This is a genomic window from Acinetobacter seifertii (genome assembly GCF_000368065.1).
Classification (GTDB): domain Bacteria; phylum Pseudomonadota; class Gammaproteobacteria; order Pseudomonadales; family Moraxellaceae; genus Acinetobacter; species Acinetobacter seifertii.
In genome coordinates this window covers 403,700-461,370 of the sequence record NZ_KB851203.1, presented here as the reverse complement: position 1 = coordinate 461,370, position 57,671 = coordinate 403,700, and the positions used below count along the sequence as shown (strand labels likewise).

Here is a 57,671-nt window from a genome sequence, read left to right as displayed (position 1 = left end):
TTCGGATCTGCACTACCTACCCATTGACCCAAACTAGCTGGGAACAACAATAAAGAGCTTGCAAAAATCGCAGGAATCACACCAGCCATATTAATTTTTAATGGTAGATGTGTTTGCTGAGCTGTAAATATACGACGACCTTGTTGCTTTTGCGCATAGTTTACTGGAATACGACGCTGTGCTTTTTCAATAAACACAATCGCAGCCAATACGCCAAGAGACAAAAGACCAAAGATGACAAGACCAATCAAACTTGTTTGACCATTATCTACAGATGACACTGATTGCATAATTAATTTAGGCAAACCAGCAACAATACCTGCAAAAATAATCATTGAGATACCATTACCGATACCTCTTTCAGTGATTTGTTCACCTAACCACATTAAGAACATAGTTCCAGCGATAAGTGATGTAACAGCAGGAATATAAAATGCAAGACCCGTAGACAGAGTAATACCCTGACCAATTAAACCTGCACACATACCTACTGCCTGAACCACTGCAAGTAATAATGTGCCCTGACGCGTATATTGGTTAATTTTACGCTTACCTTGCTCCCCTTCCTTTTTCAAGGCTTCAAGAGAAGGAATCACTGTTGACATTAACTGCACAATAATTGATGCAGAAATATAAGGCATGATCCCTAAAGCAAGAATAGACATTCGCTCTAAAGCACCGCCAGAAAACATATTGAATAGCCCAAGAATAGTTCCTTGGTTTGCATGAAATAAATTTTCTAACGCAGCATTATTAATGCCTGGTACTGGAATATGCGCTCCTAGTCGAAAGACCAGCAATGCACCGATTAGAAAACTCATCCGGCGAATAATTTCACGATATTTCACATGAAATGGCTGACCTTTCATCATGTTGACATGACCTGAAGAACTAGGAGACATAGACACTCGAGATTACTCCTCGACTTTACCGCCAGCTGCTTCAATTGCAGCTTTAGCGCCTTTAGTCAATGCAACACCTTGAACAGTGAATGCACGAGTGATTTCACCAGAAAGCACGATACGAGCACGAATTTGATCGCGACGAACAACATTCGCAGCTTTTAAAGTTTCAAGGCTAACAATGTCGCCTTCCACTTTAGTTAACTCAGACAAACGTACTTCAGCAGTTTTTAAAGCGATTTGGCTAGTGAAACCGAATTTAGGTAAACGACGATAAATCGCTGTTTGACCGCCTTCGAAACCTGGACGAACGCCACCACTTTTACGTGATTTTTGACCTTTGACACCACGGCCACCAGTCTTACCAACGCCAGAACCGATACCACGGCCTAAACGACGGTGTTCACGTTTTGCACCTTCTGCAGGTGCAAGCTCATTTAAACGCAGAGTCATGGCTTATTCCTCTACACTAACCATATAGTAGACTTTGTTGATCATACCACGGTTAGAAGGCGTATCTTGCACTTCTACAGTATGACCAATACGACGCAGACCTAAACCTTGTAAGCAAAGCTTGTGATTTTTCAAGCGATGTGAAGAAGATTTAGTCTGGGTAACTTTAATCGTTTTCATGATTGATTACCCTTGAATTTCTTCTACTGATTTACCACGTTTCGCAGCGACTTTCTCAGGAGAAGTCATATCACGCAAACCTTTAAAAGTTGCGTTTACTACGTTAGCAGCATTAGTAGAACCATAACATTTAGCAAGTACGTTATGTACACCTGCAGCTTCAAGAACGGCACGCATTGCACCACCAGCGATTACGCCAGTACCTTCTGAAGCAGGTTGCATGTATACACGGCTTGCACCATGACGAGCATTCACAGGGTGTTGTAAAGTAGTACCAGCAAGGTCTACTGTGATCATGTTGCGACGAGCAGCTTCAAGTGCTTTAGAAATAGCAGCTGGAACTTCACGTGCTTTACCACGACCAAAACCAACACGACCATTACCATCACCCACAACTGTTAATGCTGTGAAAGAGAAGATACGACCGCCCTTAACAACTTTGGCTACACGATCAACGGCAACCAGCTTTTCAACAAGACCTTCGTTTTGTTCAACTTTAGCCATGATTAGAACTCCAAGCCGTTTTCACGAGCAGCATCAGCCAAGGCTTTGATACGACCATGATATTTAAAACCAGAACGGTCAAATGCAACTTTAGTTACACCAGCTGCTTTCGCACGCTCTGCGATTAAAGCACCTACTTTAGTAGCTGCATCTACATTACCTGTAGTACCGCTACGTAAAGATGCATCCAAAGTTGAAGCTTGCGCTAAAACTTTGCCACCATCTGCTGAAATAACTTGAGCATAGATGTGACGCGGAGTGCGGTTTACACACAAACGAGTCGCACCCAATGCACGAATGTGCAAGCGTGTGCTTTTCGCACGACGCAAACGGGATTGTTTCTTTTCGTTCATAAGAACCTCGCGCCTTATTTCTTCTTAGCTTCTTTACGAAGAATGACTTCATCCGAATAACGAACACCTTTACCTTTATATGGTTCAGGAGCACGGTATGCACGGATTTCTGCCGCTACTTGACCTAACAACTGCTTGTTTGCTGATTTCAAAATGATTTCAGTAGCAGTTGGAGTTTCCGCTGTTACACCTTCTGGTAAAGCGTAGTCAATTGGGTGTGAGTAACCAAGGTTAAGGTTTACAACAGTACCTTTAACCGCAGCTTTATAACCAACACCAACTAGCTGCAACTTACGTTCGAAGCCTTCGCTAACACCTTTTACAAGGTTGTTCAATACAGCGCGAGCAGTACCAGCTTGCATCCAAGCATCTTTCGATTCTTTAACTGGAGCAAGTTGAAGTTTACCTTCTTCCTGTTTTAGCTCGACCAGCGCATGCAGGTTGAAAGACAATGTACCTTTAGTGCCTTTCACTTCGACCTGCCGGCCGTTCTGAGTAACTGCTACACCATTAGGTACAGTTACTGGGGCTTTAGCCACACGAGACATGAGGAATCACCTATTAAGAAACAAAAGCAATAACTTCACCACCAACGCCCGCAGCACGTGCAGCGCGATCAGTCATGATGCCTTTGCTTGTAGAAACAATTGCAATACCTAAACCTTGCTTAACGCTTGGAAGTTTATCTTTACCACGGTATTGGCGAAGACCTGGACGGCTTACGCGCTTAACCATTTCGATAACTGGTTTGCCTTCGAAATATTTTAAAGTAATAGTCAAAGTAGATTTTGTCTCTTCTTGAGCAACTTCTACATTTGAAATATAACCTTCTTGTTGAAGTACGTTTGCAATAGCAACTTTCAACTTAGAAGAAGGCATAGAAACAGTTTGTTTCTTAGCCATTTGTGCGTTACGAACACGTGTTAGCATGTCGGCAACGGTATCTTGCATACTCATTTAGTCGCTCCTTACCAGCTTGCCTTAACAACGCCTGGTACATCACCTTGCATTACTGTGTCACGTAGTTTGTTACGGCTTAAACCGAACTTACGGAAGTAACCATGAGGACGACCAGTTAAACCACAACGGTTACGAAGACGTACCGGAGATGCATTACGCGGCAATGCTTGTAACTTTAACATCGCTTCGAAACGCTCTTCGTCGCTAGCATTTACGTTTGCAATTGTAGCTTTTAATTCAGCACGTTTTGCAGCGTATTTAGCAACAGTTTTTTCGCGTTTCAATTCGCGATTAATCATACCTTTCTTAGCCATATCGACCTCTTATTTGAACGGGAAGCCGAATGCACGCATAAGCGCACGGCCTTCGTCATCGGTGCGAGCAGTCGTAGTAATGGTAATATCCATACCACGAATACGATCAATCTTATCGAAATCGATTTCAGGGAAAACGATTTGCTCTTTCAAACCCATTGAGTAGTTACCACGACCATCAAATGATTTCGCAGAGAAACCACGGAAGTCACGGATACGAGGGATTGCGATAGAGATCAAACGGTCCAAGAATTCGTACATTTGGTCGCCACGTAAAGTAACTTTACAGCCAATCGGCCAACCATCACGGATTTTGAAACCTGCGATAGATTTACGAGCAAGTGTAATTACTGGTTTTTGACCAGCAATTAATTGCATGTCGACTACAGCGCCATCTAATAATTTCTTATCAGTTGCAGCTGCGCCTACACCCATGTTTAGGGTAATTTTTGTGATGCGTGGAATTTCCATCACGTTCTTAATGCTAAGTTCTTCTTTTAACTTTGCTTTAAGTTCATCATTGTAACGTGCTTTAAGTCTGGCCATTGCCTTTTCAACCTATTACTTCGCTACCGCCACTGATTCACCATTTGATTTATAAACGCGAGTTTTCACGCCATCAATCACTTGGTAACCAACACGGTCAGCCTTCTGGGTTGTAGCATTTAAAATTGCCACGTTTGAAATATGAAGCGAAGCTTCTTGAGTAACTACACCGCCTTCAGCGCCAGTTACACGATTCGGCTTTTGATGCTTCTTCACTAAGTTAAGGCCTTCAACCTTAACGCGGTCTTCAGAAACAGACAATACAGTACCCTGTTTGCCTTTTTCTTTACCTGCGATCACGATAACTTGATCGCCTTTTTTAATCTTAGCCATGATTGCCTCTTATAGAACTTCAGGAGCCAATGAAATGATTTTCATGAACTGTTCAGTACGAAGTTCACGAGTCACTGGTCCGAAGATACGAGTAGCAATCGGAGCTTTGTTGTTGTTCAAGATAACTGCAGCATTATCATCAAAACGGATCACAGAACCATCTGGACGACGAATGCCGAATTTAGTACGAACTACAACCGCATTCATCACGTCACCTTTTTTAACACGTGCGCGTGGGATTGCTTCTTTTACAGTAACTTTAATAATGTCGCCAACAGAAGCATAACGACGATGTGAACCACCAAGTACTTTAATACATTGTACGCGGCGAGCACCACTGTTGTCTGCTACGTCGAGCATAGTTTCGGTTTGAATCATTGCCCTACTCCAAAACCGAGCATCACCGGTCACAATTTCGAAAGGCTCAAAGAGTACTCGAAATTGACCGATGATGCAACAAGAACGTCGAATTACTCAGCAGCTGCTTCAACTACTTCCACTAAAGTCCAAGCTTTAGTTTTAGAAATTGGGCGGCTTTCTTTAATGGTTACAACATCGCCAATTTTAGCAACGTTGTTCTCATCATGAGCGTGTAACTTAGTTGAACGGCGAATTGACTTGCCATACAACGGGTGTTGAACGCGGCGTTCAATAAGAACAACAATAGATTTATCCATTTTGTCACTTACGACTTTGCCGGTTAACGTGCGGACTGTTTTTTCACTCATTGTCCGTTCCCCTGTTTTTCGGTAAGGAGTGTCTTAATACGAGCAATTGTCTTACGAGCAATTTGCACTTCGTGCGATTTACCCAACTGACCAGTTGCTTTCGCCATACGAAGACGGAATTGGTTAAGCTGTTGCTCATCAAGCAAAGCTTTCAACTCTTCTACCGATTTTTCACGTAGATCTTTAGTTTTCATTACATTACCGTCCGAGTCACGATAGTGGTTTTAAACGGAAGCTTAGCAGCAGCTAAAGCAAATGCTTCACGCGCTAATTCTTCGTTCACACCTTCAATTTCGTACAGGATCTTACCTGGTTGGATCTGGCAAACCCAGTATTCCACGCTACCCTTACCTTTACCCATACGCACTTCAAGAGGCTTTTGAGTAATTGGTTTATCCGGGAATACGCGAATAAAGATTTTACCACCACGCTTAATACGGCGGCTAATAGTACGACGTGCAGCTTCAATCTGACGCGCAGTCATACGACCACGTTCAGTTGCTTTAATTGCAATCGAACCAAATGATACTGTACTACCACGATGCGCTAGACCAGTGTTACGGCCTTTGTGCACTTTACGGAATTTGGTACGTTTAGGTTGCAACATGGATTATTCTCCCTTGTCAGCAGCACGGTCACCGCGACGACCACGACGCTCTTGACCTTCACCACGACCACGACCACGTTTAGCTGGACGATCTTCAGCAGGAGCAGGGTTCATGACTTGTTTCATGCCACCTAAGATCTCGCCACGGAAAATCCAAACTTTAACACCAATCGTACCGTAAGTTGTTTCTGCACGCATAGTTGCATAGTCAATGTCTGCACGTAATGTATGCAAAGGTACACGACCTTCACGATACCATTCTGTACGAGCAATCTCTGCACCACCTAAACGGCCAGACACTTCAACTTTGATACCTTTAGCACCAGCACGCATAGTGTTTTGAACCGCACGCTTCATAGCACGACGGAACATAACACGCTTTTCTAATTGAGAAGCAATTGCTTCAGCAACTAAACGCGCATCTAAGTCTGGGCGATCAATTTCGTTGATACTTACTTGCGCTGGAACACCCATAATGCTGGTAAGTTCGCGCTGTAATTTCTCAATATCTTCGCCTTTTTTACCGATTACGATACCAGGACGAGCTGTGCTAATAGTTACTTTAGCAGCGCCTGATGGACGTTCGATAAGAATATTGCTTACCATCGCATTCTTAAGTTTTTTAGTTAAAAACTCACGAACTTGAAGATCTTTAAGCAAGTATTCAGCGTATTGTTTCGGATTCGCATACCAGTTAGCGTTATGACGTTTCACAACACCTAGGCGGATACCGATTGGATGAACCTTCTGACCCATATCAAACCCCTACCTTAACGGTGATGTGACAAGTACGCTTAGTAATACGATCTGCACGGCCTTTAGCACGTGGCATAATACGTTTAAGGCTCATGCCTTCATCAACGTAAATCGTAGAAACTTTAAGATCGTCAACATCTAAACTGTTATTGTGTTCAGCGTTTGCAATCGCAGATTCCAATGCTTTTTTCACTAAAACAGCAGCTTTTTTATTGCTGAAGTTTAAAATGTTTAAAGCATGCGCAACAGATTTGCCGCGAATAAGATCTGCAACCAAACGTGCCTTTTGTGCCGAGATAGCGGCACCGCGTAATTTAGCAGTTACTTCCATCATGACACCTATTAACGTTTAGATTTCTTGTCAACACCGTGACCACGATAGGTACGAGTTGGCGCGAATTCACCGAGTTTATGACCAACCATATGCTCAGTAACAATTACTGGAACGTGATTACGACCATTATGAACAGAGATTGTTAAACCAACAAAATCTGGAAGGATCATCGAACGACGAGACCAAGTTTTAATCGGCTTGCGAGAGTTACTAGCAACAGCCGCTTCAACCTTAGCGAACAAGTGCGCATCGACGAATGGGCCTTTTTTCAGAGAACGAGGCATTAGTCAGATTCCTTTACTTGACGCGACGGTCGCGAATAATCATCTTAGTCGTACGCTTATTGGTACGTGTCTTGTACCCTTTAGCTTTTTGACCCCATGGGCTTACAGGTTGAATACCTTTGTTACGCCCTTCACCACCACCGTGCGGGTGATCAACTGGGTTCATCGCCATACCACGTACGGTAGGACGAACACCACGCCAGCGCGAAGCACCAGCTTTACCCAATGAACGAAGGTTGTTTTCTTGGTTAGAAACTTCACCAATTACAGCGCGGCATTCAACATGAATTTTACGCATTTCACCTGAACGAAGGCGAACAATTGCGTAAGAACCATCACGACCCAACAACTGAACAGAAGCACCAGCAGAACGCGCTAATTGCGCACCCTTACCAATTTTAAGTTCGATGTTATGAAGCGTAGAACCGATCGGCATGTTACGAAGTGGCAAGCAGTTACCTGGACGAATTGGAGCATCGTTACCAGATTGTACTTTATCGCCAGCACGTAAACCTTTAGGAGCAATGATATAACGACGCTCACCATCAGCATATTTCAACAAAGCAATATGTGCTGTACGGTTTGGATCGTATTCAATGCGCTCTACAACAGCTGGAATGCCGTCTTTGTTACGCTTAAAGTCAACGATACGATAGTGTTGTTTATGACCACCACCAACGTGACGAGTAGTAATGTGACCGTTGTTATTACGACCACCAGTACGTTTTTTAGCTTCAACCAACGGTGCGTAAGGAGCGCCTTTGTGAAGGTGGTCATGAACCACTTTCTCTACAAAGCGACGTCCTGGAGACGTTGGCTTACATTTTTGAATCGGCATAATTTTCGTCCTTATTCCGCTGCGCTTTCAGCGGTATCGCCCAAGTCAGCCATTTCAACATCTTGGCCGGCTTTCAGGGTGACGTATGCTTTTTTAACATCAGAACGACGTCCTAATGTTTTACCAAAGCGCTTAGTTTTACCTTTAGTAATAGTAGTGTTAACTTTAACAACTTCTACACCAAAAAGTTTTTCAACTGCTTTTTTAACTTCAAGTTTAGTAGCATTGATGTCTACTTTAAATACTTGAACGCCAACAGTATCACCTAAAACTTGTGCCTTTTCTGAGAAGACTGGTCCTTTAAGGACTTGATAGATACGTTCGTTGTTCATCCGAGTTCTACCTCAATTTTCTTAGCAGCAGCTACAGACATCACAACTTTATCAAACGCGATCAAGCTTACAGGATCGATTGCAGTTGCATCTACCACATCTACATGCGGAAGGTTGCGTGCTGCAAGATATAAGTTCTCATCTACAGCGTCAGTAACGATTAATGCACGAGCAGCATTTAAGTCGTTAAGCTTTGCAAGCAATTCTTTAGTTTTTGGAGCAGCAACAGCAAACTCTTCAACCAATACAAGACGATCTTGGCGAACAAGTTCAGCTAAGATACATTGCATTGCACCGCGGTACATCTTACGGTTTACTTTTTGAGACCAATCTTGTGGACGAGCAGCAAAAGTTTTACCACCACCAACCCAGATAGGGCTACGAATAGAACCCGCACGAGCACGACCAGTACCTTTTTGACGGAATGGCTTTTTACCACCGCCAGAAACGTCTGCACGCGATTTTTGAGCACGAGTACCTTGACGACCACCTGCTAAGTAAGCAGTAACAACTTGGTGTACAAGAGCTTCGTTAAATTCACGTCCGAAAGCAACTTCAGACAATTCAACAGCAGAGCCGGAAACAGTTTTCAAATTCACGGTATTTCCCCTCAGGCCTTGATGGTAGGACGTACAATTACGTCGCCGCCAGTTGCACCAGGAATTGCACCTTTAACAACTAAAACAGAACGTTCAGCGTCAATAGATACGATTTCAAGACCTTGTACTGTTACGCGTTCGTCACCTAAGTGACCAGCCATTTTTTTGCCTTTGAACACGCGTCCAGGAGTTTGGTTTTGACCTGTAGAACCTAATACACGGTGAGAAACTGAGTTACCGTGAGTAGCGTCTTGGGTACGGAAGTTCCAACGTTTAACACCACCTTGGAAACCTTTACCTTTTGATTGACCAGTTACGTCAACAACTTGACCAACTGTGAACAAATCAACGCCGATAGTACCACCAACTTCACGACCTTCAAGCTCAGCTTCAGTAACACGGAACTCTTTAACTAAACGACCAGCAGCAACACCAGCTTTCGCGAAGTGACCTTTCTGAGCGTTAGTTACGCGAGATTCGCGACGTTCACCAGTAGTTACTTGAACAGCTTGATAACCATCAGTTTCAAGTGTTTTGATTTGCGTAATGCGGTTTGGATCGACTTCGATGACTGTAACAGGTACAGAAACACCAGCATCTGTAAAGATGCGAGTCATACCACATTTGCGACCGACTAAACCAATAGCCATGTGCATAAACCTCTAAAAAAGCGGCCTAATTAACTAATCGTTAATTAACCGAAAGCCTTAACCCAAAGCGATCTGAACATCAACACCAGCTGCAAGATCTAATTTCATCAATGCATCAACAGTTTTATCTGTAGGTTGAACGATGTCGATCAAACGTTTGTAGGTGCGGATTTCGTACTGGTCACGCGCATCTTTGTTAACGTGCGGTGAAGTAAGAACGTTGAAGCGTTCGATGCGAGTAGGCATCGGAATTGGACCACACACTTGTGCGCCAGTACGCTTAGCGGTTTCTACGATCTCTTGAGCAGATTGATCAATCAGACGATGATCAAAAGACTTAAGACGGATACGAATTCTCTGGTTAGACATACCAGTAAACTCCAAGCCAAATATATAAAGAATCACCTTTGACGCATCTCACCCATTGGTAAGTGTCAAAGGCAGTGATAATCACTAAGGTCATGATCGATGCCACGACTGTAATGCACATTTACTACTTTCTTCGCAGTAAATGCCCTCTTATTGAGGGTCGCTCATTATAACGATTGTTTAAGTCTTATGCAATTCTCTTTTTCTATTTTTTGCTCAAATCCTGTTTTAGTTAATCATTTTAGGTATTTATTACAAATTCAATCGCTTTATTTAAAAGCTGATTACCCTGTTCAAATTTTTTTGCCTCTGAATATTCAAGCTCAGGTGTAGATTGCACATATTCCCCACTAAAAATTGAAAGTTCCTCCTCATTTTCCAAAAGAAGTTTTAGGGCTGCTGGGGTCATCTCTGGATGAAACTGAAAGCCTAGTACATTCTTTCCAATCTGGTACATTTGATTACGACAAGCATTGCTCTCAGCCAAACGTATAGCACCTTTAGGTATTTCAAATGTTTCGCTATGCCACTGCATCACATTAATTTCTTCAGGCAAAGGAAAGCTTTCCTGAGGTAAGTTTGCAACTCTTTGAACTGTCGACCATCCAAGTTCTTGATAACGATTACGGCTAACCGCTGCACCCAATGCATTTGCGATCAGTTGGCCTCCCAAGCAAAGACCTATAGCTGGCTTACCTGCCGCCAAATATCGACGTAGCCATCTTTTCTCTATTTTCAGCCATGGGTAATTTGCTTCGTCATTAACACTCATGGTTCCACCCATAACCAATAATAAATCAACTTCTTCAATTCGTGGTAAAGCTTCTATTTCAAGAGAACGATCAACTGGAAGTGCAAAAAACTCAGTAGAGCTAATAGTTGCATGATGAGCTTTTAAAAATGAGTAGCAACTTCCAAAACCTTCACCAGCAATATGTTGGAAATAGTGAACACGTAAATGCGACTTCATGCGCTTAAACCTATTGTTGTTAGAATGTTGGTTAGATCTTTGCAAAAATAAAGCCAAGTTTTTAGTGAATGTTACAGCAGTAACGAAACATCTTAGAAATAATCAAAAATCTAGCGAATAAGTAAGTTTTCTCTTAATCTAATCTTATTATTTAAAGTACAGCGCCCTATGAAAAAGCATAACAATTTTCAAACCCAACTCATTCATGCACCACGAAAAGCACCTCAGTTTATCGAGACCGTGCAACCTCCCTTATTTCGTGCATCAACTATTATTTTTAAATCAACTGCGCACCTTTTTGATCGCCATTGGACTGACCCTTATGATTATAGCTATGGGACACATGGCACACCTACCACATTCACTTTAGCCGACAATATTGCGCAAATAGAGGGTGGTTTGTACGGCTTACTTGCACCAAGTGGTTTATCTGCAATAAATATAGTTAACTCTGCTTTTTTAGGAACAGGTGATGAAGTTTGGGTACCAGACAATATATATGGTCCAAACCTAGAGCATTTAAACTATTTAAAAGCACAATATGGCATCAGGGTTAAAGTTTATAATTCAATTGATGTTTCAACTTTTCAACCTACCAAACAAACCAAGCTTTTATGGCTAGAGGCTGCAGGCTCTGTCACTATGGAGTTTCCAAATCTTAAAGAGTTAGTAAAAAAAGCAAAAGCTCAAGGTGTTTTAACAGCTTTAGATAATACTTGGGGGGCTGGACTTGCATTTAATGCTTTTGATTTTTCTAATGAACATCTATCAGTTGACTTAACTGTGCATGCACTTACCAAATATCCAAGTGGTGGTGGCGATATATTGATGGGTAGCATTGTAACTCGCGATGAAAAACTATATCACCGCCTGTTCCGTACACATGCCACTCTAGGTATTGCTATCTCAGGAGATGATGCAGCACAAGTTCAGCGTAGCCTCGCACACATGTCACTACGATATGAACAGCAATCAAATAATGCGAAAACTTTATTGGAATGGTTAAAGCAACAGCCTCAATTTGCACAAGTTCTACATCCAAGTGATAAAGCTTCCCCAGGTCATCAATATTGGCAAGAGATTTGCACTACAGATAAGAGTGCAGGATTAGTCAGTGTCATATTTAAACCTGATTATGATATTTCAGCTATACGTCGCTTTTGCGATGCTCTTAAGCTATTTAAACTTGGTTTTAGTTGGGGTGGTCCAGTTAGTCTTGTCATGCTTTATGATCTAAAAATGATGCGAAAACTTGAAAATACACATTTACAACAAGGTTTATTGGTTCGTTTGTGTATAGGTCTGGAAGATCCCCAAGATTTAATTCAAGATATCGAAAATGCGCTGAAATATTTGTAAAACGACAAGATCAACAGTGACTCACACCGAAGGATAAAAATATATGGGTACACCGATTGTTATTGCTAAAAATATTAATGACACCTCTAAAGAAATTGTTTTGCTTTCTCAATTTGCTAACCGGCATGGTTTAATTGCAGGTGCTACGGGTACAGGTAAAACAGTCACTCTAAAGGTTCTTGCAGAAAGTTTTTCTAGAATCGGTGTTCCCGTCTTTCTTGCCGACGCAAAAGGCGATGTTTCTAGCCTAGCAAAAGCTGGAGAGACTTCGGATAAATTTAATGAGCGTTTAAAGCTTCTACAAATTGATAGCGTTCCTTTTGCTGCCAATCCCGTTATTTTTTGGGATTTATTTGGGCAACAAGGCCATCCCATTCGAACCACTATTTCTGAAATTGGGCCAATTTTATTAGCACGTATACTCAATCTAAATGACACTCAAGAAGGTGTTCTATCTGCTGTTTTCCGAATTGCAGATGATCAAGGATTACTGTTAGTCGACTTTAAAGACCTAAAAGCCATGATTACTTTTGTGAGTGAACATGCAGCGGAATTTAAAGCTGAGTACGGCAACTTATCTCCAGCCAGTTTAGGAGCAATTCAGCGCAATTTGCTCGCTCTTGCCGACCAAGGTGGGGATCAGTTCTTTGGAGAGCCAGCTTTAAATATTCTGGACTTTATACAAACCGATGCTAATGGCCGCGGCTATATCAATATTCTTGCTGCTGACAAGCTAATGAATACACCCAAGCTATACGCTACTTTTTTATTATGGATGCTTTCCGAATTATTTGAACAGCTTCCAGAAGTTGGCGATATGGATAAACCAAAACTCGTGTTTTTCTTCGATGAAGCTCACTTGTTATTTGATAATGCCAGTCAAGCTTTACAACAGAAAATTGAACAAGTTGTACGTTTAATTCGCTCTAAAGGTGTTGGTATTTATTTTATTACTCAAAATCCACTTGATTTACCAGAAAGTGTTTTGGGTCAGCTTGGTAACCGCGTACAACATGCTCTACGCGCATTTACTCCGAAAGATCAAAAGGCAGTAAAAACTGCTGCAGATACGTTTCGTGCTAATCCTAATTTCAAAGTGGATGAAGCGATTACACAGCTAGCGGTAGGTGAAGCCCTCATTAGTTGCCTAGATGAACAAGGTACTCCACAAATTGTAGAGCGTGGCTGGGTGATGCCCCCCTACTCCTCTTTTACACCCATTACACCTGAAGAACGGAAAACCCTAATTTCCCAAAGTATTATTGCTGGTGTCTATGAACAAGTTGTAGACCGTGAGAGCGCTTATGAAATGCTCCAAAATAAAGTTGCTGAACGTGAGCAGCAAAAACAGGATGCTGAGCTTGCCAAAGAGCAAGAAGCTTTAGCGAAGCAACAAGCCAAGGAACAAGAACGTTTAGCACGAGAACAGCAAAAGGAAGAAGAACGTGCTGCAAAAGAACGAGCAAAACTAACTCAAGATATAGTGGGAACTTTTGCAAAAAGCGCTGCACGCACTTTAGGCGGCAGTACAGGACAGAAATTAGTACGCGGATTACTTGGCTCATTATTTGGAAAATAGACCATTTAAATCAGCACTTTATTTTAAGGGATTTTATATCCCTTAAATTTTTTATGGTTTTATTAAGAAAACTATTGCGATTAATTTTTATAAGATGTATTTTAAATACATCTTATAAAGCCAGATAATTAAGGTCTAGCCATGACTCCACAACAAATTGAACTCGTAAAATCTACTGTACCTGTATTGCGTGAACACGGCGTTACACTGACTACATACTTTTATAAGCGGATGTTAAATAACAGTCCTGAATTAAAAAATGTTTTTAACCTAGATGACCAGACAAGCTTACGCCAACCTCGCGCCCTCGCAGCAGCAGTACTCGCATATGCTGAAAATATTGAAAATCCTACAGTGCTTGCCAAAGCAGTTGAGCGTATTACCACTAAGCACGTAAGTTTAGATATTCAACCAGATCAATATGCAATTGTTGGAGACAACTTACTTCATTCAATTAGTGAAGTTTTAAATGTTCCATTTGAGTCAGAACTGATTGAAGCGTGGAAACAAGCTTACTTACAGTTAGCAGATATTTTAATTGGCGTTGAAAAACAAAAATATGAACAGCTTGAAAGCTTAAAAGGTGGATGGGCTGGCTGGCGTTCATTTGAAATTACACAAATTGACCCACTTGAGTCTGGCAAGCGCTTTACGTTAAAAGCGACTGATCATGAAGATGTACTGACTAGCCCAGCCGATGCTTTTATTTCTGTAAAAGTACAAGTTCCTGAGCAACAACTTGAGCAACCTAAAGCATTTAAATTTACCGAAGCTCAGGAAAATAATGCGTACCACTTTGAGGTGCAGCCAGAAGAAAATCATACTGAATTTTCCGTTGCTAATATTTTACTTGAGCACTATAGAGTTGGTGATCAAGTACAAGTTTCAGCTCCTTTAACGCTCTAATATAAAAAGCGTCAGCCTGAAAGTTTTCTTCTTTAGACTTTCAGGCTAAGATGATCGTCCGTCAACCTTTAGTTTTTTGGTGATCATGCAACTTAATAAATTTACCGATTATGCTTTACGAATATTAATGTACGTCGCTCGCCCAAGTGATGCACCGTATACGATTGCAGAAATCGCGAAAGATTTGCATGTTTCGCAAAACCATCTAGTTAAAGTTGTTCATTTCATGGGCAAGCAAGAATGGATTATTACCATTCGCGGCAAAGGTGGAGGAATTCGCTTAAATCCTAATGCACTAAACTCAAATTTGGGTGCAATTGTTCGTATATTACAGGGTGATAACCAAATCGTTGAATGCAATACACCACCATGTGTTTTACGCTCTCATTGTGGCTTAAAAGGAATTCTCGATCAGGCTTTAGAAAGTTTTTATCAAAGCTTAGACCAGTACACACTTGGAGAAGTCTTACAAAAGCCGAAATCTGCTTCAAATACCTCTCAGATAGACTTTTTGGAAATCTAAACTTCGTAATTCTATTTATCTTTACAAGCAGGCTTACTGAAAATTAGCAAGAATAACCAAGCTCCTTTATACTAGGCGCGAGCCCTCTCATTTAAAAAGTTATTTTTTATGCGTCGTAGTGAAAAATCGAAAGACACCAAAGCCAGACTCGCACCCAAGCAAAAGATCAGTTATGAAAAGAAACCAGATCCAGCGATCACGGAATATGCCGTACAATCCCTGAACTGGTTACGCCAAGCTGAGTTTTTAATGAGTGCACCTAAATTGGCACTTTGTGTTGAAGATAGTGGCTACGAGATTGCTTTTGCAGGACGCTCAAATGCTGGTAAGTCTAGTGCTATTAATGCCTTAACCAACAAAAAACAACTTGCACGTGCCTCAAAAAAACCAGGCCGCACTCAGATGATTAACTTCTTCAGCCTAGGTAATCCTGATCAACGCCTAGTTGACCTTCCTGGTTATGGTTATGCTGCCGTACCAGAGGACATGAAACGTGTATGGCAAAAAGAATTAGAGAACTATCTAATCCATCGTAAAAGCTTACAAGGATTAGTTTTACTTATGGATATTCGCCACCCTTTACAGCACTTTGACATGATGATGTTAGAGTGGGCTTATTCACGCCATCTATTTGTACATATTCTTTTAACTAAAGCAGACAAACTTAATCGCGGCCCAGCAAACAAAGTCTTGCTTGAAGTTAAACAACAACTAAAAAAAATGAAGCTTGATTTCTCGATTCAGCTTTTCTCTTCATTGAACAAACTAGGCTTAGAAGAACTCGCCAGTGTAATGGCTGGACGCTTACATTTTACGCTTGATCAAGAGCTAGAATTTGACGTTGATGCGATTCCTGAAGCAAGCAATGAGGATGCTGAAGAGTAAATCGTCATAACAGATACAATTTCTTTATCAAATTTATATTCAAATGGCCCCTATTGCTAAACACAAATGCAGGGGCTTTTTTTATACTCGTTATAACTTCATCGAGTTAAAAATCAGGACTAAATGATGAAATTGCTATCTTTTTTGAAGAATAAGGCTTTAGGTTCTTCTATGATTATAAAATTCTTCCACGCAAGGTGAAATTTGATTGGAAAGACACTCCTGTAGACTGGATTCCAAACCAACCGTTTGCAAGTTACTTTATTAATGAAATTAATAATATCTTGCCTGCTGGAGAGTTCTGGTTCTGCCGTTTATATAACAAAGTTTTACCTCGCATTACCGATGAAAAACTTAAACAGGACGTTCAAGCATTTATTCGCCAAGAGGCTATGCATGCAAATGCACATACTTCTGCCAATAAAGAATATTTAAGTGCACGTAATATTGATATCCAGAGAAATCTGGACATTATGAATTATCTATTTACCACTGCCCTGGCAGATAAACCTTTTGATAAAGAAGTTCCTCAGTTCTTGCAGGAACAATGGGATTTATTTCGTTTAGGTGTTATTGCAACTGTTGAACATATGACCTGTGTACTCGGTAAATATGCGCTTTATAACAACCGTTGGGAGGAACTAGGTGCAGATCCTGAAATGGTCGATCTGGTTAAATGGCATGGTTCTGAAGAAATTGAACATCGCACAGTAGCCTTTGATTTATATCGTCATCTTGGTGGCGGATATATTCCACGTTACTATTTAAGCCTTGCAGTTATTACCCTTGTGCTGGGATTATGGGTAGATGGCGCAGCACATATCATGAAGCAAGATCCTCGCTTTGCCGATGCTGCCAAATCTAAATTTTTTCCAGCTTGGGTTGCTGTAGAGTGGTATAAGATTAGCCGTAAGGATAATCAGGTATTACCAAATCCGTTTTGGCTTATTGCTCAGCAAATTGATTACCTCATGCCTTGGTATGATCCAGTTAAAGAAGGTAGCACTGAAGATGCGGTAAGTTATTTATCTCAATCTCCAGCAGCAAAAAGAGCCGAGCTACAAGCCGCTTAAAAATAAAAAAGCAGGATATAAATCCTGCTTTTTTATTGAGTGATCAGATACTGATATCTTTCTCTTTGGTATATCGATCTACAACCACACTAATCATCATATCGCCCTGCACATTTACCACTGTTCTTACTGTATCGAGCAACCGGTCGATTGGAAGTAAAATAGCAATTGCTTCGGCTGGTAGACCAACAGACTGCAATACCATAATCATGGTGACCATACCTGCACTCGGAATTCCCGGTGCTCCAAGTGATGCAATCATCGCAGTTAAACACACAACAATTTGCTGGGTTAGGTTTAAGTCTAGTCCAACTAAATTTGCAACAAAGAGCGCAGCGGCAGCTTCATATAAAGCTGTACCATCCATGTTAAGCTGCGAGCCTAGTGGAATAACAAAACCTGCTGTTTGAGGACGAACACCTAAATTTTCCTGCGTACATTTCATACTCAGTGGCATCGTTGCCGAACTAGAACTTGTTGCAAATGCAGTAATTAAGGCTGTACGTGTACCTTTAAAAAAAGTCCAAGGACTCATACGACCAACAATCCAAAGCAGTAATGGCAAAACAACAGCACCATGAAAAATAGTGGTTCCAGTTACCACAACAGCAAACTCTGCCAAGCGACTTAATACTGAAATATCTTCTGTCGCCATTAATTTAGCAAGTAATGCAAAAATTCCTAATGGTGCCAGTTTCATGACCCATCCAACCAGCATCATCATCATTTCAAAAAACTGATGACTCAATAAACGAATACTCTTAAAGCGCTCACCACCTTGAACCAGTGCAAAACCGACAAATAGTGCAAATACCACAACAGCTAAAACATTGCCGTCGCTAAATGCTTTAAAGGGATTAATTAAAGTATTTTGAATAAAGTTAGTAAAGAAAGTTGCTGGGTTTAAACTATCTGGTGCTTGATAGCTTTGCATTGATGCCTGAAAAATTGAAATATCCACGCCTCGGCCCACCTCAAATAAATGAGCACAGCCAATACCCAAAATTAAGGCCAATGTGGTGGTGGTGATAAAACATAGAAAAGTGATTTTCCAAACTGGACCTAGCTGCCCGCCTGCCTGTAAATTTGAAACTCCAACTACAATCGAGCTAAAAATTAATGGCACTAACAACATTTTGAGTAGCCCAATAAAAACACTACTCAATATACCCAAGCCATATAAACTATGCTTTACAAAAGCAGTATCAGGATACATGGTGAGTAGGAAGCCAAAGGCTAAACCTAAAATCGCGGCAATCAGAATTTGTGTATTTAAGTTCATATCAACATTATTTTTTTCAGTAGGCAATACTTTTGCAAATATGACATGAGCTTGATTTTCATTCGAGCAATTTTTTGTCACATGCCTTGAATTAAAAATAAAAAAGCCATCTTTTTAGATGGCTCATTATTAATTATTGAGTTTCAATTTCCCGCAAACGTATCAAACCCTCTTGCACCGTACTACAAACGAGCTGCCCATTTTGCCACATACGGCCAAAGTTTAGACCGCGAGAAGCTGCGCTCACTGTGGCTTCCATGTCATAAAGCATCCATTCATCAGCTCGAAGTGGGCGATGAAAATAAATGGCATGATCAATACTGGCACACTGCAAACTTGGAGAAATATAGCTTAAACCATGAGGTCTTAAAGCCGTAGTCATTAAAGTAAAATCTGAATAGAACGCCACAATTGCTTGATGTAAAGCAATGTCATCTAGCTGTTTTGGAATACGATCATGAGTACGAATATAGTGCGCATTAAACGGTGCTTCTGGCTGAGGCTGAAATGGATTGACTGGATCAATCGGACGAATTTCAACATGACGCTCACGCATGAAACTTGCACGGACATTCTCTGGTACAAAATTAAGAATACCTTCTTTCAGTTCACTTTCTGACTTTAACGTCTCAGGAGCTGGGTATTCTGGTTCTGAATGTTGGTAGTTCAAGCCTTCTTCAGGGTTCGCGAAAGACACCATTGCAGAGAAAATAACTCGACCATGCTGGATTGCCCGAACTTGACGGCTAACAAAGCTTTTCCCATCACGCAAACGATCTACTTCATAGATGATTGGAGCATTAATGTCGCCACCATATAAAAAGTAAGCATGCATAGAATGCGCAGGACGGTCGGTTGTATAAGAGGCAGCACGTAAAGCCTGACCTAGAACCTGACCTCCAAAAACACGTTTACCGACCAAATTACGGCTAATTCCACGGTAAATATTTTCTTCAAGCTTTTCTAAAGTGAGCAGCTCAACCAGTTCTTGGGTTAACGCATTCATGAGAGATACCTTCATATTGCAGGCAAAATTGGTATTAAAAGACAGATGTGTAGAATCTATTGTGCCATAAAAAACTATTTGTACATGGAACAATCAGTCAACTTCTGACGAACATTGCCCTTAAAACAGCTAAAAATACGATTTTTAACGATAAAAAATGCCAAAAGCATTATAATTTATAAGAAAGTAGCATATTGTTTTTTTTAATAAATGCCTCAAAATAATTACCCTCTGCATTTGGTGCCGGGATTTGTCTTTAAGAAGTAGGAGTTCTTATGTCCAAGAGTGGGTTTGGTCAAATGTATCGTCGGCTTTCGAGTAAGCTACTTGACCTCGTGGTAACACCACATGTTCTTGGGGAAGTTCCTACTGAACCAGTATCAGAAACAACGGAAACTGAAGCAAAGACTGAGCGCCAAAAAGTGGTGTGCTATGTCTTACAAAACCATTCTCGCAGCAATGCTTTAGTGGTGGATGGGGAAACTCGCCGTTTAAATTTAAAGCCAGCATTAGATCCGTTAGTGATCGGTTCTCATCAGGAAAAAGCATCAGTTTTATTTTTACAGCATAATGATGAAAATAACCTGTTAAATCCCCCTCCCCATGCTTTTCCTCCGCGCTTAATTAAACTGATTGAAGTTTTACAGGCAAATCCTGAGCTCGATATAGAACTGGTTCCAGTAACCGTTTTATGGGGCCGCTCTCCAGATAAAGAAGACTCTTGGTTCAAGCTCTTGTTCTCAGATACATGGGCAACACCAAGTACAGTTAAGCAGCTTGTGAATATCGGTTTACATGGTCGCCAATCTTATTTGGAGTTCCATGAACCACAGTCGTTACGTGATCTTGTTGAATATGCTCAACAGCATTATCCAAACCTTTCACCAGCGACTTATATTGTTAGTACCTTAAATGACTATCTTGACCGTCAACGTGAAGTGGTTTTAGGCCCTGACTTATCAGATCGTCGCAATGTCATGCAGTCAGTTGTAAAGTCTCGTGACGTGCAAGAGGCTATTCGACGCGAGAGTATTCGCGGCAAAATTAGCATGCTCGAAGCAGAACGTCGTGCGATTGGTTATGTCAATGAAATCGTATCTGACTATTCACACTCAGCAGTCCGCTTTGCAGATTTAGCATTAACACGCCTATGGACTCAGCTTTATGACGGCGTAGAGGTTCACAACTTTAGTACGGTTCGTGAACTCGCGAAAGATTACGAAATTGTTTATACACCGTGTCATCGCAGCCATATTGACTACCTATTATTGTCTTATGTGATTTATAGACGTGGCCTAATGGTTCCGTATATTGCTGCTGGTGACAACTTAAACTTGCCTTTCGTGGGTCAGCTTTTACGTGGTGGTGGTGCTTTCTTTATTCGCCGCTCTTTCCGTGGTAATGGTCTTTATACAACTGTATTTAAAGAATATTTATACAGCATTCTTTCTCGCAATACGCCACTTGAATACTTTATTGAAGGTGGTCGTTCGCGTACAGGTCGTTTATTACCACCGAAAACCGGTATGCTTGCCATGACGGTTCATAGTCATTTACGTGGCCGTACAAAGCCAATTGTATTTGTACCAACTTATATTGGTTATGAACGCTTGATGGAAGGTTCGACTTACGTTGGCGAAATGCAAGGTAAGCCAAAAGAAGCTGAATCTATTTTTGGTATTGTTAAAACATTACGAAAAATTGAACGCATTTTCGGTAAGGTACACGTTAACTTTGGTGAACCCGTTTTTCTTGATGATTTGCTTAAACAGCATAATGCAGAAAATGTCTATATCGAGAAAAACGACGACCCAATTCCTCAAGCCGTTTCAGATGCTGTAAATAGCTCTGCACATGCAATTTTAGAAAATATTAACCGTGCGGTAGTCATTAACCCGGTTTCTTTACTCTCAATTATTTTGCTTGCTACTCCAAAGCATACTCTTGATGAAGAAATCTGTATTAAGCAGCTTGAAGCTTACCGCAATTTAGCATCAAATTTCCCATACGATCAGCGTACAGAAGTAACGCCACTATCTGGCAAGGAAATTATTGCTTACGGCTTAAAGCTAAAATTAATTAAGCGTGTACAGCATGCACTGGGCGATATTATTGCGATTGAAGATAACCAAGCAGTTCTGCTTACATACTTCCGTAATAACATTTTGCATGCTTTCGTTTTACCTTCGTTGGTTGCATCGCTTGTTGAGCATAACGGTAAAATCAGTCGTGCTGATTTAAGTAATGTCATCTATACGCTTTATCCATTCTTAAAAGCTGAACTATTCCTTAAGTGGCAAAGCAGTGAGCTTAAAGAACAGATTGAACAATATGCAGATGCATTGGTTCAATCAAACCTTATTCATCAAGATGAAGAAGGTAACTTGATTAGCTCTGCACCAAACACTGAAGAGCACAATCAACTTGTTGTATTGGCAACACCTGTTAAGCAAAGTCTTGAACGTTATTACATGACTTTAGCTTTAATTACTCAGCGCGGTTCAGGCAATATTTCAGCAAAACAAGTTGAAGAATTAAGTCATTTGTTAGGTCAACGCTTGTCTGTTCTTTACGAGTTTAATTCTCCAGAGTTCTTTGACAAAGCATTGTTCCAAAGCTTTATTAAAGTTTTAACTCAGCAAAATTACATCCGTACTAATGATCAAGGCCAGATTGAGTTTGACGATAATTTCCGTCAAATGGCAGCAGGCGCACAGTTAGTACTTGATGAAGTAACATTGCAGATGTTGCAGCACATCACGACCTTTACTGATGAAGAACTAAAAGAAGCACTTGAAGCAATGGCCTCTCAACAAGCGAAACGTCGTTTAAAACGTAAAAAATCTTAAAGTTTGACTCAAAATAAAAGGCAACTTAAGTTGCCTTTTATTTTATCGAGGCATTGAACACTCGAAGTAACGTGGATCATCAATACAGCGTAAGCGCTTCATCAATTCAACAAAGTAAGCATCGTAATATCCAGAACGCACATATTGATTGCGTATTTTGGCTACCATAATGTCGTAGCTCTGCTTTTCGTAAAAAGAAACATCTACCCAATAATAGGCAGGTAAATGGTTTTCCCACTGTATCGCTCGATTCGTTAATAATTGGCTATTTTGCACAAACCAAGAACGAATTTTTCGGCCAAAATTGGCAGGATACGATTTAGGCTTAACAATTAGATTTACCCCAAAATAAGCCAATGGAAAGTTAATCACCTGAGTGTCTGGCCCAAAATCTTTCTGCAAGTTATATGGTAAAAGCCCATAAATCGGTGCAGGCATAATATCGATTTTGTTTTGCTGGAACTGAGTGATCGCATTGGATAAATCAACATAGACTGGCTGAGCACCTACACTTCTCACCAACGCCTGCTGTGGCGGATTATTGGCTAATACACCGACTCGTTGACCTCTAAGCTGTGCCACTTTCGATATTTTTTTGTTTTTCATGACCATATAGGCAGTTCCTACGGGAATCATACCAACTACTTCATAGTCTTGATTAATGAGTTTTTTCTCAATTGTCGGGTGATTTAAAAGCTGCAATAAATTTCGGGCAGTCCTGTTATTAGGTATAAGGCCAATCCCAGAGCTACTTCCCATAAAATGATTGTATTGATACGTATTAAAGTTACTAGCTGCTAAACCTGAACATTTACCATCGTCAAAAGCTTGAATGGCTTGCTGCTCTTTTTGATAGCTGACAACTTTGAATTTGACATTATATTGCTGAGCATATAATCGGATGTCATTTAAACGACGCGTTATATCCCCTTGGGTGCCCATAGGATCATATGTACACCACAACTGATCCTCTGCCCAACTCGCAACAGACGTTGCACTCAAAATAAGCGCTAAATAAAATTTCTTCACTTTCAACATTTTTATCTTTATCGGCAATTCATTTGCCTCTTCAGGTATTTCTATTGTTATTTAAAGTTTAGTCTAAATTTTGATTTGTACCATGAGCATTTAAACACAATAAATAGTCATTAAAGCAAATTGGGTGTTCAAGTTGAAAACCTGTTTCAAATAAGTGTTTCGCATATATTTTTTTACCTGAAACATGAGCTGAATCTAAAGTAAGCAGCGGTAAGTCTAACTGACTCTGAAACCAAAGGATGACTTCATGTAATGGTACAGGGGCATTATTGGCAACAAGATAACTCTTATGCGGTTTTTCATAATCGGCTAAAAATGCTAAAAATCTTGCCAAGTCATCAATATGAATACGATTACTATAGTGAATATTTGGATAGGTTTGTGTGTTTTCAGCCATTCGTTTTAATCGATCAACCGAAGCACCATAAATTCCTGTGGGACGTACAATCACGCATTGAGCTGGAAAGTATTTCTGCCAAAGCAATTCCATATTATGAAGAATATGTCCTTGAGCATCATTCGGGTGAATCTGACTATCATCATCAATCGTTTCACCAGAATTTTCACCATATACCCGCGTAGATGACACCACAATTAATCTTTTGACTGGATGTGATTTTAAGGCCTGTCGAATAGGCTCAATACTATCCACGTAAGTATGATGATAACCTTGAACTGTACTATCGTCTGGAGAAAGCAAAATATAAACTACATCTACAGGTGCAATTTCACTTAAATCGAGCGTAAAAATATCCTGTATGAGGTGTGTCCCGTAAGGATCTATTTTTTCACTACGGCTAATTGTGGTAATTTGATGTCCTGTCTCAAATAGTTGTTTAGCAACACGCTGAGATGTTTTACCATAACCGATAAATAATATATGCATAGAGAACTCGTTGAGGGGACATGACTTCAGTCCATCAGTTACAAGGCGTTGGATCGGCTTCAGCAGCCCTACTCGAAAAACTAAATATTTTTACCACAGATGATTTACTGTTTCATCTGCCCCGTGATTATGAAGATCGCAGTACCATTATTCCTATGAATCAGTTGGTGGTTGGTCGTAGTTATTTACTTGAGGGTGAAGTCAAATCTGTTGATTTCCCTCCTGGTAAACGTAAATCTATGGCTGCATTAATACAAGATGAATTTGGTAAGGTGACTTTCCGTTTTTATCATATTTATAAAAACTTAACCGATAAAATAAAACCTGGTAACCGTTTACGTATTTTTGGTGAAGTTCGCGTAGGTGCACGAGGACTTGAGCTTTATCATCCAGAAATTCAGCTCATTAATGAACACACGCCTCTGCCAAAAACGCAGCTCACAGCAATTTACCCGAGTACTGATGGATTAACACAACCTAAATTACGCGAATATGTTAAACAGGCGTTGAAGCATCATAGTGATGCCTTACCCGAGTTGCTCCCTAAGCAGTATACAAATGGATACGCGCTCAAAGAAGCATTACATTATATTCATGAGCCACCTGTCGATGCCAATATGCTTCAGTTGGCCGAAGGATCTCACCCCGCACAGCAACGTCTTATTTTTGAAGAATTGGTCGCACACCAAATTAGCCTTCTCACACGACGGGCCTATATTCGTCAAATTGCCTCACCCGCTTTCCCAAGTAGTAAGGTACTAGCAAAAAAACTGTTAGAAGCCTTACCTTTTCAAATGACCAATGCACAAAAGCGTGTATCCAAAGAAATTTTAAGCGACTTAAAACAACACCAACCTATGCTACGTTTAGTACAAGGTGACGTGGGTGCAGGGAAAACTTTAGTTGCTGCAGTTGCTGCATGTCATGCCTTAGAAGCAGATTGGCAAGTTGCATTAATGGCACCTACCGAAATTTTGGCAGAGCAGCATTATTTAAATTTTAAACGTTGGTTTGAACCTTTAGGCATTACGGTAGCTTGGTTATCTGGCAAACAAAAAGGTAAAGCGCGAGCACAGGCTGAACAACAAATTAAAGAAGGTCATGCCGAACTGATTGTAGGTACTCATGCCTTATTTCAGGATAATGTTGAGTTTGCAAAGTTAGGGCTTGTGATTATTGATGAGCAGCATCGTTTTGGGGTAGACCAACGGTTAGCTCTACGCAATAAAGGTGCTGAACAACTTACTCCACATCAATTGGTCATGACTGCAACGCCAATTCCTAGAACATTAGCAATGAGTGCTTATGGCGATTTAGACACATCCATTATTGATGAATTACCACCAGGTCGTACACCAATTCAGACAGTCACGATTCCGCTAGACCGTCGTGAAGAAGTGCTAAATCGAATTGCTACAAATTGTCGAGAAGGCAAACAAGCTTACTGGGTATGTACTCTGGTTGAACAGTCCGAAACTTTAGATGCCCAAGCCGCGGAAGCTACCTATCAAGAAATGAGAGAGCGCTTTCCTGAACTTAATATCGGTTTGGTTCATGGCAAAATGAAAGCTGATGAAAAGCAATCTGTTATGCAAGCATTTAAAAATAACGAACTACAGCTCTTAATTGCCACAACTGTCATTGAGGTTGGGGTAGATGTACCCAACGCTTCGATTATGGTTATTGAAAATGCTGAGCGTTTAGGCCTTTCACAGCTACACCAATTACGTGGTCGTGTCGGACGAGGTGCAAAGGCTAGTTTTTGTGTTCTTCTTTATAAACCACCACTTTCACAAAATGGGCAAGAAAGACTTTCGATTTTAAGAGAAAGTAACGATGGCTTTGTGATTGCAGAAAAAGACCTTGAACTAAGAGGTCCGGGTGAATTATTAGGAACAAAACAAACAGGTGACATGGGGTTTAGAGTCGCACGTTTAGAACGAGATGATCATTTACTGAGTCAAGCGCATTATGTTGCACAACAGGTTCTAAAAGACTATCCACAACAAGCTGATGCCCTCTTGAAACGCTGGCTACCTGAAGCACCCCGATACGCTTATGTTTAAGTTGTTCAATCCTCAATATCCTTTTCAGTTATTGTCCCCTTGCCTGTTATGTGAAATAGGAACGCGGGGTAAGCACTCGCTTTGTAAAGAATGTTGGGAACAACTACCATGGCTTAAGCAGGCAGTTCAGCGTAATGATCTATCTGTTCTTGTGGCCTGTCATTATGCCTATCCAATTAACCGCATAATTCAGCAGTTTAAATATGAACAGAAATTACATTACCAAACCCTACTTGCTGAAATTTTACAGCAATTAAAATTTCCTAAGGTACAAGCCATAGTACCGATGCCCATTTCTAAAGAGCGTCTAACGGAGCGAGGTTTTAATCAATCATTATTACTTGCCAAGCTTCTAAGTAAACAATTAAGAATACCCGTTTGGCAGCCTGTCCAACGCCTCAATGAGCGTTCACAAAAAGGATTATCTCGACTCGAAAGATTTGAAAATATTGAACAGCAATTTGTTGCGATACCTCAAGAAAAACGGCGCTACCGTCGTGTGCTGATTATTGATGATGTGATCACAACAGGAAGTTCAATTTCCGCTTTAAGTCTAGTGCTAAAACAGCTAGGGTGCACATCTATTTATGCAAACTGCCTAGCTGCTGCCTCATCTACATCATATTAAAATTATTAAATTGCAGATAAGTTTTGCTCACACCATGGAATTACTATTTCTTTGGTTAATGGCGCAAGTTTAGTTTCGGAATCATTAAATTTTATCCACTTCATTTCAGCAATTTCGGCTGCAATTTGTGGAGACTGTTTTAATCGAACCAAATATAAATGGCTAATCAGCGTATGATCTGGCTCATTAGCAGCTGCTGTCTCAAACTGTCCTATAAACTGCTCTATTACACAAGAGCTGCCAACTTCTTCCAGAATTTCACGTTGTATGGCTGTTTCCGGAGCCTCATTCGGCTCCAGCTTACCGCCTACTTGCATAAAAGCTTGTGTATCACGCTTTCTAACCAGTAATAATTCATTGTGCTCATTTAAGATCACCGCAGCGGCGACCGTAATTATTTTCACCGATTTAACCTCGTTTATGGTTGAACATCTGCATTAGCCCATTTTGGAGCTGGTGGTTGATATTGTTCAAATTGTTGAAGAATATCCTCAATTTTATCCGAAGCGATCAATTTATCAGCGAACCGTGCCTGACTAAAACCTTTATCTACAGTTCCTTGAACCATTTTAAGCAAATCTTCATAAAAGCCCGCTACATTTAGAAAAGCACACGGCTTTTGATGAATACCTAATTGTGCCCATGTCCATTGTTCAAAGATTTCTTCCAATGTACCTGCCCCACCTGGTAACGCAATAAAACCGTCCGACAGATCTGCCATTTTGGTCTTACGCTCATGCATATTCTCGACGACATATAACTTTGTCAGTCCGGGATGAGCTAACTCGCGATCGACTAAAGCACGAGGAATGACGCCAATGACCTGCCCACCGGCTTGCAAAGCACTATCAGCGACAACACCCATCAAACCTGAACGACCACCGCCATAAACGAGAGTTTTACCTTGCTTGGCAATAGTTTGACCGGTTAATTGAGCAATTTGTTGAAAGATTGGGTCTGAACCTAAAGATGAACCACAGAAAATGCAAATTGAATTCATAGTATAAAAACCGTTTTATTGAACTGTCATGCTGACAAACTAGACTATCGACAGAGTTTTTTTTTGCAAAATAGTGTATTGGCAAGTGTTTTTCGGCAAATCCTTGTCTAAAATACACCCATCAATTTCCATCAGACTGCGTGAGGAAAAAAGACACATGCTTGAAGCCTTTTATGCCACAGAACGCGGAAGTCTGGAAGATGCCACCATCAACGGTGGATTTGATCTACATCCCGAATTAGTATGGCTTGATCTAATTGCACCCTCTCAAGAAGAACAACAATGGGTCTTAGATGCCTACGATCAGAACTTACCTACACTAAAGTCCCTAGAAGACATTTCTTCTTCTGCTCGATTCTACCGCGATGATGACGGTATTTTGCATATCAGCACCTATTTTTTAACGAAAAATAAAAATTATCAGGTCGATGGAGATGCTGAAGAGTCATCACATATGCTTGCCATGGTACAAACCGTAGCATTCATTTTACACAAAGATCGCTTATTTACGTTACGCGGTGAAAAGCTCGTCGCGTTTCGTGCATTTCGTGCCCGAGCTCGCCGTAACGACTATGAAATGGATTATAAAGATCCAACTTGGATTTTATTAGGACTGCTTGAAGCAAAGCTAGATGAGCTTGCGGATATCTTAGAAGATATCCACAAGGATCTAGAAAAATACTCCACTGAGGTTCTTAACAACCATCAACGTGAGAAAATTTTAGACCTTGATGACATGATTACCCGCTTGGCGCAACAAGAAGACATGCTTGGAAAAGCACAACTTTGTTTAATTGATTTACGTCGGGTCTTAACGTTTTTATCTCGTCCACGCGCCTTAGGTAGTCACATCTACGATGCAGATATCCGAGAGCTCAGTGAAGATGTCCGCTCACTTGTAGAACATGATGCGTTCTTATTCCAAAAAGTACGATTCTTGCTTGATACAACTTCTGGGTTCATTAACACAGAACAAAACGATACGATTCGTCGATTCTCGATTTTACCAAGTATGTTAGCGCCGCCAATGCTGATCGCGAGTATCTATGGTATGAACACTGAAGTATTGCCTTTTGCTCATGGTAAAAGTAGTTTTATCGCAGTGCTATTAATTATTGTCGGCTTTTTTATTGGCCCTATCATTTACTTCCGCTGGAAAAAATGGATTTAAAGTCTGTTCTTATCCACCCATTCTTTATATAAAAAAAGCACCTAAATTTAGGTGCTTTTTTTATTTTTGCATCATCAGACCAAATGTAGATCTTCTTGCAAATGGCAAGCTTGAATGATTTTCAGCATCTTCTCTGGAACATTTTTAAAATGTAATCCAGACTTCTGTGGAGTCTGACGTAACCATTGAACTAACACAGCCAATGCTAACGTATTACCATGCTCAAGCTGTTTTAAATCAACAATTAGAGGAAAGCTTGTCTGCTTTTTAATAATTGCCAATCCAGCTTGGTATTGTTGTTCAGCATTCTCAAAATCGATTTTGCCTGAAACAATTAACTCTTGGTTAAGATACTGAACCACTCTTCACCTACTTATTTTTGTTTGTTCTGATTAACAGCAGCATCTGCATCTGGTTTAAACGTAGCAATTGCTTTATTTAAATCGCCACCATTACGTTTCACAGTTGCAGCAAACTGGTTGCGGAACTGTAAACCTAAATCAATACCAGAAACATTGATGTTACGGATTTTCCACTGCGAACCTTTGTCAGCCAACTGGAACGACACAGGAATTTTGTCGCCATTATGGTTGAAGTCTAAAGTCACAACAGGGTTTTTACCTGCTGTCTCTTTATAAGGACGCATGGTATAAGTTTGGTTTGTATACTTAGCAAATGCACTACCGTAATTCTCAATTAATGTATTACGGAAGTTTGTCTCAAACTGAGCACGTTGTGCAGCTGTACTATACTGATTAGTCGCATAAGTACCCATCACAATACGTGTGAACGCTTGTGAGTCAACATACGGATCTAAGTTCTGACGTATGATTGTTTTAACTAAAGCAGGGTTGTTTTGCAACTTAGCATGATCTGTTTTTAAACGAGCAATCAAACCATCAGCAACACGCTTAATAAAATCAGGTGGTGCTTCTGAAGGTGCAGCAAAAGCTGTACCTGCGATCATAGTAGACAAAACACTTGCTGTCAGGGTTTGTTTAAACAACTTATTCACCTGGAACCACTCCTTCAAATAATCTCTTACTCAACAAATGACGGCTGTGCGCTGCTGTCAGTACTTGCAGGAGCTTTTTCTTCTGCTGAGGATGATGAACCAGCGGCAACTTTACCTGCGCCACCACCAGTAATAAATTTACTAATTAAATCTTCTAAATCCATCGTTCCTTGGGTATTAGAAATCGTAGCACCACGTTTAAGGTAGTTAAGACCACCACCTGGTACGATTTTTAAATATTTCTCACCCAACAAACCATTGGTTGCAACCATTATATAAGCATCTTCATCAATACTGGTGATGGATGACATGTTACTGATCAGTTGCTGTTCCATTGTTTTTTGTTGCGCTGGAGTCGCTTGGGTATAATCAGAACTATAACGTAATTCGTCTAAAGCATTTTTTTGAACTTCTTTTAACTGTTCAGCATTAAAACTTGTCAGTTTTCCATCAAGGTCAAAAGTTACTGTAGCTAAACGTGTAACTGGATCAAGCGTAATTGAATCAACACGACCAATTGTTACACCGCTCATCGTTACTTTAGCACGAGGCTTAAGTCCGTTAACGTTGTCAAACTGAGCTTTCATCGTGTAGCCATCGCTCAAGTTTGTACCAACTAAACCACTTACTTTCATCGCTAAAAAAAACAAAGCAATACCGAAGATAATGACAAAAATACCTACGGCCAGCTCACTAGTACGTGATTTCATTAAATCCCTCCGAACATGACCGCAGTCAACACGAAATCAAAACCTAAAACACATAATGAAGAATATACAACCGTACGGGTCATCGCTGTCGCAATGCCTTCAGGTGTTGGATCACACGCATACCCTTGGAAAACTGCAATCCATGTACAAAGTAAAGCAAATACAATGCTCTTAATGATGCCATTTACAACATCATGGCCAAATTGCACATTATTTTGCATACCACTCCAGAAGGAGCCTTCATCAACGCCAAGAAAATCAACGCCAACCATTTTGCCGCCAACAATACCAATCGCAGCAAAGATAACGGTTAACATTGGCAAACTGACTATGCCAGCCCAAAGACGTGGTGATACGATTTGCTTTAAAGGATCAACACCAATCATTTCCATACTGGCAAGCTGCTCACTTTGTTTCATTGAACCAATTTCAGCAGTTAATGCAGAACCTGCTCGCCCAGCGAATAGTAAAGCAGCAACAACTGGTGCAAGCTCACGTAGCAAAGTTAAAGACACCATAGTGCCTAGCATTGATTCACTACCCACATTGACCAATATTGAGTAGCCTTGCAGTCCGAGTACCAGACCAATAAATAAACCTGATACCGTAATAATAAGTAAAGACATTACCCCTACACGATGCATTTGATAGACGAAACGCCCAAAACCACCCGATGAAGGTAATGAAAAAATAATCTGTAAGAGCATCAGTGCCGCAACACCAATCCCTCGAATCCGCTCAATAACGAGTCTACCTAACCAGGCAATCGTATTCATGGACGAACCTCGTTATCTAAATAAGCTTGATGGCTAAACTGGTACTCAACCGGACCTTCTGCCGAACCGGTTAAGAACTGTTTTACAAAAGGAGAAGCATATTTTTGCAATTCTTCCGGCGTTCCTTCCCCTTGAATCTTTCCTTCCGCTACGACATAAATGTAATCGGCAATAGATAAGGTTTCGGAAACATCATGCGAAACAATAATGGTGGTTAAATCCAAAGCTTCACGTAACGAACGAATTAGACGAGTTAAAACACCTTTTACAATCGGGTCTTGCCCAGCAAATGGTTCGTCATACATGATTAAATCTGGATCAAGCGCGATTGCACGAGCCAAAGCAACTCGTCGATTCATACCGCCTGATAACTCTGTAGGCATGAGCTGTTCTGTTCCTCGCAGGCCAACAGACTCAAGCTTTAAAGCAACCAGTTCAGCAATCAAATTTTCAGAAAGCTTGGTATGTGCACGGATTGGAAAAGCGACATTTTCATAAACCGACATATCGGTAAATAAAGCGCCACTTTGGAAGAGCATTCCCATACGCGCACGAGCGGCGAACAATTCCTGACGCGACATTTGAGCAATATCTTTACCATCAAGCAAAACTTCACCCTGATCAGGAACAAGTTGTCCACCAATCAAACGCAATAAAGTCGTTTTACCTGTACCAGATGGTCCCATAATGGCCGTAATCTGACCGCGACGTATATTTAAACTAATATTGTCATAAATGACGCGTTCCCCTCGATTAAAACTCAAATTTTTCACTTCAATGAGTGACTGAGTCGAGAGAGGAGTTTTATTATTCATAATGGCAATCATTCCTGCACTTTTATGCCCGCATACTATAACACTGAATTTTGGGAATCTTGTTGTAATTTTGACAAAAGCAAAGACAAGTAAATGTATAAATATAAGTTAGTTTTTGAAGGGAATTTACTGATTGAGCACTTGGAGCTGATCTACAAAATGGCCTGTTAGCAAAGCATAGGCAAAGTAAATCCCATTGCACAAAGCGAGTACAATAAAAAGATATGGCAAACCATGTTGAAGTAATAATTTACTCAACCATGTCAAAGACGCCCTTTTTCGATTACTTTTACGCATTATTACAATTAAATTTGAACCACTTCACACTTTATTATTTTATAGCAAAACTGAAAAATAAAAAAGGCCAGTTTGTTAACTGGCCTTTTTTTAAATCTTTTTAAAGATTAACGGTCGAATTTACGACGCGGTGGTTTATCATCAAAACTACGACGTGGGCGATCTTCACCACCGAAGCTACGTTTTGGACGATCTTCACCACCAAACGATGGACGTTCACCACGTGGTTTGTCATCAAAGCTACGACGTGGCTTATCATTAAAACCACCTTCGCGACGTGGACGATCTGAGTTGAACTCACGACGTGGACGATCTTCGCCACCAAATGACGGACGCTCACCACGTGGCTTGTCATCAAAACTACGACGTGGACGATCTTCACCACCGAAGCTACGTTTTGGACGATCACCAAAACCGCTTTCACGACGTGGTTTATAGTCTACACGGTTACCACGGTTATCATCATTCGAGTCAAAACGCGGTTTATCATTGAAACCACCTTCACGACGTGGGCGATCAGAGTTGAACTCGCGACGTGGACGGTCTTCAAAACCACCTTCACGACGTGGGCGATCTGAATTGAACTCACGACGCGGACGATCTTCGCCACCGAATGGACGATCACCACGTGGCTTGTCATCAAAGCTACGACGTGGACGGTCATCACGACCACCTTCACGACGTTTGAAGTTGCTTTCGCCTTCAAAACGACGACCACCGCCAAAACCACCACCACGACGACCATCACGGCCACCGCCATTGCCGCCACGACCACGACCACCACCATCACGACCTGAACGAGCAGGAGGTGGAGATGGCTCTAAGCCTTCAATTTCAGAAACGCTTAAACGAGCTTCTAAGTATTCTTCAAGTGCACGAATCTTACCGCGTTCACGATAAGTCGCTAAAGTAATCGCTTGACCTGTACGACCAGCACGACCTGTACGACCAATACGGTGTACGTAGTCTTCGTGCTTCATCGGAAGACCAAAGTTAATTACGTGAGAAATAGTCGGTACGTCAAGACCACGAGCAGCAACGTCAGTTGCAACTAAGATCTTCGCACGACCTTCACGGATACTACGTAAACGACGGTTACGAACTGTTTGTGGCATCGCACCGTGAAGTGCAACAACTGAATGACCTGCTTCTGCAAGTTCTTCAGCCAACATATCAGTGTCTTCTTGAGTGCTTGCAAAAACCACAGCTTGATCTAAGTTTTCATCACTTAACCAATGAGTAAGTAATTTTTTCTTATGCTCAAAGCCATCAGTCCAATGCAATGTTTGCGTAATATCTGTATTGGTTGAATGACCAGTTTCAATTGCGATACGCATTGGATCTTTCATCATGCATGCTGCAAGACGAATAATACGATCAGCAAATGTTGCAGAGAACATTAATGTTTGTTTACGGTTAGCCGCTAATTCGCTAATTGCTTCTAAGTCTTCAGAGAAGCCTAGGTCAAGCATACGGTCCGCTTCATCAACAATTAAAGCATCTACTTGGTCTAATTTAATTTGACGACGGTTTACCAAGTCAAGTAAACGACCCGGTGTTGCAACAACAACTTGCGCGCCTTTTAACTGTTGAATTTGTTTAGCAAATGGCATACCACCCATAATTGCAGCAATACGAACACCTTTCATGTGACGTACAAATGCAATTGCATCTTGGCTTACTTGTTGTGCTAATTCACGAGTAGGAGAAATAACCAAAATATTTGGTTGAGTTACAGCTTTCATGCGTTCTTTGAACGGAACGAAAGTTTCTTGACCAGCCAAGTTATTTAATGTCGGCAATAAGAAAGCTGCAGTTTTACCAGAACCAGTCTGGCTAGAAACTAAAAGGTCTTTACCTTCTAAAGCTGCAGGAATAGATTGTTCTTGCACAGGAGTCGGGGTAGTAAAACCTAAACCTTCAAGCGCTTGTTGTAAGGTTTCATGCAAAGAAAATTCGGCAAAAGTTTTGCTCATAGAGAGTTTCACCCTAATGGGTGCTCCATTTTTAATAAGTACAAAATAGACATCGGCACAAAGCGGCAAAGCAAAATTAGCTGAACCTTATATTATTCAGCGGCAATCCGAGTAACGACGATGTGGATTAAACGCACGCTTGATTACGGCCGAACCTGAAGAATCGCTGAGCGATCGGGGCGCAAGAAATGGTCCTCTCTATGGACAGCGTGCGCTTACAATGAATAGAACAGAATGTTCAGGTAATGAACGGAAATTTAAGTGCGTGGGCGGATTATAGCAGAAAGAATTTAAAAGTCATGTGTTTTAATCAACTTTCTCGTTATTTCTATTATTATTTGTATTTTACCGATCATTAAAAAGTTAAAACCCTCTATAAAAAGAGGGTCTTAACAGAGAAACTATTTCTAAATTATTTTGCAGCTTTGTCCCAAGCAGGAACAACGGTTTGCATTAATGGCTTTAACATTTTAAGTGAACATGCGATCACTTGACCATTTTCAAGTGAATCATTGCCACCACGAGCATCAACGACTACACCGCCCGCTTCTTTAATAATAAGCTCGCCAGCAGCGATGTCCCATGGTTTTAAACCAAGTTCAAAGAAACCATCGAAACGACCAGCAGCAACATAAGCCAAGTCAAGAGCAGCTGAACCACCACGACGGATTTGAGCACCCGCTTGAGTCACTGCTAATAATGATGCGAAATGTTGTTCTGCATAAGATACGATCTCACCATCACGTTTGGCACGGTAAGGATGGCCTACTGCCAAGAATGTATTTTCTAAGCTATCTTTTACATTTACACGAATACGGCGTTGGTTCATAACCGCACCGCGACCGCGACTTGCAGAGAACAATTCGTCACGCACTGGGTCGTAAATTACGCCGTGCTGAGTAACGCCTTTATGTTGAACTGCAATAGAAATACAGAAATGAGGGAAACCATTAATAAAGTTTTGCGTGCCATCAAGCGGGTCAATGACCCAGCACCAGTCTGCATCGTGGCCTTTGCCTTCTTGCATACCAAACTCTTCACCTAAGAAGCTATGGTTTTTATAACTTTTACGTAATGTATCAATCGTTAATTGTTCCAAATAACGATCTACACGTGTTACTGGGCCATCAATGCCTTTCTCTTCAACTTGCAAATCGAGTTTATGACGATTTTGATGCGCTTTTAAAAGCTCTTGACCAACTGTTTGAGCCGCACGCGCAGCCATAACCACCATAGGTTCCATTGAACACCCACTACAATACAAATTTGAAGATTTTGACAAAGAATAATGCATAAAAGCGCATACATTTTAGCAAATGAATGCGCTTTATGGGAAAAAATGTTTCAAATTTTTTGTGAAAGGCTTAAACGACCTGATTTTGCTTAAGCCAAGCTCTCTCAATTGAGTTCAAAATACCTTTCGTATCTAGACCACAATCTTGCAGCATTTGATTATGTGAAGCCTGATGTAAGAAAGAGTCTGGCAAACCTAAGTTAATGATAGGTTTAACAATTTGTTCTTGTGCCATAAACTCATTCACTGCACTGCCTGCACCCCCCATAATCGCATGTTCTTCAACTGTTACGAATAAATGAGTATGCTCAGCCAAGTCTCGAATGATTTGTTCATCAAGCGGTTTTACAAAGCGCATGTTTACCACACGCACACCGACATCATGTTTTTGTGCAAGTTGCTCACCAGCTTCTATAGCAACCATGACACGGCTACCAAACGCTAGAATTGTAATTTGCTCATCATTGTTTGCATTAATTTCTGCAACGATTTCAGCTTTACCTAATTCAAGAATCGTCATTTCTTTTTGAATTTCGACACCAACACCAGCACCACGTGGATAACGTACTGCGGCTGGGCCATTGTAGACATAAGCAGTATGAAGCATTTGACGACATTCATTTTCGTCTTTTGGCGCCATGATCACCATATTCGGGACAGTACGCATATAAGCATAGTCATAAGCACCAGCATGAGTTGGGCCGTCTTCACCCACTAAACCTGCACGGTCGATTCCGAAAGTTACATCAAGGTTTTGTAAAGCAACATCATGAATAAGCTGATCGTAACCGCGCTGCAAGAATGTTGAATAAATTGCAACAACAGGTTTGAGCCCTTCGCAAGCCATACCAGCCGCAAGTGTTACAGCATGCTGCTCTGCAATGGCTACATCAAAGAAACGCTGTGGAAATTGCTTGGCAAATTTAACCATGCCTGAGCCTTCACACATCGCAGGTGTGATCGCAAGCAGACGTTCATCTTGAGCAGCTTCATCACACAACCATTCACCAAATACATCGGAATACTTTGGTGGAGTTTTGCCACCTGAGGTAGCATTTATTTTACCAATCGCATGGTAAGTAATCGGGTCTGCTTCAGCAGGAGCAAATCCTTTTCCTTTCTTAGTATAAACGTGTACTAAACGCGGTCCTTTACGTTTTTTGAGCGCGTTAAAAACTTGAGCTAATTGAGTAACATCATGCCCATCAAATGGACCGAAATAGTCAAAACCAATTGCTTTAAATAAATTATCTGCTGCATCGGTTGCTGATTGGTGTAAGCGAGAGTTATAAGTCCATTTTGGGTGTGGCTGAATGTAAGCCTCACCATGTTCATCTACATTAACTAAATGACCCTTTTCCCAAATTGCAGCTAAATGCTTAGCGAAGCCACCCGTACTGCAAGAAATTGACATGTCATTGTCATTGAGTACAACAATCAAGTCAGCATCATGTGCAACAGCATCATTCATCGCTTCAAAAGCCATGCCCGCAGTCATTGCCCCATCACCCACAATACACACCACTTCACATGGGTCATTTTGATAACGGCGTGCAAGTGACATGCCCAAGCCAGCAGAAATAGCTGTTGATGAGTGCCCTACCCCAAAGGTATCAAAAACTGATTCTTCTCTGGCAGGGAAAGCTGCTAAACCATTTTTTGAACGGATAGTGGTAATTTGTTCACGACGTCCAGTCAGGATTTTATGTGGGTATGCTTGATGTCCCACATCCCAAACTAAACGGTCATTTGGTGTATTAAAGCAATAATGCAGCGCAACCGTCAGCTCAACCACGCCGAGGTTAGCACCGAAATGGCCACCACTCTGGCCTGCTGCATATAAAATATATTGACGCAACTCATCAGCCACTTGAACCAGTTGGCTATGCTCGAGCTGACGTAATTGTTGAGGATGATCAATTGCATCTAACAATGGCGTAACAGGGCGTTGAGTTGGAATTTCGGTATACAACATATGTGGCAAAGCCTTTATAAGCCTGGCAAATCCTAAGCTGGGTCAAAATGGGTCGATCATACAATCGAATGAAGTCACCTTCAATCAGCCACATTTGCGAACGAGATCATGCAAAGCAGTCTCTCATACATTATGGGTATGGTTGGCAGATTATCCTGAATAATCTGACTATTTATCAACTATTATCGTCTTCTTTATACAAAAAAGAAAACCTTAGTGTGCAAAATGATTATGACAATTCGACCAATCTCCCAGCATTACGCTATACTTTAAACCGTTTTCGGTTAAAAGATGAGTTAATCTGTGCCTATAGAGTTCATTGCAACATCAAAACTCCCGACCGCTTTTGGTGAATTCAATATTTCTGTGTTTCAAGATCCAGCAACAGGTGAAGAACATGTGGCACTTTCTAAAGGGTTAGAAAATCCGCCAACAGGCCCTGTTTTAGTCCGTGTACATTCTGAATGTTTAACAGGTGATGCTTTTGCGTCATTGAAATGTGATTGTGGTCCACAATTGCAAGCGACTCAAAAACTCATCAATGAAGCAGGACAAGGCGTAATTTTATATTTACGCCAAGAAGGTCGTGGAATTGGTTTAACCAATAAAATTCGTGCTTATGCCCTACAAGATCAGGGACACGATACAGTAGATGCCAATTTGCTATTGAATTTACCTGCCGATGCACGTCGTTACGATATGTGTAGCATTATGCTCGACCACTTAAAAGTAAAAGAAGTGAAGTTAATTACCAACAATCCTTTGAAAATTCAGGCACTCAAAGATCAAGGTATTAACGTTGTAGACCGTGTACCGTTAACCGTAGGTCGTAATCCTTTTAATGAACAATATTTAAAAACCAAACGCGAAAGAATGGATCACCTTTATCAAAAAGATGATTTTTGATTTCAGGTGTAAAGTTTAAAAACAATGTTTAAGGGATTTTTTCAAGATTTAGAAAAAATCCCTTACTTTTTTTATGGTTTTATGTTTTGATGTATTTAATTTATATCAATCATCTTTGAGGGTCATTATGCAACATCAGACTTCCACAGATATTCAACGTGTCCGCGAATTTCTCCTCGATTTACAAGCCCGTATTTGCGCTGGTTTAGAACAACAAGAAAAAGCTGGCGGTGGTACGGCAGAATTTATTATTGATGATTGGGAACGCCCAGAAGGCGGCGGCGGTCGTTCACGTGTGCTGCAAAATGGTACAGTGATCGAAAAAGGCGGCGTGATGTTTTCTCACATCAACATTAGCAAACTTCCTGCATCTGCTACTGAACGTCACCCTCAAATTGCAGGTGCTAAAGCTCAAGCACTCGGTGTTTCTTTAGTTATTCACCCTAAAAACCCAAATATTCCAACCTCTCACGCAAATGTCCGTTTATTCGTTGCAGAACGTGAAGGACAAGATCCAATTTGGTGGTTTGGTGGTGGTTTTGACTTAACGCCATTTTATCCAGATGATCAAGATGTTCTAAATTGGCATCAAGCTGCTTATGACCTATGTAAACCTTTTGGCGACAATGTTTACAACGAACACAAGCAATGGTGTGATGACTACTTTTATTTAAAGCATCGCGACGAACAGCGCGGTGTCGGTGGTTTATTTTTTGATGACTTAAATTGCTGGGATTTCGAAACTTGCTTTAAATATATTCAAGCTGTAGGCAACGGTTATTTAAATGCCATTTTGCCAATTTTCGAAAAACATCGTGAACAGCCGTATACCGAAGCTCAACGAGAATTTCAACTTTATCGCCGCGGCAGATATGTTGAATATAACTTGGTTTATGACCGTGGTACTTTATTTGGTCTACAAACAGGTGGCCGTATTGAGTCTATTTTAGTGAGCTTGCCTAACTTAGCTGCATGGTCATATCGTCCTGAATGGGATGAAGACTCTCCAGAGAAGCGTTTAACTGACTACTATTTAAAACCGCGTGATTGGTTAGGTCTAAAAGAAAAAGTTGCTTAATTTTTTTTGTTTTGGGGATTCTTTGGCTTCCACCCTAAAGAATCTCCTTTTTTATTTTTCAACTTTTCTGACACCCTCCTAATATTTTTTCTTGTGCCAATTTGACTTATAGTGAGGCCTGCTGAATATTCAGTATAGGATAGGCTTTATCTGCTTTACGCCATTTTAAAATTTTGGATACAAGAATGACCAAACAGTTTGCAGTAATTGGCAACCCGATCGAACAATCACGCTCTCCTGAATTGCATCATGCTTTCGCTAAAAAAACAGGTGTTGATCTCGACTATCAAAAACGACTGGCCCCTCTCGATGGCTTTGAATCAAGTATGCGTGGCTTCTTTGCAGAAGGCGGAAGTGGTATGAACGTTACCGTTCCGTTTAAAGAGCAAGCTTTTGCTTTATGTGATGTGTTAACTGAGCGTGCCCAAATTGCTAAAGCTGTAAATACGTTATGGATGGAAAATGGCAAATTGCATGGTGACAATACTGATGGTCAAGGCTTAGTTGCCGCAATTCAAGCATTAGATTGGAATCTTGAGAATACAACTATTTTAATTTTAGGGGCTGGTGGTGCAACTCGTGGTGTTATTTATCCACTGGTACAGGCTGGTGCTAAAAAGATTGTGATTGCAAATCGAACTCTGGCTCGTGCAGAGCAACTTGTAGATGACTTAAAAACAGCAGTTCCGCAAGCTCAACTACAAGCTATTTCTCTAAATGACTTAGAAGGGAATTTTGATATTGTAGTTAATGCGACTTCTGCAAGCCTTTCAGGCGATGCTCTACAACTTCCTGAAAAATTAAAATTCAAACATGCTTATGAGATGGCTTATGGCAAGCCATCTAGTTTCCTAGATCAAGCTAAACAACGTAATGTGCCTTATGCAGAAGGTTTTGGCATGTTAGTAGGCCAAGCGATTGAAGCTTTTTATATCTGGAATGGTGTAAGACCAGACTTAAGAGATTTCTTATAAACAAAAAAAGAACCTACTTAAAGTAGGTTCTTTTTTTATCTCATTGACTATTTTTTAGCAGCGACCATTTGCTTATAAACATCTCGGAAAATTTCATAATCAATAAATTCATTATGTTCAGGTTTTAACTTCTGAATTGTTTTTTCCGTAAGCTGTTGTTTACGAGCTGCCACATAAACGTTCCCTAAAATATCAGCCGTTTCTGATAACAAATGTTTTTCTTCAGCAGAAACACCGTTTTGTTTTTCAAACTCTAACTGATACTGTTTTGAGAAAAGTTGGGCAGGCTGTTTATATTGCTTCTGTAGTTTCTGCCAAGCTTCACGCCCTGCTTTACCTTGCATGGTCTCTATTACAATATGATCTACAGCACGACCTAACTCATGGTCAAACTGCTCATCTTGCTCAAGATGATGCTTTTTCTGTAAAGCTGTAATGCGTTCTAAGGCTTTTCCTTGAGGATTATAGGTATCTTCTTCTGAGAACCAGTAAGCATAAACCTCAGCAATTTCTTGTAGCTGTTGAACAGAGTAATACTTAATATATGACGGTTTTTCAGCAGTCAATTTGGCAATAAATACTGCTTTATAAGTTTTGTCATAGGCATGCGTTGCGTCATAGGTTTTATCTGCAAGTACAGCCAGATTTGCATCTAGATCTTGTACGTCACTATGCGTGCCCACAGGATGCTCTAACACATCACCTTGACCGAGTTTGTCACCAAAGCCTTTAATAAAGTTTTCTAGCATAGAACCTTTACTTGCTTCAGCTACAGATTTGGCTTGTTTAAGTTGCTGTTGATCAATTGAGGTCGCTTTACCATAGTTTAAAATTTGCATATCAGCTTTAATATTGAAGCTATGTTTAAACTCGGCTGGCGTATAAGCAACATCATAAGCCATGTTCACTGCACGGCCTTTGTCATCTAAAGCCACATCAATCGTGATTGGATTTCTTTGCTTCGGTAAAGCTTGCTCAATCTCAGCTTTATGTTTTAACCATAAAGCTTTGAAAGCTTCATCATTGATAAACTGGTTTTGGTTATAAGCTTCAAACGTTTGTTTTAAAGCGTCTCGGCGAGACTTAGTTTGAACTTTTTCAGCACTTGCAGCGCTCTGGTCTAGCACATCAATGCCATAAACTTGGCAATAATTAATATCACCTAAAGCAACAGGTTTCTTCAGTGTTTTTAATTCAATACATTGATCTTCAGTGAGGGTTACAACATCTTCAGCTTGTGCATCTTGTACACCATCTGCAGCAGCTTCTTCACTGGCATCTTCGTCTTCAGAAGCCGATGCATCTGCAGCTTCAGGAGCTTGCGCCGCCGCACTTAAATTATCTTCACCTTCATCATCGGATGAAAGAGCACCATCAAAATGTGCGTTGATTAAACTATATAATTCCTGACTTACAGCAGCAGCATCATCGGAAGAAACTTTTTGTTCTTCCTTACTAGCCGCTCCTTTTTTTGCTTCAGAAGCAGCAAGCTCAGTTGCTACCTTTTCTGCCATCTTTTCATTATCGAAGCCTAAAACACTTTTTTGAAGGTATTTATCATTGACCTGACCATACAGCTCAACTTCTAAAAGCAACTCTTCAATCGTAGTTTTCAAACGAATTTTATCAACAGCCCCAGCCTTACGATCAGTATCTGTCAGAGATACACGTTGTAAGTTTTGCGGGTCAGCCAAACGATATGACACTGCACTAGAAGCTTTAAGATATTCAACAAACTTCTTCATATCGACATTTCTAAAGAAGTCTTTGTACTTTGAAAAATCAATGTAAGTTAAATTGTTTTGATTTTCTTTATTGACTAAATACGGCATTAAACCGAAGTAATTTACATAAAACTTATAATTTTCTAAATCAAGCACCATTGGCAATTTTGCCTGAACCAATAGCGTTGGCTTTTCATATCTGGCAGTTAGGTTAAATGAACCCATTTTTTGACGATAATGAATTGAACCGTCATAGCTAAATTGAAGATCATTTAATAAATTAATTAATACGGCATTTACTTTGTCAGAACGTGCTGATGAGGTCAGTCCCAAATCGCCTTGTTCATTTGCAATAGCCGCATAGAGGGTTTGTTTCTGTGCTTTACTTAAGCCAACCTTTTGCTCACGTAGGTACTGATCGACTTTCTTTTGTAATTCAGCATCAAGCTTAGGTGTATTTTCAGCTTTTGAATTTTGCTTTATTTGTGATGGATCAACCGTAATTTTAAAGTTTCCGCGATAATCATAACTTGGATATTCATACATCGCGTTAACGCTTTGGATAGCTTTTTGCTCTAAATTCGCAGATGCCAATTGCGGACGCACACTGTGTTGCGCGCACGCCGTCAAGCCCAAACTAAATAAACATAAACTGAGATATTTTAAATGCATAACCTTTTTTAAAACCTTATCGCTTTATCTTTTCAGCAAAACTTGCTAAAAATAAAAAATTAGTTGTTTTTTCACATAAAAGTATAAGACCTGACTTTATCAGAAAATATAATTTACGGTGTATTTATTTTCGACAAAATTCGCTTTTCTGACATTCTTTTCGGGTGTGATTAACATTGTATTTTTATCATGCGAGTGAATAATCAAATCATCGATTGAGATAATCCCACAATGATTCAAAATTAGGATTAAAGCCATGCCAGCATATAAAGCTCCCCTACACGATATCCGCTTCTTAATGAATGAAGTACTAGATTATCCTGCTCACTATAAAACTTTATCAAATGGTGAAAGTGCAGATCCAGATACTGTAGATATGATTCTTGAAGGTGCGGCAGATTATTGTGAAAACGTACTGTCACCACTTAACCAATCTGGCGATGAAGAAGGTTGCCATTTTGACAACGGCGAAGTAAAAACGCCAAAAGGTTTTAAAGAAGCTTATGACCAGTTCGTAATGGGTGGCTGGCAAGGGCTTTCTTATCCTGAAGAGTTTGGTGGTCAAGGCCTACCAATGTCTCTAAACCTGATTAAATCAGAGATGATGGGTACTGCAAACTGGTCATTTACCATGTATCCAGGATTAAGCTCAGGTTGTATGAACACGATTTTGCAATTCGGTACAGATGAGCAAAAACAAACGTATATGCCTAAACTTGTTGAAGGTACATGGAGCGGCACAATGTGCTTAACCGAACCTCAATGTGGTACAGACTTAGGCCAAGTAAAAACTAAAGCTGAACCTCAAGCAGATGGTACTTACAAACTCACAGGTACAAAAATCTTTATTTCTGCAGGTGAACACGATTTAACTGAAAACATTATTCACATCGTACTTGCTCGCCTTCCAGATGCACCAGCTGGTACACGTGGTATTTCTTTGTTTATCGTACCTAAATTCATGCCTACAGCAGATGGCGGTGTTGGTGAACGCAATACCGTAACTTGTGGTTCAATCGAACACAAAATGGGTATTCGTGCTTCTGCAACAGCTGTACTCAACTTTGATAATGCAACAGGCTACTTAATTGGTGAAGTAAACAAAGGCTTACATGCAATGTTTACTTTCATGAACACAGCACGTATTGGTACTGCAGTTCAAGGTATTGCACATGCTGAGTTATCTTTCCAAGGTGCTCTTCCATATGCTAAAGACCGTATGTCTATGCGTGCGCTATCTGGAAAGAAAGATCCAGATAAAGTTGCTGATGCAATCATTCACCACGCAGACGTACGCCGTATGCTTTTAACTCAAAAAGCAATCGCTGAAGGCGGTCGTGCAATGATTTACTATGCTGCGCAAATTGCTGACAAAATGACAGATGCGTTAACACGCGGTGATCAAGCTGCTTTTGAAGACTACGATGACAAACTTGGTTTCTATACACCGATCTTAAAAGGTTTCTTAACTGAACTTGGTTTAGAAGCAGCCAACCACGGTATGCAAGTTTACGGCGGTCATGGCTATATTAAAGAATGGGGTATGGAGCAAATCGCACGTGATGCACGTATTGCGACCCTATACGAAGGAACAACTGGTGTTCAAGCACTCGACTTAATTGGTCGTAAAGTGTTGTTAAGTTCAAAAGGTAAAGTAGTACGTGAATACACTGCTGAAATCTTAAAATTCTGTGCTGCTCACGCACGTAATAAATACTTACGTCGTTTTGCTTGGGACTTAACTAAGCTTTGTGCTCAGTGGAACACTTTAACAGTTCGTATCATGCTTGCTGCACGTAAAGACCGCGACATCGTGTCTTCTGCTTCTGTAGATTTCTTAATGTTCTCAGGCTATGTCATGATGGCTTACTTCTGGGCTCAACAAGCTGTGATTGCTTCTGAAAAATTAGAAGCTGGCAACGGTCAAGAAACCCCTGAGTTCTATAAAGCAAAAATTAAAGTTGCTGATTTCTACTTCGACCGTTTATTGCCACGTGCACAAGGTCATGCAGAATCGATGGTAACTACATCTCGCACACTTACTTCATTACCAGTTGAACACTTTAGCTTCGACTACTAATGATTTGTAAATACTTAAATTAAAAGAGCGCAATTTATATTGCGCTCTTTTTTTATATTTAAATTAACTTTATTCTTTTTTAAGGATATAAGCTTTTGTAGGAACAAAATAATTTTGTTCTAGAAACTCACGATTTTTACCATAATCACTATAAAAGAGTTTTTCTAAATTTACCGATAAAATTCGTTCTGAATCAATATTAAAATAGAAATTCACATCTGATGCGGGGCAATGAATAATTAAATTATGTTCTACATTATCTACTTTCCACGTTAAGTTAGGACACAATTGATTTACAACCGCACTTTTAGCGCCATCTTTAGTACCTATACGTCCGTAATGAACTACATTCCAGTAGGCAGAACCATCAGCTAGTAAATTTAAAATATATTCAGCTTCCCCGTTCTCACAATCAGCAAAAGCATCTGTACAAGATATGCGAGTATGATAACGTCCAACATACTGTAACGATGAGGCCGACAATTTTTGTAAGTGGCCTTGTGAATTATTTGGTAGAAAAGTCCGACCAGCAGCAGCATCTAAAGTTGTTACTGCCGAGTTATTTTTTATAGCGTCATTTTCATGCTTTGAAGCTGTCGTGGATACACTGGAATGATCTTTCGATTCCGCATGGTTTACATCGCAGGCAGTTAACCCTATACCTAGGATAATCATTAAACCTAAATGCTTTATTACAAAACCAGACTGCTTCAAAGATATATACATCATTTAAATACGACAGCAATGTTACAAGTTTATCTTTAATCCAAGAACTATTTACCTATATAAATAAGATTTAGCCCTGAAAAAGTGCATTTTAGTTGATGTTTCTTTCATTCCTTTAAATCGTTTACATATTTTAACCATTTTTAGTTTTATTAAGACTTTAACTTGGTAATTCGATCTCCATATCTTTATTAAACAAGTGAATAAATGATTCCTTGTAGTTTATATATTTGAGGAGAATTAGATGGCCAATTCTGGTTTATATCGCTCGAACCGACAAAGCATGATCGCCGGTGTAATGGGCGGTATTGCTGAACGTTTTGGTTGGAACGCAAATTTATTACGCATTATTTTCGTATTGGTTTCGGTAATGAGTGCGGCTTTCCCAGGGATTTTAGTTTATCTCGTTTTATGGTTAGTCATTCCTAAAAGACAGCCTGAACAAGTCCAAGGTTATCAACAACCTGTTCGTACTGTACGAGAAGAACAAATACATTAAATAACTTAGTTTATTTTGGTCGCTACGGTTGCATCCCCTAATCAACCGTAGCTTTTTTTATTCTTAAAATCACAATTTTCGATTTAACTGTTGCTGTAATGCAGCAATCATATCTGCACGGCTAATCATTCCTATAAGCTTACGATCTTCAACAACAGGAATGTAGTTAAAAGACTTTTCAACAAAGTATGGCACCAAATCTTGAATAGGTTGGGTTGGTAGTACAGTAACCACTCGACGACTCATGATCTGCTTTACATAATGCTGCCAAGAGTTTCTTGGATCGGCTGCGCCTTTAAACCATTCTACGACTTCATAGAGCGCTAAAGTTCCGACCAAATGGTTTTCTGCATTGACCACAGGTAAGCTCATCAAGTTCACTTGTTTAAACTTATCGAGTGCTTGGTGAATATCGTCGTCTTCATGCAACTTAATCACATCATGACTCATAATATCCTGACAGATATATTGGTTCACCATGCGTTCATTGGCATGTTCTTGCGCTTCTAAAATGATTTTTTCTAAGTCGTACTGGCTGATATCTAACAGTTCAGTGTGATGCCCTAATGCATACTCAATATCTTTTAGCTGAATCGATACTTTCTGAGTAGGCGTTGGATCCTTACTTCGCTCATTTAAATGTGCGGTAACAGGATAATGTCGCCCAATCAATCGATTGAAGAAAACAGCAAACCCAAGTAGCAGTAACGAGTTGAGTAAAACTGGATAAAGAATGAAATAAAAACCTAATTTATGAATTGCAGCACCACCCAGTACAGCCGTAATTGCAACTGCGCCACTTGGTGGGTGTAACGAGTCGGTGGTCATCATTAAAAAGATGGCAAGCCCGACAGCCACACTAAAAGCCGTAGTTAAATCAGGAATCCACTGTGCACAGGCAACCCCAATAATGCCAGCTAAAGTATTACCAACAATCACGTTCCATGGTTGAGCCAATGGACTGGTTGAAACTGCAAATAAAAGAACAGATGAGGCACCCATAGGCGCGATGTACCAAGCATTAATTCCGCCAAGAACATACCAACTAATTAAGGAAGAAATTGCTAAACCACATAGTGCTCCAATACCGCAAAGCAATCGCTCTTTTAGTGGTAAAACCTTAAAATTCGGCTTTAAAATCTGTAACCATTCTCGCTGTATAACACTCACAGTACACCTTTGGGGATATGCCGTTATTTATAACGGGCAAAAGTATACGCCCAAAGCCGTATAAAATGCATTTAAATTATATCTTTTAATTTTCAGAGAATTTATTGAAGTTATTCTTACTATTTTAAAACTTTAATATTCCATCAATTTTTCATTTAAGTAGCGCCAATACCGCTTCGGCAAATACTGCACATGAAGTTTTATATTCTGGCGTTCTGTAATATTTACGCTCTTGAAATAATCTTTCCAAAGTTGATCATACAAAACTTCTTGTTCATCTAGCTCAAGTTGAAAGCTTTGACTCATACCATTTTTTAAATTACGGTCAACTTCAGAGGCTTCGAGTGAAACTTCATGTATTTCACTTAAATCATAATAAATACCAAACTTACGTTGCTCGTCATAAATGAGCCAACGCTGATCTTGATAACGCCGTTTAAAATGAGGCTGAATAAGTGGTAAAACATTAAAATCGGGACGTACTAAACTTAAAAAAAGCTCATCTTTAGTTTTCTTAAAGCGAATAAAAGCCTCCATTCTATGCTTTTCTCGCCCGACTTTTTTCGTCCACTGCGCAATCGCTAAAACACTTGGCTGCGAATAATCTTTTTCTACAGACGAATGATTACTAAACACATAAATACAATAATTAAATAAATGCTGATAGGCATCTAAAGATTCAGATAGATAAGCAAAATAAAATTGTTTTAACGAAGAAGATGAAAGCTTTTTTTGTAGCGCAGACCACACACGTTCGGCATGTTGCTCATTATTTGCAACCTCAATTTTATCGGTAAATAAGCCATGCTGAGCTGCATCATTCAGACAGAGTTTGACCTGTAATTCTTTAAATTGAAATGCACGAAAAACACAGCTTAGCAGCCCAACCATTGAACCATCAAAATAGTAAGCAACTTCCTCATTAAACATGGCCTAAAACCCAAGGCTTAATTGTGGCGAGAGTTGCTGCACATATTTCGAAGATCCCTGCGTTAAAATCTGCTGTCGAATGTACCCAGAAGATAGTTCCTTTTGGAATTTTGGACTGTCTTCACAGCGAATAAAGAATTTTGCACGCTGGTAGGCCACGCCTAATTTTTTAAGTAAATCGATATGGATTTTTCCAAAACGGCGAGCCTGCACAATTTTCTTGGCCGATTTCACCCCAATGCCCGGCACACGCAAAATCATTTGGTAATCGGCACGGTTTAAATCTACTGGAAACTGTTCAGGATGCCTTAAAGCCCAGCTTAATTTCGGGTCTACATCAAGGTCTAAGTTTGGGTGTTTTTCATTGACGATTTCATTGACCTGAAAACCGTAAAAACGCATCAACCAATCGCTTTGATAGAGCCTATTTTCACGAAGCAACGGCGGTGCAGAACCCACTGCTGGCAAGTAATTATTTTCGGTATTAATTGGGATATAACCCGAAAAATAGACGCGCTTGAGTTTAAATTCTTTATAGTGCTTGTCTGCCATAAACAAGACATCTTGGTCTGACTCTTGATGGGCCCCCACTACCATCTGGGTGGTCTGCCCTGCTGGTACATATTTCGGTACATGCTTAATGATTTGTCGCTCATCTTTAAGCTGAATGAGCCTGTCCCGGACTAGTCCTAAATCTTTTTGTACTTCCTGATGTGATTTTTCTGGCGCAAAAGTTTTTAGTCCAATTTCGGTCGGCATCTCTAAATTAATACTCATACGATCAGCATATAAACCTGCTTCATGAATCAGTTCAGGCGATGCTCCCGGAATGGTTTTTAGATGAATATAACCATTAAAGTTTTCTTCAAGACGCAACTTTTTCACGACTTGAAGCATACGCTCCATCGTATGATCCGCCGATTTAAAAATGCCTGAGCTTAAAAATAACCCTTCAATATAATTACGGCGGTAAAAATTAATAGTTAAGTCTACGACCTCTTGCACCGTAAATGCTGCACGCTGGACGTCATTAGAACGGCGTGAAACACAGTAGGCGCAGTCAAAAATACACACATTACTAAATAGAATTTTTAAGAGAGATACACAGCGGCCATCTTCAGTATAGGTATGGCAAATACCCGAATGGCTGGCATCCCCTAGACCTTTATCTTTGTTTTTACGGTCACTGCCACTTGATGAACAAGACACATCATATTTAGCAGCATCAGCAAGAATCTGTAGTTTTTCCCGAATGCGATCAGACATATCAAACGACTCATTTGTGGCATCGTTTAAAAAATATCATGTCGCATTCTTAAATTTAATCTAGTGAAGTACGGTCAGCGTCATGAGATGACGTTTAAAATGAACTAGCTTAATTAACGTATTCTTCAAGCTGCTTTACACGCTTTTCATACTCTTGCATTGGGCAATACGAATACATCGGTGAGCCAATGTATGAACCTGCATTATTACATTCCTGATCTACATAGGCTTTCCAAAGTCGCTGAGATTTTAAAATATCTTGGTAACGTTCTGGCTGTTTGTATTCTTCGCTTTGTGTACGAATTTGATCAATGAGAGCAACAATTTTTTCTTCATAAGTCTTTTTAGCTTTATCAGAACAACTATACACAACCATGTTATTAATGCTTTCAAGCTTCATTTCTTTAATAGTCTGGTCTACACATTGGTTGTATTCATCTTGCTCATCAGTTTCGGTTTGCGCATATAGCCATGGACTATAAAAAAGACTGGATAAAACTATGAGTTTGCAACAAAATTTCAGCATAATTAATTCTCGATTCTATAATTTTTAATATGCTTCAATATAACAAAAAAATGATTATTCACGCACTTGCGCTTGCACCTATCCCATTGCTAAGTTTATCTGCCTTAGGGGTAATGACATTAAATGCTGAGTTCAACCTTTATTCGATTGGAGTTATTTTTCTAGCCCATTTCTTATTTTATTTACTTTTTTATGGCCTTCTAGTTATTCCTTTCGCATATATCATTTCCTATTTTCTCGCCCGTAAAAGTCGTTTAAATCTGATGAATATTTTCATCAGCGCAACTACGATCTGGATTTTGATAAGCCCTATTGCACGTTTGATTTTTGTCGGATCATTTCCTTCTCCTTGGTGGGATATTTATAAGATTTACAGTTTTTATCTCATGATTTTATTTACCGGTTTTTGCTACTGGTTAAGCTTGAAGTGGCTAAGCCGAAAACAAATAGGCTAATCGCGCATTCCTTTGATTAAGCCTTTGCCACTCACCCACAAAATCCTTATACTTAGGGGCAATTTTTCTCATAAATTCGTGGATGCTACATGAGTCGCGCCATCTCGCATATTGATACATTTCAGGGTTTAATTCTTGCCCTACAAAACTACTGGGCCGAACAAGGCTGCGTCGTATTACAACCTTACGACATGGAAATGGGCGCTGGAACATTCCACACCGCAACATTCTTACGTGCTTTAGGGCCTGAGACTTGGAACGCGGCATACGTGCAACCTTCACGTCGTCCAAAAGATGGCCGCTATGGTGAAAACCCGAACCGTTTGCAACACTACTACCAGTTCCAAGTGGTACTTAAGCCAAACCCAGACAACATCCAACAGCTTTATCTCGATTCTTTAAAAGCAATCGGAATTGATACGCTTACTCACGACATCCGCTTCGTAGAAGACAACTGGGAGTCTCCAACTCTTGGTGCTTGGGGCTTAGGTTGGGAAGTTTGGCTTAACGGTATGGAAGTGACTCAGTTCACTTACTTTCAACAAGTCGGTGGCGTTGAATGTTACCCTGTAACAGGCGAAATCACTTATGGTTTAGAACGTCTTGCAATGTACCTTCAAGGTGTTGACTCGGTTTATGACCTTGTTTGGACCAAAGGCCAATTCGGTACTGTAACTTACGGCGACGTATTCCATCAAAATGAAGTTGAGCAATCCACTTATAACTTTGAATACGCTCCAGTTGAAAAACTATTTGAACTGTTTGATTTTTATGAATCAGAAGCAAATCGTCTAATAGAAGCAAAACTTTCTCTTCCTGCTTATGAGCAAGTGGTTAAAGCGTCTCATACCTTTAACTTGCTTGATGCACGTGGCGCAATTTCTGTGACTGAGCGTCAACGTTACATTTTACGTGTACGTACTTTAGCGCGTGCTATTGCACAAAGTTATGTACAAGCACGTGCAGAGCTTGGCTTCCCAATGGCAGAACCACACTTACGTGATGAAGTATTGGCACAGCTAAAAGCACAAGCTGAAAGTGAAGCAGCAAAGGCGGAGAAAAACTAATGAGCAAACATACTGTTTTATTCGAACTTGGCTGTGAAGAACTTCCACCAAAAAGCTTAAAAACATTACGTGATGCCCTAAAAGCTGAAACGATAAAAGGCTTAAAAGATGCAGGCTTAAACTTCGCATCAATTGAAGCTTATGCAGCTCCACGTCGTTTAGCACTTAAAATTGTTGATATCGATGCTGCTCAGGCAGACACACAAAAGCGTTTTGATGGCCCTGCTGTTCAAGCAGCTTATGATGCAGAAGGCAAACCGACTAAAGCGCTCGAAGGCTTTATGCGTGGTCAAGGGATTACAGTTGATCAGCTTTCTACTTTCCAAGCAGGTAAAGTTGAAAAAGTTTGTTATTTAAAAGATGTGAAAGGTCAAAGTCTTGATGCTTTACTTCCACAGATTTTACAAACTGCATTAGACAATTTACCAATTGCTAAGCGTATGCGTTCTGCGGCAAGCCGTACCGAATTTGTACGTCCAGTGAAATGGGTTCTTTTACTCAAAGATGACCAAATTGTTGACGCGACTATTCAAGATCATAAAGCTGGCAATGTGACTTATGGTCACCGCTTCCATGCACCTGAAGCAGTGACTTTAGCGCATGCAAATGATTATTTAGCTGCTTTAGAAAAAGCTTACGTCGTTGCGAACTTTGAAAAACGTCAAGCAACCATTCAAGAACAAGTGAAAAAGTTAGCTGATGAAGTGAACGCAACTGCGATTGTTCCAGCCGACTTACTTGACGAAGTAACAAGCCTCGTTGAATGGCCTGTAGCTTTACGTGCAACTTTTGAAGAACGCTACTTAGCTGTTCCTCAAGAAGCTCTTATTACGACAATGCAAGACAACCAGAAGTATTTCTGTTTGATCAATGCGGAAGGTAAATTACAGCCTTACTTCATTACTGTTTCAAATATTGAGTCTAAAGACCCGACTCAAATTATTGAAGGTAACGAAAAAGTTGTTCGCCCTCGTTTGTCTGATGCTGAGTTCTTCTTCTTACAAGATCAAAAGCAACCGCTTGCATCTCGTAAAGAAAAATTAGCAAACATGGTATTCCAAGCACAACTTGGTACGCTTTGGGACAAATCAACACGTATTGCAAAACTTGCTGTTGCATTATCTTCAATCACTGATGCAAACACAGCCGATGCTGAAAAAGCTGCATTACTTGCTAAATGCGACTTAACCTCTGAGCTTGTAGGTGAGTTCCCAGAACTTCAAGGTATTGCTGGTACTTACTACGCACGTATTGAAGGCGAAAACACTGAAGTTTCAGAAGCTTTAGGTGAGCAATATTTACCAAAATTTGCGGGTGATGTTTTACCTAAAACTAAAACAGGTACAACGATTGCTCTTGCTGACCGTTTAGATACGCTTGTTGGTATTTTCGGTATTGGACAAGCGCCTACAGGTTCTAAAGACCCGTTTGCACTTCGTCGTTCAGCAATTGGTATTTTACGTTTAATCATTGAAAATGAATTAGATGTAACAATTGAAGAGTTAGTAAATCTTGCGCTTCAAGGTTATGGCGATATCGTTAAAGACCACGACAAGACTCGTGCAGATGCTGTTGCATTCTTGGAAGGTCGTTATCGTGCCAAGTACGAAGACCAAGGCGTTGCTGTTGACGTACTTCAAGCAGTTCAGGCTCTTGCACCGAAGTCTCCACTTGATTTTGACAAGCGTGTAAATGCTGTAAACCACTTCCGTACATTACCTGAAGCTGCGGCACTCGCTGCTGCAAACAAACGTGTTGCTAATATTCTTGCAAAAGAAGCGACACCAGAAGGTTCTGTAGTCGAAGCAAACTTGGTTGAAGATGCTGAAAAAGCATTATTTGCCGAACTTCAAGCAGTGACTCCTGCGGTTGAACCATTACTTGCAGCAAAAGACTACACTGCTGCCCTTTCTAAGCTTGCAGCACTTCGCGCGCCGATTGATGCATTCTTTGATGGTGTAATGGTAATGGCAGATGATGCTGACCTAAAAGCAAACCGTTTACGTTTATTGGCTCAGTTACGTCACTTGTTTACTGCTGTAGCTGATGTGAGTGTGTTACAGGGTTAATATTCTTTAATAAAAAACCCGCCTTAAAGCGGGTTTTTTTATTTCCTAGATTTTCATTTTAATAAGAAACAAAATCTAATTTACATGTATAGAACTTCATACCACTATATGTATTTAAAGCTAACTCAGTTTTTAATTCATCCAATGCCTGTTGTTCAGATAAGCCGCCTTCTCTTACTTTTCGAGCAAATTCAGCCTTAAGAGTATCCCTAACTTTACCTCTTGCTTTTAACAAATAAGACTTTTCATTCAAATTAAGTTTATCAATCGACCCTTGTGCTATTTCTTTGAAATCTTCAGGACATTGGTCGGAAAGAATAATTTTTCCATTAGTTTCAAAGGTAAAAAGTTTCTCATTTTGTGGAATTTTTAAAGGATTTAAAATCTGTTCGGTCCAGATATTTTCACCTTTTACAGCATCGCAATGTAAATGCGGAGCTGTATAACGATTATCATCAATATGGTTCATAGAACCACCATGACAACAACCTAATAAATTACTCCAAGTTAAATGAGCATTTTCTAGAGTGATAGGTATAGGCGTTTTAGATTTTGGATATAAGTGCTCGACCCTAAAATCTTTAATTGGACTCTCATCAGAAATTTCAAAATCTATTTCACAGTAACAACATATTCCGCTCTGATCATTTTTAATAATGTCACAAACATTTTTATAACTAACTTGATCTTCATTTTTGAAATCTTCCCACGTAGCGTCTGGATTTTCTGCAAGATATCTTGCTAATCCTTCAGGACATTCTGATTTAGTTATGTGTTTCATTTTTTAGATCTTTTAAATTTTTTTAGAGAAATTTCAATATCAAGTTTATCTAATTCAATTTCCTTGTTTTTCCCCCATTGATCTAACTTAAACCGTAAATTTTTAGCCTCCTGTGAATCCCACTGATCAGCATTTACTAATTCAGTATATCTTTCTAACCATTGAACTTCGTCAACATCTTTAGGTCTTGCATTTACATCAAAAACATCTTCCAAGACTACATTAGACTCAGCACCTTTTGTAAAGGTAGGAATATGATACCCAAATTTCTTTGTTTCAGAATCCATATAAATGGATCGAATACATTCAGGTTCAACAGTAGTTATCACATGAGGGCTATGAGTAGTAACAATAAATTGAATATTTGGAAAAGATTCTTTTAGAATTAAAATAATTTTTTGCTGCCAACTTGGATGTAAATGTAGCTCAACCTCATCAATTAAGACTACTCCTCTACCTCTAAAAGGCAATTCAGATGTATCGTTAAGCAAAAGTAGTCTTCTTGCAATATCTCCTAATAATCCTAATAAAACTCTTTGCCCATCAGAAAATTGATGTAAAAAAATAATTTCATCTTTCAAATGGCAAGCAACCTTATCGTTACCATCATCTTCATTAATAAGTTCAATACGGCTTAAATCTGGATAGATTTTCCTAAATAACTCTTCTAAGAATTCAATCACATTTTTGGACTTATTTTTTGTATTGTCAGGATAAAATTTAAGAACAGTTATTAATTCCTGATACAACTCATTCATAGGATGGTTCTTTTTATCTGCTCCCGTCTGCAATAAAAAATCCACTTGAGCTTGAACTTTAAGTTTTTCACTATCATTACCCACACTATTACGTGTCTTTAATAACTTTATTAACCATTCATTAAATATATTAAATGAAGCTTTAGAATTTAAAGATCCATCATAACCATCAATTTTATCAGAATCGGAAAATTTCGCTTTTGTTATATCTTTAGGTAATCGATCAATTCCATAAAAAGCCAAAAGAGGTAAATTTAAGCTCTTATATTCATTTAAAATTCTTAAATATCTTCCTATAGTACGATATTGTGTAAGCTCACTTTTTAAATCACTGGTAATTCCTTCTGGTGAGCGTGCTATTCGGCCTTTGAACTTATAAGAGCTTCCTATCTGAAATTCACAATCTATAAAAGCACCTTCCTCTTTAATTTGATTGTTAATTTCATCTTTATCAATTGTGCCACCATTTGAATTCTCTTTTCGAGTAGTTGCCGCTATCCACATTAAATTTTTACGGATAGATTCTAATAGACTTGTTTTTCCAACCCCATTTTCTCCGAGAAATACAGTCAAGTTTTTATTAAAGTTAATTTTTAAGTCTGAAATTTTTTTAAAATTTGAAATATTTAAAGTATTTAAGAAAAAATCTGAATCAAGAATTTTAATAATAGCCTCAAATGCTTCTTGTGTTTTTTCCTGACTTTTTTCAAAGTCTTTTGTACCATTTTTATAATTTAAAAACACTTGGACTGCGGCTTCAAAATTCCCATCTTGCGCATTATTAAGCAAATGACGTGCACTCATATTAGTTTCCTATCCGAATCTCTTGAATTACAGCCGCTGTATATTTCTGCTCTAATGAGTTTAAAAACTTAGGCTCCACATATTGTATAAAGGCTAAATAACCTTTTAGATAATTTAAATCTTGAGGATCTACTTTTTGTTCAATGAAAGCATGCACCAAATGCTTAATATAACGTTTCTTAGCTCGTCCAATAGAAACTGAATTTTCATTTGTAATGGTTAAACCTGTTACATGCCTATTATGCTTTCTTGAAGAAAAAACAGTCTTGAATTGATTAATCTGAATTTTTTGTCCATAAATTTTTAATAATACCTTTTTTACAAAATTAGGCACACTAAAAAGTACAAGCGCGTTACTAGTTGAAAAAGTCAAATCGTCTGCATAACGTGTGTAAGTTATATTATTTTTTCTACAAAAATCACTTATTTCATTATCAAATGAATACATCAAAAAATTAGATATAAAAGGAGAACTAGGTGCACCAATACTAAGCACAAGTTTTTTTGAATATTTGCTTGGCCTCCAAAACAATATTTTTTCTAATAGTTCTTTATCAAACCAATCAAAATCTATGTTTTGTCTCTCACATGCATGCCAAAATAAACTAGGTGTAATTGAATTAAAAAAATCCATAAAATCCATTTTAAGAAAAAAGGAATTTTGGGAATGTGCTTCCGCATTTTTCTTTATATCCTTTCCTTTAACATATGCCATACAACAATCATGAAGAAGCAAATCAGTTTGAAGAATTGATATTACAAATCTTTGATAATCTTTTAATTCAGAAATTGGTTGAGCTATGATTCTTGTTCCTGAAGTTCTTTTAGGTATTTCATAAACTTTATATTTTCTCGGAGCGTCATCAAGAAATTGAAATAATTCAAGCGGTGTCTTATTAAATTTTAATTTTAATTTTTCTAAAATTTCAACTCTTGACATACATTGGCCTAAATTTAAAAGTTTAAAGGGAGAACTTCCCCCTTTAACTTGATACTCTTTACTTTAGAGCAAAAGTTTCAATTGTTTGCGAATTCGCATGAGCGAAGAATTGAAACTTTTGTTCT

General features: G+C 39.7%; 62 protein-coding genes and 3 pseudogenes (1 of these 65 cut by a window edge). 19 read left to right on the top strand and 46 right to left on the bottom strand.

What is annotated here, in order from left to right:
• From secY to F985_RS22195, 23 genes and pseudogenes are all read right to left on the bottom strand, one after another.
• On the bottom strand, nt 1-869 hold the 5' portion of the coding sequence (gene secY, locus F985_RS22305; protein WP_170318186.1) for a preprotein translocase subunit SecY. 451 nt of this gene lie to the left of the window's left edge; the window shows 869 of its 1,320 coding nt (coding positions 1-869); its start codon is at nt 867-869; its stop codon lies beyond the left edge, outside the window.
• Between the two features lie 45 nt (nt 870-914).
• Nucleotides 915-1,355 carry a 50S ribosomal protein L15 gene (rplO, locus tag F985_RS22300; protein WP_002049750.1) on the bottom strand — a complete coding sequence of 147 codons (441 nt, stop codon included), beginning with the start codon at nt 1,353-1,355 and terminating at the stop codon, nt 915-917.
• Nucleotides 1,356-1,358: 3 nt separating this feature from the next.
• A complete protein-coding gene (gene rpmD, locus F985_RS22295; protein ID WP_000849088.1) occupies nt 1,359-1,535 on the bottom strand; it encodes a 50S ribosomal protein L30 in 177 nt (58 codons plus the stop codon).
• Between the two features lie 6 nt (nt 1,536-1,541).
• Nucleotides 1,542-2,039, bottom strand: a complete 498-nt coding sequence (rpsE, locus tag F985_RS22290; protein ID WP_001141025.1) for a 30S ribosomal protein S5 — start codon at nt 2,037-2,039, stop codon at nt 1,542-1,544.
• A gap of 2 nt (nt 2,040-2,041) precedes the next feature.
• On the bottom strand, nt 2,042-2,392 hold the full coding sequence (gene rplR, locus F985_RS22285; protein ID WP_002049741.1) for a 50S ribosomal protein L18: 351 nt from the start codon (nt 2,390-2,392) through the stop codon (nt 2,042-2,044).
• 14 nt (nt 2,393-2,406) lie between these two features.
• Nucleotides 2,407-2,940 carry a 50S ribosomal protein L6 gene (gene rplF / locus F985_RS22280; RefSeq protein ID WP_004705382.1) on the bottom strand — a complete coding sequence of 178 codons (534 nt, stop codon included), beginning with the start codon at nt 2,938-2,940 and terminating at the stop codon, nt 2,407-2,409.
• Between the two features lie 13 nt (nt 2,941-2,953).
• Nucleotides 2,954-3,349: a 30S ribosomal protein S8 gene (rpsH, locus tag F985_RS22275; protein WP_002049732.1), complete on the bottom strand. Its 396-nt coding sequence runs from the start codon at nt 3,347-3,349 to the stop codon at nt 2,954-2,956.
• A gap of 11 nt (nt 3,350-3,360) precedes the next feature.
• Nucleotides 3,361-3,666, bottom strand: coding sequence for a 30S ribosomal protein S14 (gene rpsN / locus F985_RS22270; RefSeq protein ID WP_001074624.1), 306 nt, complete (start codon nt 3,664-3,666; stop codon nt 3,361-3,363).
• 9 nt (nt 3,667-3,675) lie between these two features.
• Nucleotides 3,676-4,212 (bottom strand): 50S ribosomal protein L5, encoded by a 537-nt coding sequence (gene rplE / locus F985_RS22265; protein WP_004705381.1) that lies wholly within the window; start codon nt 4,210-4,212, stop codon nt 3,676-3,678.
• Between the two features lie 15 nt (nt 4,213-4,227).
• Complete coding sequence (gene rplX, locus F985_RS22260) at nt 4,228-4,545, bottom strand: 50S ribosomal protein L24 (RefSeq protein WP_002049703.1); 318 nt, start codon at nt 4,543-4,545, stop codon at nt 4,228-4,230.
• A 9-nt stretch (nt 4,546-4,554) separates the two neighbouring features.
• Complete coding sequence (gene rplN, locus F985_RS22255) at nt 4,555-4,923, bottom strand: 50S ribosomal protein L14 (RefSeq protein WP_001982634.1); 369 nt, start codon at nt 4,921-4,923, stop codon at nt 4,555-4,557.
• A 92-nt stretch (nt 4,924-5,015) separates the two neighbouring features.
• Complete coding sequence (gene rpsQ / locus F985_RS22250; protein ID WP_001291845.1) at nt 5,016-5,273, bottom strand: 30S ribosomal protein S17; 258 nt, start codon at nt 5,271-5,273, stop codon at nt 5,016-5,018.
• Nucleotides 5,270-5,467 carry a 50S ribosomal protein L29 gene (rpmC, locus tag F985_RS22245; RefSeq protein ID WP_000849927.1) on the bottom strand — a complete coding sequence of 66 codons (198 nt, stop codon included), beginning with the start codon at nt 5,465-5,467 and terminating at the stop codon, nt 5,270-5,272. The genes rpsQ and rpmC overlap by 4 nt, the downstream gene beginning before the upstream one ends.
• On the bottom strand, nt 5,467-5,880 hold the full coding sequence (rplP, locus tag F985_RS22240) for a 50S ribosomal protein L16 (RefSeq protein WP_002049688.1): 414 nt from the start codon (nt 5,878-5,880) through the stop codon (nt 5,467-5,469). Before rplP ends, rpmC begins: the two co-directional genes overlap by 1 nt.
• A pseudogene (gene rpsC / locus F985_RS22235) lies at nt 5,820-6,636 on the bottom strand (30S ribosomal protein S3). Before rpsC ends, rplP begins: the two are co-directional and overlap by 61 nt.
• Before the next feature lies 1 nt (nt 6,637).
• The gene (gene rplV / locus F985_RS22230; protein ID WP_001982638.1) at nt 6,638-6,967 is read right to left on the bottom strand and encodes a 50S ribosomal protein L22; all 330 of its coding nucleotides are present in this window, start codon (nt 6,965-6,967) and stop codon (nt 6,638-6,640) included.
• 11 nt (nt 6,968-6,978) lie between these two features.
• Entirely contained in the window at nt 6,979-7,254 is a 276-nt protein-coding gene (gene rpsS, locus F985_RS22225; protein ID WP_001138119.1) for a 30S ribosomal protein S19, read from the bottom strand.
• Nucleotides 7,255-7,267: 13 nt separating this feature from the next.
• Entirely contained in the window at nt 7,268-8,092 is an 825-nt protein-coding gene (gene rplB / locus F985_RS22220; RefSeq protein WP_004705377.1) for a 50S ribosomal protein L2, read from the bottom strand.
• 11 nt (nt 8,093-8,103) lie between these two features.
• Nucleotides 8,104-8,424, bottom strand: coding sequence for a 50S ribosomal protein L23 (gene rplW / locus F985_RS22215; RefSeq protein ID WP_003653662.1), 321 nt, complete (start codon nt 8,422-8,424; stop codon nt 8,104-8,106).
• The gene (gene rplD, locus F985_RS22210) at nt 8,421-9,023 is read right to left on the bottom strand and encodes a 50S ribosomal protein L4 (RefSeq protein ID WP_002049755.1); all 603 of its coding nucleotides are present in this window, start codon (nt 9,021-9,023) and stop codon (nt 8,421-8,423) included. The genes rplW and rplD overlap by 4 nt, the downstream gene beginning before the upstream one ends.
• Nucleotides 9,024-9,034: 11 nt before the next feature.
• Nucleotides 9,035-9,673, bottom strand: a complete 639-nt coding sequence (gene rplC, locus F985_RS22205) for a 50S ribosomal protein L3 (RefSeq protein WP_002117051.1) — start codon at nt 9,671-9,673, stop codon at nt 9,035-9,037.
• 57 nt (nt 9,674-9,730) lie between these two features.
• Nucleotides 9,731-10,042 carry a 30S ribosomal protein S10 gene (gene rpsJ / locus F985_RS22200; protein ID WP_000070912.1) on the bottom strand — a complete coding sequence of 104 codons (312 nt, stop codon included), beginning with the start codon at nt 10,040-10,042 and terminating at the stop codon, nt 9,731-9,733.
• A 241-nt stretch (nt 10,043-10,283) separates the two neighbouring features.
• A complete protein-coding gene (locus F985_RS22195; RefSeq protein WP_004705375.1) occupies nt 10,284-11,012 on the bottom strand; it encodes a type 1 glutamine amidotransferase in 729 nt (242 codons plus the stop codon).
• Between the two features lie 168 nt (nt 11,013-11,180).
• Between F985_RS22195 and F985_RS22190 the strand changes: the two genes are divergently transcribed.
• From F985_RS22190 to F985_RS22165, 7 genes and pseudogenes are all read left to right on the top strand, one after another.
• The gene (locus F985_RS22190; RefSeq protein WP_004705372.1) at nt 11,181-12,371 is read left to right on the top strand and encodes a PLP-dependent transferase; all 1,191 of its coding nucleotides are present in this window, start codon (nt 11,181-11,183) and stop codon (nt 12,369-12,371) included.
• Between the two features lie 43 nt (nt 12,372-12,414).
• Nucleotides 12,415-13,950: a helicase HerA-like domain-containing protein gene (locus F985_RS22185; protein ID WP_004705371.1), complete on the top strand. Its 1,536-nt coding sequence runs from the start codon at nt 12,415-12,417 to the stop codon at nt 13,948-13,950.
• Nucleotides 13,938-14,068: pseudogene (locus F985_RS26360) on the top strand (hypothetical protein). The gene F985_RS22185 and the pseudogene F985_RS26360 overlap by 13 nt, the downstream one beginning before the upstream one ends.
• A gap of 23 nt (nt 14,069-14,091) precedes the next feature.
• Complete coding sequence (locus tag F985_RS22180; protein WP_004705368.1) at nt 14,092-14,856, top strand: globin domain-containing protein; 765 nt, start codon at nt 14,092-14,094, stop codon at nt 14,854-14,856.
• An 85-nt stretch (nt 14,857-14,941) separates the two neighbouring features.
• Nucleotides 14,942-15,379, top strand: coding sequence for an RrF2 family transcriptional regulator (locus tag F985_RS22175; protein ID WP_004705367.1), 438 nt, complete (start codon nt 14,942-14,944; stop codon nt 15,377-15,379).
• Between the two features lie 108 nt (nt 15,380-15,487).
• Nucleotides 15,488-16,264: a ribosome biogenesis GTP-binding protein YihA/YsxC gene (gene yihA / locus F985_RS22170; protein WP_004705365.1), complete on the top strand. Its 777-nt coding sequence runs from the start codon at nt 15,488-15,490 to the stop codon at nt 16,262-16,264.
• 123 nt (nt 16,265-16,387) lie between these two features.
• Nucleotides 16,388-17,337, top strand: a pseudogene (locus tag F985_RS22165) (metal-dependent hydrolase).
• Nucleotides 17,338-17,380: 43 nt separating this feature from the next.
• On the opposite strand, the gene F985_RS22160 reads toward F985_RS22165, so the two are convergent.
• Both F985_RS22160 and F985_RS22155 read right to left on the bottom strand, forming a co-directional pair.
• On the bottom strand, nt 17,381-18,646 hold the full coding sequence (locus tag F985_RS22160) for a dicarboxylate/amino acid:cation symporter (protein ID WP_031944580.1): 1,266 nt from the start codon (nt 18,644-18,646) through the stop codon (nt 17,381-17,383).
• Nucleotides 18,647-18,752: 106 nt separating this feature from the next.
• A complete protein-coding gene (locus tag F985_RS22155; RefSeq protein ID WP_004705360.1) occupies nt 18,753-19,625 on the bottom strand; it encodes an acyl-CoA thioesterase in 873 nt (290 codons plus the stop codon).
• 275 nt (nt 19,626-19,900) lie between these two features.
• On the opposite strand from F985_RS22155, the gene plsB reads away from it, so the two are divergent.
• Nucleotides 19,901-22,474, top strand: coding sequence for a glycerol-3-phosphate 1-O-acyltransferase PlsB (gene plsB, locus F985_RS22150; RefSeq protein ID WP_004705358.1), 2,574 nt, complete (start codon nt 19,901-19,903; stop codon nt 22,472-22,474).
• Between the two features lie 42 nt (nt 22,475-22,516).
• On the opposite strand, the gene F985_RS22145 is transcribed toward plsB, so the two are convergent.
• Together F985_RS22145 and F985_RS22140 are read right to left on the bottom strand one after the other, a co-directional pair.
• Complete coding sequence (locus F985_RS22145) at nt 22,517-23,503, bottom strand: putative solute-binding protein (protein WP_025469243.1); 987 nt, start codon at nt 23,501-23,503, stop codon at nt 22,517-22,519.
• A 67-nt stretch (nt 23,504-23,570) separates the two neighbouring features.
• The gene (locus F985_RS22140; protein WP_004705354.1) at nt 23,571-24,398 is read right to left on the bottom strand and encodes an NAD-dependent epimerase/dehydratase family protein; all 828 of its coding nucleotides are present in this window, start codon (nt 24,396-24,398) and stop codon (nt 23,571-23,573) included.
• Nucleotides 24,399-24,418: 20 nt separating this feature from the next.
• Between F985_RS22140 and recG the strand changes: the two genes are divergently transcribed.
• Nucleotides 24,419-26,464, top strand: coding sequence for an ATP-dependent DNA helicase RecG (gene recG / locus F985_RS22135; RefSeq protein ID WP_004705351.1), 2,046 nt, complete (start codon nt 24,419-24,421; stop codon nt 26,462-26,464).
• Complete coding sequence (locus tag F985_RS22130) at nt 26,457-27,092, top strand: ComF family protein (protein ID WP_004705349.1); 636 nt, start codon at nt 26,457-26,459, stop codon at nt 27,090-27,092. The genes recG and F985_RS22130 overlap by 8 nt, the downstream gene beginning before the upstream one ends.
• A gap of 5 nt (nt 27,093-27,097) precedes the next feature.
• On the opposite strand, the gene F985_RS22125 is transcribed toward F985_RS22130, so the two are convergent.
• Together F985_RS22125 and F985_RS22120 are read right to left on the bottom strand one after the other, a co-directional pair.
• Nucleotides 27,098-27,496, bottom strand: coding sequence for an NUDIX hydrolase (locus F985_RS22125; RefSeq protein ID WP_004705348.1), 399 nt, complete (start codon nt 27,494-27,496; stop codon nt 27,098-27,100).
• Between the two features lie 14 nt (nt 27,497-27,510).
• On the bottom strand, nt 27,511-28,092 hold the full coding sequence (locus tag F985_RS22120) for an LOG family protein (RefSeq protein ID WP_004705346.1): 582 nt from the start codon (nt 28,090-28,092) through the stop codon (nt 27,511-27,513).
• 157 nt (nt 28,093-28,249) lie between these two features.
• Here F985_RS22120 and F985_RS22115 point away from each other — a divergent pair, with 157 nt between their 5' ends.
• Nucleotides 28,250-29,263 (top strand): magnesium and cobalt transport protein CorA, encoded by a 1,014-nt coding sequence (locus F985_RS22115; protein WP_004705344.1) that lies wholly within the window; start codon nt 28,250-28,252, stop codon nt 29,261-29,263.
• Nucleotides 29,264-29,337: 74 nt separating this feature from the next.
• On the opposite strand, the gene F985_RS22110 is transcribed toward F985_RS22115, so the two are convergent.
• From F985_RS22110 to dxs, 8 genes are all read right to left on the bottom strand, one after another.
• The gene (locus F985_RS22110; RefSeq protein WP_004705343.1) at nt 29,338-29,625 is read right to left on the bottom strand and encodes an STAS domain-containing protein; all 288 of its coding nucleotides are present in this window, start codon (nt 29,623-29,625) and stop codon (nt 29,338-29,340) included.
• A gap of 11 nt (nt 29,626-29,636) precedes the next feature.
• Nucleotides 29,637-30,278 carry an MlaC/ttg2D family ABC transporter substrate-binding protein gene (locus tag F985_RS22105; RefSeq protein ID WP_004705342.1) on the bottom strand — a complete coding sequence of 214 codons (642 nt, stop codon included), beginning with the start codon at nt 30,276-30,278 and terminating at the stop codon, nt 29,637-29,639.
• A 26-nt stretch (nt 30,279-30,304) separates the two neighbouring features.
• The gene (gene mlaD, locus F985_RS22100) at nt 30,305-30,988 is read right to left on the bottom strand and encodes an outer membrane lipid asymmetry maintenance protein MlaD (RefSeq protein WP_004705341.1); all 684 of its coding nucleotides are present in this window, start codon (nt 30,986-30,988) and stop codon (nt 30,305-30,307) included.
• Entirely contained in the window at nt 30,988-31,764 is a 777-nt protein-coding gene (gene mlaE, locus F985_RS22095; protein ID WP_004705340.1) for a lipid asymmetry maintenance ABC transporter permease subunit MlaE, read from the bottom strand. The genes mlaD and mlaE overlap by 1 nt, the downstream gene beginning before the upstream one ends.
• Nucleotides 31,761-32,579, bottom strand: a complete 819-nt coding sequence (locus tag F985_RS22090; protein WP_004705339.1) for an ABC transporter ATP-binding protein — start codon at nt 32,577-32,579, stop codon at nt 31,761-31,763. Before F985_RS22090 ends, mlaE begins: the two co-directional genes overlap by 4 nt.
• Nucleotides 32,580-32,983: 404 nt before the next feature.
• On the bottom strand, nt 32,984-34,852 hold the full coding sequence (locus F985_RS22085) for a DEAD/DEAH box helicase (protein WP_004705338.1): 1,869 nt from the start codon (nt 34,850-34,852) through the stop codon (nt 32,984-32,986).
• A gap of 412 nt (nt 34,853-35,264) precedes the next feature.
• Entirely contained in the window at nt 35,265-36,095 is an 831-nt protein-coding gene (locus F985_RS22080; protein ID WP_004705337.1) for an inositol monophosphatase family protein, read from the bottom strand.
• Between the two features lie 121 nt (nt 36,096-36,216).
• Nucleotides 36,217-38,121, bottom strand: coding sequence for a 1-deoxy-D-xylulose-5-phosphate synthase (dxs, locus tag F985_RS22075; RefSeq protein WP_004705336.1), 1,905 nt, complete (start codon nt 38,119-38,121; stop codon nt 36,217-36,219).
• A 303-nt stretch (nt 38,122-38,424) separates the two neighbouring features.
• On the opposite strand from dxs, the gene ribA reads away from it, so the two are divergent.
• The 3 genes from ribA (at nt 38,425) to aroE (ending at nt 41,079) form a co-directional block, all read left to right on the top strand.
• Nucleotides 38,425-39,027: a GTP cyclohydrolase II gene (ribA, locus tag F985_RS22070; protein WP_001121170.1), complete on the top strand. Its 603-nt coding sequence runs from the start codon at nt 38,425-38,427 to the stop codon at nt 39,025-39,027.
• A gap of 127 nt (nt 39,028-39,154) precedes the next feature.
• Entirely contained in the window at nt 39,155-40,105 is a 951-nt protein-coding gene (gene hemF, locus F985_RS22065; protein WP_004705334.1) for an oxygen-dependent coproporphyrinogen oxidase, read from the top strand.
• Nucleotides 40,106-40,290: 185 nt separating this feature from the next.
• The gene (gene aroE, locus F985_RS22060) at nt 40,291-41,079 is read left to right on the top strand and encodes a shikimate dehydrogenase (RefSeq protein ID WP_004705332.1); all 789 of its coding nucleotides are present in this window, start codon (nt 40,291-40,293) and stop codon (nt 41,077-41,079) included.
• A 47-nt stretch (nt 41,080-41,126) separates the two neighbouring features.
• On the opposite strand, the gene F985_RS22055 is transcribed toward aroE, so the two are convergent.
• Nucleotides 41,127-43,475, bottom strand: coding sequence for a hypothetical protein (locus F985_RS22055; protein WP_004705330.1), 2,349 nt, complete (start codon nt 43,473-43,475; stop codon nt 41,127-41,129).
• 256 nt (nt 43,476-43,731) lie between these two features.
• On the opposite strand from F985_RS22055, the gene F985_RS22050 reads away from it, so the two are divergent.
• Entirely contained in the window at nt 43,732-45,555 is a 1,824-nt protein-coding gene (locus F985_RS22050) for an acyl-CoA dehydrogenase C-terminal domain-containing protein (protein ID WP_004705328.1), read from the top strand.
• A gap of 69 nt (nt 45,556-45,624) precedes the next feature.
• On the opposite strand, the gene F985_RS22045 is transcribed toward F985_RS22050, so the two are convergent.
• Nucleotides 45,625-46,284: a hypothetical protein gene (locus F985_RS22045; protein ID WP_004705325.1), complete on the bottom strand. Its 660-nt coding sequence runs from the start codon at nt 46,282-46,284 to the stop codon at nt 45,625-45,627.
• 241 nt (nt 46,285-46,525) lie between these two features.
• On the opposite strand from F985_RS22045, the gene F985_RS22040 reads away from it, so the two are divergent.
• A complete protein-coding gene (locus tag F985_RS22040) occupies nt 46,526-46,780 on the top strand; it encodes a PspC domain-containing protein (protein ID WP_004705323.1) in 255 nt (84 codons plus the stop codon).
• Nucleotides 46,781-46,849: 69 nt separating this feature from the next.
• Here F985_RS22040 and F985_RS22035 read toward each other — a convergent pair whose 3' ends face one another.
• From F985_RS22035 to F985_RS22020, 4 genes are all read right to left on the bottom strand, one after another.
• On the bottom strand, nt 46,850-47,950 hold the full coding sequence (locus tag F985_RS22035; protein WP_004705321.1) for an HPP family protein: 1,101 nt from the start codon (nt 47,948-47,950) through the stop codon (nt 46,850-46,852).
• A gap of 132 nt (nt 47,951-48,082) precedes the next feature.
• Entirely contained in the window at nt 48,083-48,880 is a 798-nt protein-coding gene (locus F985_RS22030) for a TIGR03915 family putative DNA repair protein (RefSeq protein ID WP_004705319.1), read from the bottom strand.
• Between the two features lie 3 nt (nt 48,881-48,883).
• A complete protein-coding gene (locus F985_RS22025; protein WP_004705317.1) occupies nt 48,884-50,146 on the bottom strand; it encodes a putative DNA modification/repair radical SAM protein in 1,263 nt (420 codons plus the stop codon).
• A 109-nt stretch (nt 50,147-50,255) separates the two neighbouring features.
• Nucleotides 50,256-50,672: a lysozyme inhibitor LprI family protein gene (locus tag F985_RS22020; RefSeq protein ID WP_004705316.1), complete on the bottom strand. Its 417-nt coding sequence runs from the start codon at nt 50,670-50,672 to the stop codon at nt 50,256-50,258.
• 29 nt (nt 50,673-50,701) lie between these two features.
• Between F985_RS22020 and F985_RS22015 the strand changes: the two genes are divergently transcribed.
• The 3 genes from F985_RS22015 (at nt 50,702) to glyS (ending at nt 54,263) form a co-directional block, all read left to right on the top strand.
• Nucleotides 50,702-51,127 carry a hypothetical protein gene (locus tag F985_RS22015; protein ID WP_004705315.1) on the top strand — a complete coding sequence of 142 codons (426 nt, stop codon included), beginning with the start codon at nt 50,702-50,704 and terminating at the stop codon, nt 51,125-51,127.
• Between the two features lie 89 nt (nt 51,128-51,216).
• Nucleotides 51,217-52,194: a glycine--tRNA ligase subunit alpha gene (glyQ, locus tag F985_RS22010; RefSeq protein ID WP_002044989.1), complete on the top strand. Its 978-nt coding sequence runs from the start codon at nt 51,217-51,219 to the stop codon at nt 52,192-52,194.
• Nucleotides 52,194-54,263 carry a glycine--tRNA ligase subunit beta gene (glyS, locus tag F985_RS22005; protein WP_004705314.1) on the top strand — a complete coding sequence of 690 codons (2,070 nt, stop codon included), beginning with the start codon at nt 52,194-52,196 and terminating at the stop codon, nt 54,261-54,263. Before glyQ ends, glyS begins: the two co-directional genes overlap by 1 nt.
• A gap of 58 nt (nt 54,264-54,321) precedes the next feature.
• Here the strand turns inward: glyS and F985_RS22000 are convergent, their stop codons facing one another.
• Genes F985_RS22000 through F985_RS21990 form a run of 3 tightly spaced genes read right to left on the bottom strand, consistent with a single transcriptional unit; the run spans nt 54,322 to nt 57,546 of the window.
• The gene (locus F985_RS22000) at nt 54,322-55,044 is read right to left on the bottom strand and encodes a retron system putative HNH endonuclease (protein ID WP_004705313.1); all 723 of its coding nucleotides are present in this window, start codon (nt 55,042-55,044) and stop codon (nt 54,322-54,324) included.
• Nucleotides 55,041-56,606, bottom strand: a complete 1,566-nt coding sequence (locus F985_RS21995) for an AAA family ATPase (protein WP_004705312.1) — start codon at nt 56,604-56,606, stop codon at nt 55,041-55,043. The genes F985_RS22000 and F985_RS21995 overlap by 4 nt, the downstream gene beginning before the upstream one ends.
• Before the next feature lies 1 nt (nt 56,607).
• Complete coding sequence (locus tag F985_RS21990; protein WP_004705311.1) at nt 56,608-57,546, bottom strand: retron St85 family RNA-directed DNA polymerase; 939 nt, start codon at nt 57,544-57,546, stop codon at nt 56,608-56,610.
• Nucleotides 57,547-57,671: the final 125 nt, after the last annotated feature.

Bases quoted from the DNA above. Each gene is read 5' to 3' on its own strand.
- rplO (WP_002049750.1), bottom strand. From the start codon at position 1,355: ATGACTCTGCGTTTAAATGAGCTTGCACCTGCAGAAGGTGCAAAACGT.
- rpmD (WP_000849088.1), bottom strand. From the start codon at position 1,535: ATGAAAACGATTAAAGTTACCCAGACTAAATCTTCTTCACATCGCTTG.
- rpsE (WP_001141025.1), bottom strand. From the start codon at position 2,039: ATGGCTAAAGTTGAACAAAACGAAGGTCTTGTTGAAAAGCTGGTTGCC.
- rplR (WP_002049741.1), bottom strand. From the start codon at position 2,392: ATGAACGAAAAGAAACAATCCCGTTTGCGTCGTGCGAAAAGCACACGC.
- rplF (WP_004705382.1), bottom strand. From the start codon at position 2,940: ATGTCTCGTGTGGCTAAAGCCCCAGTAACTGTACCTAATGGTGTAGCA.
- rpsH (WP_002049732.1), bottom strand. From the start codon at position 3,349: ATGAGTATGCAAGATACCGTTGCCGACATGCTAACACGTGTTCGTAAC.
- rpsN (WP_001074624.1), bottom strand. From the start codon at position 3,666: ATGGCTAAGAAAGGTATGATTAATCGCGAATTGAAACGCGAAAAAACT.
- rplE (WP_004705381.1), bottom strand. From the start codon at position 4,212: ATGGCCAGACTTAAAGCACGTTACAATGATGAACTTAAAGCAAAGTTA.
- rplX (WP_002049703.1), bottom strand. From the start codon at position 4,545: ATGGCTAAGATTAAAAAAGGCGATCAAGTTATCGTGATCGCAGGTAAA.
- rplN (WP_001982634.1), bottom strand. From the start codon at position 4,923: ATGATTCAAACCGAAACTATGCTCGACGTAGCAGACAACAGTGGTGCT.
- rpsQ (WP_001291845.1), bottom strand. From the start codon at position 5,273: ATGAGTGAAAAAACAGTCCGCACGTTAACCGGCAAAGTCGTAAGTGAC.
- rpmC (WP_000849927.1), bottom strand. From the start codon at position 5,467: ATGAAAACTAAAGATCTACGTGAAAAATCGGTAGAAGAGTTGAAAGCT.
- rplP (WP_002049688.1), bottom strand. From the start codon at position 5,880: ATGTTGCAACCTAAACGTACCAAATTCCGTAAAGTGCACAAAGGCCGT.
- rplV (WP_001982638.1), bottom strand. From the start codon at position 6,967: ATGGAAGTAACTGCTAAATTACGCGGTGCCGCTATCTCGGCACAAAAG.
- rpsS (WP_001138119.1), bottom strand. From the start codon at position 7,254: ATGCCTCGTTCTCTGAAAAAAGGCCCATTCGTCGATGCGCACTTGTTC.
- rplB (WP_004705377.1), bottom strand. From the start codon at position 8,092: ATGCCGATTCAAAAATGTAAGCCAACGTCTCCAGGACGTCGCTTTGTA.
- rplW (WP_003653662.1), bottom strand. From the start codon at position 8,424: ATGAACAACGAACGTATCTATCAAGTCCTTAAAGGACCAGTCTTCTCA.
- rplC (WP_002117051.1), bottom strand. From the start codon at position 9,673: ATGGCTATTGGTTTAGTCGGTCGCAAATGTGGTATGACTCGCATCTTT.
- rpsJ (WP_000070912.1), bottom strand. From the start codon at position 10,042: ATGTCTAACCAGAGAATTCGTATCCGTCTTAAGTCTTTTGATCATCGT.
- F985_RS22195 (WP_004705375.1), bottom strand. From the start codon at position 11,012: ATGAAGTCGCATTTACGTGTTCACTATTTCCAACATATTGCTGGTGAA.
- F985_RS22190 (WP_004705372.1), top strand. From the start codon at position 11,181: ATGAAAAAGCATAACAATTTTCAAACCCAACTCATTCATGCACCACGA.
- F985_RS22185 (WP_004705371.1), top strand. From the start codon at position 12,415: ATGGGTACACCGATTGTTATTGCTAAAAATATTAATGACACCTCTAAA.
- F985_RS22180 (WP_004705368.1), top strand. From the start codon at position 14,092: ATGACTCCACAACAAATTGAACTCGTAAAATCTACTGTACCTGTATTG.
- F985_RS22175 (WP_004705367.1), top strand. From the start codon at position 14,942: ATGCAACTTAATAAATTTACCGATTATGCTTTACGAATATTAATGTAC.
- yihA (WP_004705365.1), top strand. From the start codon at position 15,488: ATGCGTCGTAGTGAAAAATCGAAAGACACCAAAGCCAGACTCGCACCC.
- F985_RS22155 (WP_004705360.1), bottom strand. From the start codon at position 19,625: ATGAATGCGTTAACCCAAGAACTGGTTGAGCTGCTCACTTTAGAAAAG.
- plsB (WP_004705358.1), top strand. From the start codon at position 19,901: ATGTCCAAGAGTGGGTTTGGTCAAATGTATCGTCGGCTTTCGAGTAAG.
- F985_RS22140 (WP_004705354.1), bottom strand. From the start codon at position 24,398: ATGCATATATTATTTATCGGTTATGGTAAAACATCTCAGCGTGTTGCT.
- recG (WP_004705351.1), top strand. From the start codon at position 24,419: ATGACTTCAGTCCATCAGTTACAAGGCGTTGGATCGGCTTCAGCAGCC.
- F985_RS22130 (WP_004705349.1), top strand. From the start codon at position 26,457: ATGTTTAAGTTGTTCAATCCTCAATATCCTTTTCAGTTATTGTCCCCT.
- F985_RS22120 (WP_004705346.1), bottom strand. From the start codon at position 28,092: ATGAATTCAATTTGCATTTTCTGTGGTTCATCTTTAGGTTCAGACCCA.
- F985_RS22115 (WP_004705344.1), top strand. From the start codon at position 28,250: ATGCTTGAAGCCTTTTATGCCACAGAACGCGGAAGTCTGGAAGATGCC.
- mlaD (WP_004705341.1), bottom strand. From the start codon at position 30,988: ATGAAATCACGTACTAGTGAGCTGGCCGTAGGTATTTTTGTCATTATC.
- mlaE (WP_004705340.1), bottom strand. From the start codon at position 31,764: ATGAATACGATTGCCTGGTTAGGTAGACTCGTTATTGAGCGGATTCGA.
- F985_RS22090 (WP_004705339.1), bottom strand. From the start codon at position 32,579: ATGAATAATAAAACTCCTCTCTCGACTCAGTCACTCATTGAAGTGAAA.
- F985_RS22085 (WP_004705338.1), bottom strand. From the start codon at position 34,852: ATGAGCAAAACTTTTGCCGAATTTTCTTTGCATGAAACCTTACAACAA.
- F985_RS22080 (WP_004705337.1), bottom strand. From the start codon at position 36,095: ATGGAACCTATGGTGGTTATGGCTGCGCGTGCGGCTCAAACAGTTGGT.
- dxs (WP_004705336.1), bottom strand. From the start codon at position 38,121: ATGTTGTATACCGAAATTCCAACTCAACGCCCTGTTACGCCATTGTTA.
- hemF (WP_004705334.1), top strand. From the start codon at position 39,155: ATGCAACATCAGACTTCCACAGATATTCAACGTGTCCGCGAATTTCTC.
- aroE (WP_004705332.1), top strand. From the start codon at position 40,291: ATGACCAAACAGTTTGCAGTAATTGGCAACCCGATCGAACAATCACGC.
- F985_RS22055 (WP_004705330.1), bottom strand. From the start codon at position 43,475: ATGCATTTAAAATATCTCAGTTTATGTTTATTTAGTTTGGGCTTGACG.
- F985_RS22050 (WP_004705328.1), top strand. From the start codon at position 43,732: ATGCCAGCATATAAAGCTCCCCTACACGATATCCGCTTCTTAATGAAT.
- F985_RS22045 (WP_004705325.1), bottom strand. From the start codon at position 46,284: ATGATGTATATATCTTTGAAGCAGTCTGGTTTTGTAATAAAGCATTTA.
- F985_RS22040 (WP_004705323.1), top strand. From the start codon at position 46,526: ATGGCCAATTCTGGTTTATATCGCTCGAACCGACAAAGCATGATCGCC.
- F985_RS22030 (WP_004705319.1), bottom strand. From the start codon at position 48,880: ATGTTTAATGAGGAAGTTGCTTACTATTTTGATGGTTCAATGGTTGGG.
- F985_RS22025 (WP_004705317.1), bottom strand. From the start codon at position 50,146: ATGTCTGATCGCATTCGGGAAAAACTACAGATTCTTGCTGATGCTGCT.
- F985_RS22020 (WP_004705316.1), bottom strand. From the start codon at position 50,672: ATGCTGAAATTTTGTTGCAAACTCATAGTTTTATCCAGTCTTTTTTAT.
- F985_RS22015 (WP_004705315.1), top strand. From the start codon at position 50,702: ATGCTTCAATATAACAAAAAAATGATTATTCACGCACTTGCGCTTGCA.
- glyQ (WP_002044989.1), top strand. From the start codon at position 51,217: ATGAGTCGCGCCATCTCGCATATTGATACATTTCAGGGTTTAATTCTT.
- glyS (WP_004705314.1), top strand. From the start codon at position 52,194: ATGAGCAAACATACTGTTTTATTCGAACTTGGCTGTGAAGAACTTCCA.
- F985_RS22000 (WP_004705313.1), bottom strand. From the start codon at position 55,044: ATGAAACACATAACTAAATCAGAATGTCCTGAAGGATTAGCAAGATAT.
- F985_RS21995 (WP_004705312.1), bottom strand. From the start codon at position 56,606: ATGAGTGCACGTCATTTGCTTAATAATGCGCAAGATGGGAATTTTGAA.
- F985_RS21990 (WP_004705311.1), bottom strand. From the start codon at position 57,546: ATGTCAAGAGTTGAAATTTTAGAAAAATTAAAATTAAAATTTAATAAG.